The organism is Bacillus sp. UMB0728, assembly GCF_002858875.1.
GTDB lineage: Bacteria > Bacillota > Bacilli > Bacillales > Cytobacillaceae > Bacillus_AB > Bacillus_AB infantis.
In genome coordinates this window covers 521,233-577,466 of record NZ_PKLA01000001.1, presented here as the reverse complement: position 1 = coordinate 577,466, position 56,234 = coordinate 521,233, and the positions used below count along the sequence as shown (strand labels likewise).

The window sequence follows — 56,234 nt, the reverse complement described above, 5'->3', positions numbered from 1 at the left end:
CGGGTGGCAGATACCATCCTATCAGATCCGGACGTGGTTGATATTAAAGATATGCGCATCCTCCAGGAAGGAAGGAAGTATCATATTGAAAGCTATATTGAGCTGAAAGCCGGCCTTTCCCTGGCCATAGCAGATGATATCATCTACAGGGTCCGGGATAAGCTCTTCAAAGATCCGGATGTCGGGGATGTCAGGATGGGAATCCTTGAAACTGACAACATCACCACATGGAAAAGGGATTAGATAATAATGAGGCACACTTCCAAAAGAAGTGTGCCTTTTCTATGCAGCAGAAAGCTGTAAATGCAGGATCTAAAATAGTCAGCTATTATTGCTGTAAAAGGGACTGACGATATTTTGCTGCGAGCTGCTGCTTTGTCATGACGAGATACGCAGGAGCTGCATCCTTTAAGTCCTTCCATTTAGCTTTAGGCTGGGACAAAAAATAAATCGGTGCCTGCATCAGCTGCTTAAGGAGAATATACCCCCTGTGTGTCAAAGGATGACGTTCAAAGCCAAGAATCTGGTAGCCTTTGTTAATCATGGTGATGCCTATGACACCCTTGATTAAGTCGCTGTCAGGATGCTTTTCAAGATGCAGAGCCAGACAGGGCATGGATTCGCCGACAATTCTGATTAAAGCTCTGCCTCTGGATACCGGGCTTTTAATGTGGACAAGCTGCTTGAGAAGCCTCGAATTATGAAGATGGATTTTGATGACAATATCATTTTTTTTGAGGGAGGAGCCGTCTGAGAGGATGATATCGGGACCTCGATATTTCGTCTTTCTGACCCGGAATACGCTGTACTTTTCCTCCAGCTTTAAATGAAACAACCTTGTACAGCAATAATAGACAGGATCAAGGAAATCCCATAAGTAAATCAGCCAGATACGAATGATCATTCCAGTCTCCTTTGATGTTGATTTTTTGTTAGCTTTTTATAAAAGATGCTTTTGTATACTCCCTGTATTCAAACTTAAGGCTGTGTCCGATGTGAATGTTTACCATCATGATTAGCAGCATTCATGAGCACGCTAAGAGAAAACTGACAACCCGAGGTGCACTTTAATGAAAAGAATAATCACAGCCCTCATCAGTGCTGCAGCGTTGTTTGCGGCTGTTATGATGTTATTCCAGCTGCCGGGCAACAACCAGGAAAGGAAAGATGAAGGGGAGCTCTCCGGTCGTACACAATCTTTAGAACAAAGCTCAAGCCGCCTGCTGAGAATCAATGCAATAGAACAGGGCGAAAGAATTAAAACAATCCTGAACAGGGATGACGATGTGAAGATCATCCATCATAACCTGAAGGATAAAAGCCACTATAAAGAGCATGAAGCTACTGTTAAATTTTCCTCTCCTCCTGATGATGATGAGCTTGACAGTCTGGCAGCCGGACTTGATGCAGAATTCTTCCGGCACATGGATTCCATATTTGTTTTTCAGTCTGACAGTATGACAACCGCAGACCTTCTGCAGTTTTTCAGGGAACGGACTGATGTCGCCTATGCAGAGCCTAACTTCATCCTGATGCAAAATCAAACTCAGCTTCCGAATGACCTGCTTTATAGAGAAAAGTACCAATGGAACCTGCCTGCCATCGATATTGAGAAAGCCTGGGATATCTCAAAGGGTGATGAAGATATCATTATTGCCGTTGTCGATACAGGGGTGGATATAGATCATCCTGATCTCAGGAGACGATTGATGAAGGGCTATAATGTTATGCAGAACAGCAGCGATTTTGACGACGACAATGGCCATGGAACTCACGTTGCAGGCATTATAGCTTCTGAAACAAACAATGGGGAAGGTATTGCAGGCATAACCTGGAATAATCGGATCATGCCGGTTAAGGCAATGGGCAGCAAGGGCTACGGTTATACATTCGATATCGCCAAGGGCATTATCTGGGCAGCGGATCACGGAGCAGATGTGATCAATCTGAGCCTTGGCAACTACCAGCCGTCTGCTTTCCTGGAGGAAGCGATCCGGTATGCTTATGACAAAGGAGCGGTCCTCATTTCAGCTGCAGGGAATGACAACTCTGAACAGCCATCATTTCCGGCTGCCTTTCCGGAAGTGCTCAGTGTATCGGCTGTAAGCTATACGGGTGAAAAAGCTGATTTTTCTAATTATGGTTATTATATTGATGTGACCGCACCAGGTGTGTATATTCCAAGCACCTATTTTAAAAATCAGTATGCAGCCCTTTCAGGCACATCCATGGCAAGCCCGCATGTCGCAGGACTTGCAGGGCTCATTCTTTCAGTCAATCCTGATTTGTCCAATAGAGAGGTCATGAATATTATAAAAGGTACAGCGAGGGATATTGGGGAAGAAGGCAGGGATGCTTACTTCGGCAATGGCCTGATTGATATCAATGCTGCACTTGCAGCTGCTGAATAATAACAAAAGGACCGGCCGCGGTAATGAGCGGGCAGGTCCTTTTCCATGTTGGATAACATTAATTGGATATACTTTTTCTCCAGAGGTAAAGCCGTTGCTTGAAATAAAAATGCTTTTAGTCTTTGCAGCTCCTATAGAGCCTCATCAAAAACCCAAAAAATTATTAAACCCCTGCTGATTGGAGTGAAAGGCACGCAGAGTCCTTCGGTAAAGCAGCGCCTCCCCGCAGAAAGCGAAGTGCACGGAAATCAACGGCACCACTCCAGCTGAAAGCTAAGGGATAGGAAAAATGAAAATTAACTAATTAAGCTTTTAATAAGCCTACAATCCATATATAAGCTTAGTTTATGGAGCCTTGGCTGCGCTCAGCTCTTCACTCCATACAAAATGCAGCCGACACCGGCAAATACCCAGAGCATCTTGGTAAATGAAACCTTATCGGCAAGGCCAATGAGCCCTATAGTGGTTGTTGCAATCAGGATGAGCGGGCCAACGAGGGCGAGAGAGCTGTTCAATACGAGTGCTTTTTCAATATCATTGTATTTAATGATCAGAAATGCAGCCAAAATTTCAAGGCTTCCCGAAAAAATCCTCAGTGAAGCCATCATGATTATGGTTTTTTCCAAAAGCTGAAACATAAGTACCTCCCAAAAGCAGTTTGCTATAGTATATGCAGCCGGACTGCCGGGAAGGACAAACAATTCCAGCACCTGCTGAAAGTAAAAAGATTCTGCCCATCATGACAGAATCTTTATGGCATCATGCTGACTGTTTCAGTTTATTCAAACGGCTGCCAGAAAGCGCATTCCGATTCAGTCTTAGTGCAAGAAGGCCGGCCAGTACGGAAAGTATGATATCCTTAGGCAGCGGAACCAGCATCCAGATCCATGCCATCGCATAAGTGAAGCCTTCCGGTGCTGCAAACCATAGTTTATAGGCTAGATACATATAGTTTGTCCCTAATATATAATTGATGGCCAGTCCCGTAAGCGCAGCTGTGATATAAGATGCTTTGCTTGAATTCTTTTCAATTATCTTCCCTGTTGCATAAGCTGCAAGAATATATGTAAGGATGAAGCCGAATGTCGGGCTGATGACAGTCGCAAAGCCGGAGCCGAATTTTGCAAACACAGGGACACCAGCGATGCCAACCAAGGCATATACAGTCATGGCGATGGCTGACAGCCTGCTGCCAAGGATGGCGCCAGAGAGGATCGCGATGAATGTTTGCAGGGTAATAGGGACCCCTCCGATAACCATGAATGGGACGAATGATGTGATATTTGCTCCAATTGCCATCAGGGCAGTAAACATACCGGCCAATGAAAGATGTAGCGGCGTCAATTTCTTTTTCATGAATTATGCCTCCCAGAATTGTTTTATACTAAAATAAGAATAAGATGGAAAACGACTATATGTCAACTGAAATTATATTTAGTTTACTAAAGGAGTTCGAATGATGGTGGACAGGCCAAGAGCAAATACATTGGGCATTATTTATAAGGACGGCCGCATCCTGGCGGAAAAGCTCAGCGGGAAGCATTCAAAGGGTGAGGGAGTCTTTTACCGCCCGCTCGGAGGAACAATAGAACTTGGGGAAACCTCGATAGATGCTTTGAAAAGAGAGTTCATGGAAGAGATAGGAGCAGAGATCAATATAGTGAATTATATTGCCTGCATAGAAAACATTTACTCTATTAATGGAATCACGAGACATGAATTGACACAGCTTTATGAGGCCGAGCTTGTGAATGAGTCACTATACGAAAAAGAGTCCATTCCAGTGAACGAAAATGGGAGAAAGTCGGAAGCAAAATGGATACCAGTTATTTCTTTTATTGATGAGAGGGAAGTACTTTTTCCAGCCGGGCTTGAAAATTATCTAATCCGTTTCTTGTAATCCAAATGTGTACTTTTCTGCCTGCACGGGTATAGAACTAATAAAAGAAAGGGTGATAATCATGCAGACATATGGCGAGTGGTATACTCGCAGGCGTCCAGAATACAAAGGGTGGGAGAACCAGGATACTAATGAGATCTTATTCAAAAATGCTCTTTACTACGGCCTCCCATCTGTTGTCATGGTTGCGCTTTTAATATTAGCCTGAATAGTGAAGCACCTGCCTTTCCGGCAGGTGCTTTTTTATGTTCTCTTTTTCTGGATAATAGTAAAGCTTCAGAAATTATAGTAAAATAGGGGCAATTAACTGGTAGGAAGAAGGTGTCCGTATGTTCGAGCTGCTGCTGACAATGCTCGAGAGGCTTGGCCTGATTGTTACCATTGCCTTCATTTTGACCAGATTCCGTTTTTTCCGCGAAATGATATACCAGGAATCATTGACGGCAAAACAGCGGTGGGTCGCTGTTCTTTTTTTTGGATTCTTCGGTATATTCGGCACCTATACCGGTGTCAGTTTTGACACGGATACCCTGCAGTTCAGCCGCTGGGCGTCAGAGCTATCTTCAGATGAAGCCATTGCAAACTCCAGGGTGATCGGCGTGGTTCTTGCCGGACTATTCGGAGGGTACAGGGTAGGGATTGGCGCCGGATTGGTGGCAGGAGTCCACCGTTTTACATTGGGCGGCTTTACAGCTTTTTCCTGCGGCTTGGCTTCAATCTTTGCTGGGATCATTGCAAGCATCCTGCATAAGAGAAACAGGCATGTGAAGCTGTCGACAGCGTTTTTTATCGGAGCCCTGGCCGAAAGTGTGCAGATGCTTATCATCCTTCTTCTCTCAAGGCCTTATAGCAAAGCTTCAGCTTTGGTCGAAACCATCGGTCTGCCCATGATTCTCGCCAATGGAGTCGGCTGTGCCATTTTCCTGCTGATCATCAAAAGCGTGGTCAATGAAGAGGAAAAAGCTGCAGCCATCCAGGCGCAGAAATCCCTGCGCCTGGCACGCCAGACTTTGAAGCATCTGCGAAAAGGGATGACCAGCGATGCGGCAGAAGAGGTATGCCGCATCCTTTACCACGAAGTCAATGCAAGCGCCGTGTCGATTACAGATGATGAACGCATCCTGTCTCATATTGGTGTGGCTGATGACCATCACAAATCAGGACATCTGATTCAAACAGATATAACCAGAAAGGTTCTTGGCCAAGGAGCCTTGATCATTGCCGGCAGGAATGATATCAGCTGCAGCAGTCCGTCATGCCCGCTTGGTGCTGCCGCCATTGCTCCGCTGAAGGAAAGGGGACAGACCATCGGCACCTTGAAATTCTATTTTAAGTCAGAAAAAGAAATTACCAATGTAGTCATTGAATTAATTTCCGGTCTGAGCATGCTCCTTAGCAATCAGCTCGATGCTGCAAGGGGAGAGAAAGCATACCAGCTTGCGAAGGATGCAGAAATCAAGGCACTGCAGGCACAAATCAGCCCGCACTTTTTGTTTAATACTTTGAATGTAATTGTTTCCCTGATTCGCATTGATCCAAAGAAAGCCCGCAAGCTGCTCTTGTCGCTTTCCCATTTCCTGAGGCAGAATCTTACGGGTACAACTTTGGAACGTACAACATTGAAGGAAGAATTAAAGCATGTACAAGCCTACTTGGAAATAGAGGAAGCAAGATTTTCTGACAGGCTTAAAACTGAATTCCGGATAGAAGAGGAAGCACTTTCTGCTCAAATTCCGCCGCTGACACTCCAGCCGCTAGTAGAGAATGCAGTCAAGCATGGCATCAAGGATAAGGAAGCTGACTGCAGGATCATTATTTCTGCTGCTGTTAAAAAAGAAGGGACAAAAGTTTCCGTTTCTGACAATGGAGCAGGTATCGAAACAGAACGCCTTCACCAGCTGGCAAGGGGCATCGTACCTTCCCTGACTGGGACAGGACTTGGAATTTATAATGTAAACAGGAGGCTGGCGATGCTCTTTGGGGAAAGAGCCGGACTTAATTTTGACAGCAGGCTGAATGAAGGGACGACAGTCTCATTCGTGCTGCCGGACAAAGGAGAAGAATAGCATGGAAAGAAAAATCAGCATACTGATTGCGGACGATGAGCCATACAGCAGGCAGGAGCTTGTTCACCTGCTGAACGAATATGGAGACCTTCAGGTAATAGGGGAAGCAGAATCTGGTGAACAGGCAGTCATCCAGTGTCTGCAGCTGCAGCCGGATGCTGTATTTTTGGATATTGAAATGCCAAAAATGAATGGCATGGAAGCCGCCCGATCGCTGAATGATTTAAAAAAAGTGCCAAAAATAATCTTTGCGACAGCTTACCCGCAGTTTGCGGCAGAAGCTTTCCGCTATGAAGCGGTTGATTATCTGCTGAAGCCCTTTGACGAAGAGCTGGTTAAAGAAACTGTATCAAGACTCAGAAAGATTTTTGCAGAAGAAGGCGACAGCACAGCCGCAGCCGTGAACCCGGGGAAACTGGCAGTGGAGGAAGATGGCAATATCTCTTATATAGACCCATTGTCCATCCTATATATTTCTCGTGATGATAAAGTTTCAAGGATTGTTGCGAAAAACGGAAGCTATTCTGTTAAAACTCCTTTAAAGGAGCTTGAAAGCAGGCTGCAGCAATTTCCTTTTTTCCGCATACATAAAAGCACAATCGTCCATCTGCCCTATGTATCAAGGTTGACTCCATGGTTTAACGGCGCTTACCAGCTTGAAGTGGAGGGGTCTGAAGAAATATTATCTGTCAGCCGGAATTATGCCAAAGGATTAAGGAGCAGGCTGGAAATTTAGTGATGCAGGCAGGAGTATTGTGCCTGCATTTCACCTCTCTATTTCAGCATCTTAAGACAGATTATTGACATGTTGGCCACAATTCCGCCACATTTTCCTCCAGGTGCCTTATACTTTATGTAAGCGATTACAAAAGGAGGCATTTCAATTTGTATTCTTTTATAGCAGGCATCATTTTACTTATAGCAGGGTATTTCACTTATGGAAAATTTGTAGAAAAAGTATTCGGCGTTAAAAAGGAGAGGCAGACTCCAGCTTATACGCACAAAGACGGCGTTGATTATCTGCCGATGAATACGAAAAAAAACTCTCTCATCCAGCTGCTGAATATAGCAGGTGTTGGTCCGATCTTTGGACCTATCATGGGTGCATTATATGGACCAGTTGCTTTCCTGTGGATTGTGCTCGGCTGCATTTTCGCCGGTGCTGTCCATGATTATCTGACAGGTATGATTTCCATCCGCAACAGGGGTGCACACTTGCCGGAACTGGCCGGAAAATTTCTCGGCAGCTTTATGAAGCATGTTGTGAATGCATTTGCCATTCTGCTGCTGCTTCTTGTGGGAACTGTATTTGTTACTTCCCCGGCAGGGCTTCTTCACAATTTGATGAACGGGTGGATGAGCATGGGCCTGATTCTTGGTGCCATCTTTATCTACTATATACTGGCGACACTATTGCCGATTGACAAAATCATAGGACGCTTTTATCCCATCTTTGGAGCATTGCTTTTGATCAGTGCGCTTGGAGTAGGGGCTTCGCTCATCATCAGCGGTGCGCCTATCCCTGAAATCAATCTGACAAACATGCATCCTGATAATGCACCGATCTTCCCGCTTCTGTTCCTGACAATTTCCTGCGGGGCTTTATCCGGATTCCATGCGACCCAGACCCCAATCATTTCGAGGACAACAGAAAATGAGGACCAAGGCAGAAAGATTTTCTATGGCATGATGATTGCAGAAGGCGTTATTGCCATGATTTGGGCTGCAGCTGCAATGAGCCTTTTCAATGGCTCTGCAGGCTTGAATGAACTGCTTGCAGCAGGCGGGCCTGCCGCAGTAGTAAGTGAAGCTTCAAAACTGACTCTTGGTGCTGTCGGCGGAACACTGGCTGTGCTCGGAGTGATAGTCCTGCCGATCACATCAGGCGACACTGCTTTCCGGAGTGCAAGGATGATCATTGCCGACTATATCCGCTTCGGCCAGCAGAAGCTGGGCAACCGCCTGGTTATCGCCCTGCCGCTGTTTGTAATATCATTTGCACTGACAAAGATTGACTTTGAGATTCTTTGGAGATACTTCTCCTGGGCAAACCAGTCTACTGCTGTCATCGCCCTTTGGGTAGCAAGCATGTACCTTTTCATTGCCAGAAAAAATTATTGGATTGCCATGATACCGGGCATCTTCATGACAATGGCCACCGTCACTTATATCCTGAACGCAAAAATCGGATTTGGCCTTTCAATGAATATATCGTATTTAGGGGCTGCGATTGCTACGGTTATTATCACTGTTCTTTTCTATAACGCTGCAGGAAGGGCAAGAAAGAACAATATCGCACTCGAAGAAGATATCACAGGAAGAGTTGCTTAAGATCAATTATGCGTAAGAGCCTGGATGAGCATTTCCGGGCTCTTCTGCTTAGATGCTGTGCTAAAATTAAAAATAATGCTGGAAATAAACGGAATGATGCAGGATTTAGTTTTGCAGCCGTTTTCTGAGAAAGGAAGGTAAGAATATGCGTATATTGATTGCAGGGGCAGGAGCAGTAGGAGGGTATTTCGGAGGCAGGCTCCTTGAAAAAGGAGAAGATGTTACCTTTCTAGTAAGGGAAAAGAAATACGATCAGCTTCAGCAGAACGGCCTGGTCATCAACAGCGTACATGGAGATGCGATGTTGAAACCAAAGCTTCTGAGAACAGGGCTTCCTTCAGAAGAAAACTTTGATTTGATCTTGCTTTCTGTGAAAGCCTATCACCTTGAGGAAGCCATCGGAAATATTAAGCCTTTTGCTGGAGAAGGTACATGCATCCTTCCGCTGCTGAATGGCATTGCACATATGGACACGCTTGAAAGGGCCTTTGGAAAGGAGAGGCTCCTTGGAGGTCTTTGCTTCATAGAATCAACATTGGATGAAAAAGGAGAAATTGTTCAGAAAAGCGATATACAGGAGGTTGTTTTTGGCGAAATTGACGGGAGGGAGACCGGGCGGATTTCCCGAATACGTGAAGCACTTGCCGAAACAAAGGCTTCTTTCCGGTACAGCAGTGAGATCGTGAGTGAAATGTGGAGCAAGTATCTTTTTATCAGCATGATGTCCGGGCTTACAACGCTGACACGTTCGCCAGTCGGTCCTATAAGGGATACAGCAGAGGGGAGAAGCATCATAGAGGGGCTTGCTCTGGAAATCCTTCCTGTCATGAAAAGCTTGGGAGCGAATCTTCCGGATGATGCAAAAGAAAATATCATTAAGAAAATAAATGCAGTCGGATATCATATGAAATCTTCCATGCAGCGAGACATGGAAAAAGGCTTGCAGACCGAGTCAGCCCACTTCTTTAAATATCTCCTGGATGCAGCGGCTGAACACCGTTTACCAGTGCCAGTTCTGAATACCATCTATATGAATCTGCAGGTATATGAAAAGAGGAGGGAAGAACAAAAAGAGAGGGGGTAAACTCAAAACAGTCCGGAGACAAGTAATCAGAGGGTGTTAGTCAGAGCGACTAACACCCTCTGGCTGCAGAAAAGCGATTCAGAGGTCTTAGTCAGAGCGACTAATACCCTCTAGCCGCAGAAAAGCGAATCAGACGGTCTTAGTTAGAGCGACTAACACCATCTAGCCACAGAAAAGTAAATCAGAGGGTCTTAGTCAGAGCGACTAATACCCTCTTGTCCACAGAAAAGCGAATCAGAGGGTCTTAGTCAGAGCGACTAAAACCGTCTGTCCACAGAAAAGCGAATCAGAGGGTCTTAGTCAGAGCAAATAACACCATCTAGCCACAGAAAAGTGAATCAGACGGTCTTAGTCAGAGCGACTAATACCCTCTTGTCCACAGAAAAGCGAATCAGAGGGTCTCAGTCAGTGCGACTAACACCATCTAGCTACAGAAAAGTGAATCAGACGGTCTTAGTCAGGGCGACTAATACCCTCTTGTCCACAGAAAAGCGAATCAGAGGGTCTTAGTCAGTGCGACTAATACCCTCTGGCCACAGAAAAGCAAATCAGAGGGTCTTAGTCAGAGCGACTAATACCCTCTGTCCACAGAAAAGCGAATCAGACGGTCTTAGTCAGAGCAAATAACACCATCTAGCCACAGAAAAGTGAATCAGACGGTCTTAGTCAGAGCGACTAATACCCTCTTGTCCACAGAAAAGCGAATCAGACGGTCTTAGTCAGTGCGACTAACACCATCTAGCTACAGAAAAGTGAATCAGACGGTCTTAGTCAGGGCCCCCAAAGCCCACTTGCTCATTGAAAAACAGAAGCAGAGGGTTTCCCCCCAATCACAACTTCTGTTTGCCTGAAGGGGATTTCTAATTTCATTAGTTGTCTTAAAGTCTAATGCAGATCTTTAACCTTATACTATTGGAGAGCAAACCCCAGCAGTTTTATATCCTGGAGGATTTTCTGCTGGATATCAGGCTCTTTGCATTTTTCAAAGTCAGTGATCAATCTGCCAATTTCCCTAATAAAAAGCAAATATTCGCTGTCTTTCAGCATAAATAGTCACCCCTACTATCGAAATAGGTCTAATTTCATACATTTTAGTATAAAATAGCAGAGATTGGAAGTAAAGTAAATTTACCTGCAGTTCACTCATTTATGCTTTTTTGTTTTAGTATGAACCTCCTCTGCGAGCTGTTCTGCTCTCTGATCGTTTTCAATGCCGCCTGAAAGGCCCGGTGTATCAGGCAGAAAGACGGGGCGGACTACGGAATCTGCTGATACAACTTTCCACTTTCCTTCATCAAGAGCCAGGCTGAAATCTATAATCCCTAAATGGCTTCCCCAGGAACCTGCCTGTACAGCCGGAATTCCATTGATTGTCCCTGCTTCCGAATCGATCAGACCGCTGCTGTCCCTAAGTTTAGGAGACGGAAAGACCTGGTGGGTATGGCCGAACATAATGGCATCAATTCCAGGCACCTTGCTCAGCCCGAGCACTGAATTCCTGCTTTTATCCTTAACCTGTTCATCAGCTTCGAGACCAGCATGTGCCAGTGCTATTATGACATCTGCGCCTTTTTCCCTCATAATCGGAATATAATGCTCAGCTGACTCGACCATAGATTTATTGCTGAGCTTTCCTTTTAAATGTTCTTCATCCCATTTCAGGACAACAGGTGTAATGAAACCAATCACACCAATTTTGACAGGATATTTTCTGCCATCATCTGCCGTAAAGTTCCGATGAAGAATCACATAAGGGGAGAAATAGGGAAGCTCTTCCTGGAATGATTCTGTACCCTGGATAAAGAGATTGCTGTTAACATAAGGAAAGGCTGCCTCTTTCAGCTTTTTATTAAGATAGCCCAGCCCGTAATTGAATTCATGATTGCCGGGTGCCGCGGCATCATACTGCAGCTCGTTCATAATGCTGATAATAGGGTGAGGCAGGCCGGGATGCTCATGAATATAATCTCCCAGAGCACTTCCCTGGATTAGATCGCCATTGTCAAAAAGAAGGGTATTATGTCTCTCCAGGCGCGCTTTTTTGATTAAGCTAACGGTTTTTACAAATCCGAAGCTCTTCACTTTTTTTCCGCTTTTATATTCGTAATTCAATATGTAAGAGTGAAGGTCCGTCGTCTCCATGATCCTGAGCTGCATGTTGGGATGGTGTTCGCTGAATACAGCTGAGCCTGAAGGAACACAGAGGAGCATGGTTAATAAAACAAACACGGTAATAAAAATGGATTCTTTTTTCAACATGGCTCACCGCCTTCCCGTGATTCTGTTATTGTGCCTTAAACACAAAGAATCATGCCAGAAAGTTAAGCGGAGGATAACTGTTCAGATTATAGAAGGAGGGCCGCAAATACCGCTTTCAGCAGCAGAGCCTTTTATTTCCCATTCAGGAACACAGTAAAAAATCTGAAGGGCTAAGTCCAGCTGTCCCTTCAGATTTCGTTTATTTTGAATAAGTTTTTTCTGTACCATCCGTAAAAGTTACTTCAACTTCAATATTTTCATAGTCTTCGTTAAGATCAAGGCCTTGTATTACCTGTACCAGTACCTCATCCTCAGAAGACTCTTCATCAAAAGTAAATTGCTTGAATGCTTCCAGCAGCTTGTCCAGCGCTTCATCTCCGTTTAATTCTTCATCATTTAAACCATCTTTGATCTCAGCTTCCATCGTATTATTTCGATCATATTCGTAATCAACTTCATACGATTTCATATCCGGATACTCAGCATCAAGCTCAAAATCTGTAAAATTGATGCGGGAGAAATCCTCAACCGGCTGTTTATTATCTGTATTCAAATCATCTTCCTGGCTAGGTGCGCTAGGGGGCGGATCCTGGACTTCATTCTCATCATTCCCGCAGGCAGCAAGCGGCAGCATCAGAAGGGCGGCTGCTATTGGTTTCAATAACTTCGATTTTTTCATGACAGACCTCCTATTTCGTTTTTATAATATGTATATTTCCTATTTCGCTATATTAAAAACGCATATGTGAGGTTTTCTGTTCTGATCTACTCTGCTGCAGGCAGCAGCCGGTCCTCTGAAAAGCATATTTCATGGAAAAAACTTTTCAGCAGCAGCCATCTGGCTGGATAGGCAGCAGCGAAGTCAGAAGCAGATTGTTCATTATAACATACGAGGCAGTCCAGCATCGTTCTGCCTTCCTTTAAGTCATAATAAAGGGCATGCAGGTTTTCATAATGCTCATTAATCTGCCAGCGGTTCAGCTTGACAGGAGATATCCCGTTTAATTTCATATAATTTTGCGCTGCCTTCTTTTGGATTTCCTGTACAATTTCAGGCGCATAATCTCCGGCTGCCAGTTTTTCATTGATAAAATAAATGCCTTTCTTCATCTATGAACCCCGTTCCTGTGTTTTCTACCACTATTGACAGAAAAAACTGAGTTCATACAGGAAAGAACAGAAGATTATAGAATTCTTATAATAGAGTGAATATTAATGTGGAGGCTTATAATGTGTGTATTATTTGAAAATGGCAGCCTGAAAGTAAGAGAACTGGAAGAAAGGGATAAATTACACCTTGTACGCTGGCTGCAGGATCCGTCAGTACTGGAATATTACGAAGGCAGAGACAATCCTCATTCACTGCAAATGGTAGATGATCATTTCTATAATCGGGACCGGCATGTGGCAGCCTGTATTTTTGAATGGGAAGAAACAGAACTGGGATATATTCAGTTTTATCCGCTGGAAGAAGAAGAAAGGGAGAAATACGGATACCTTCCGGGTATTTCTGTCTATGGTACAGACCAGTTCATCGGGGAATCAAAATGTTGGGGAAAAGGAATCGGGAAGCTGCTCGTTCAGTCAATGATCAGCTATTTAATAAAAGAAAAGGGAGCAGACTTGGTAGTCATGGATCCCCAGACATGGAATGAAAGGGCCATTGCCTGTTATGAGAGCTGCGGATTGCAAAAAAGAAAGCTTCTCCCGAAAAACGAATACCATGAAGGTGAATGGAGAGATGCCTGGCTGATGGAATATGACAAAAAAAGCGGGATATACTTGTAAAAAAGGAAAATAGCTAAGAACACCATAAAAAGGAAGCAAACTCAACTGAGTTTGCTTCCTTTTTTATAGGGCAGTATCTGAGCCCGAGACAACACTTTCTCTTTTTGCCCGAAGGAACCGGACAAAGTTCATGACAATTGTTTTTACAACCGCATACGTCGGAATTGCAAGGATCATGCCCAGAATTCCTGCAAGGTTTCCTGCCACAAGCAGCAGAATGATAATGGTAGCAGGATGTGTATCAAGTCTTTTGCCGAGTATCAGAGGAGATAGGATATTCCCTTCAACCTGCTGGGCAACGGCAATGACGATAATCGCCAGGATGGCCTTGGCCGGGGAATCGAACAGTGCGATCAATACAGCAGGCGCCCCGCCGAGAAATGGACCGACGTAAGGAATGATATTCGTAACAGCGACAATCAGCGCCAGAACGAGGGCATATGGCAGGTCAATGATCATATAGCCGATGAAGGCCAGAGTCCCAACGAATAAAGCCACGGTCACCTGTCCCTGTATGTATGCTGCCAGGGTTTCACCTGTCTCCTTCAGTGTCTTTAAACCTTCACTCCGATAAGAAAGAGGGAGGAATTTGGATATGGCAGCCGGAAATCTTCCGCCATCCTTGAACATATAAAAGAGCAGGAAGGGAACCGTTACAATCGTGACTGTAATATTGGCGACAAGGCTGAATACATTGGAAATTCCATTTGTCACCCTGTCAGGGATTGTGTTGGCAAACTCCATCAATGACCTTTCCAGATTTTCAATCGGGACATAGTCCTGGTTCATAACCCATTTGAACTGCTGCGAGCTTGAAAGATTTTCTATGTAGATTCTTGTTCTTTGTGCATATGTCGGCAGATCATTGAATAATGCTGTAACCTGCTTTGAAATGATAGGAACAAGGCTGCCGATCACCAGGACGATAAGCCCGATGATAATCAGGTAGATGATTATGATGGCAAGGGTCCTCGGCAGTTTTCTTGCCTGGAGGAAATTGACGACCGGGTTAAGCAGAAAATAAAGGAAGCCTGAGATGATAATCGGGAAAAACAAGGTTGACACAAAGATTCCGATTGGTTCAAATAAAAAGGAGATTTTGGATGATACGTAAATGATGGCCACAATCAGAAGGATCTGAAGGGACCAGAATTGGATATTTTTTTTTGTCACAGAATTCACCTTTCGCTTTCGCTTTCTTCCTGTAAAAAGTATAACAGAAGTTAGGATAATTTTCCTGATAATTGCCAGGCTATGTATTTTAGGCGGACATCACCATTCGAAGTGCAAAATAAAAAGACCCAGATTGGCCCTTATGTTTGGATTTGTATAAAAGATCTTTCTTTGTTTTTGTCCTTCTCTCAGACATATCAATCAATGCATAAGGGCTTCTTTTGCTTTCCGGATTTCTTTTTCCTTCACGCACCATTTTAGCGCGCAGCTTCTTCGCTTTGGATTTAGCCATTTAATCTACACCCCTGTCTTTATGGAATGTATTTATTTTATAATATCCAGGTCACTCAAACAATGGGTTCCTGGTCCGCGGAGCTAATTTTTTTCTGAAAACTTCTGCTTTGCCTGTTTCAGTCCGGCGGCCAATGATTTCTCGAATTTACCTGGTCCATTCATATAGCGGCAAATTCCAAATATGGATCCCTCTTCAATGATCATAAGCAATAATAGTATAGGGATGATTGCAGGTAAAAGATTTATCACAGATTATGCCTCCCAACCAGTCATATATAAATCTTATGAAAGGAAGGGAGGCTTGATGATCATTTTTATCCTCTGATTCCGGGACTTTCTCTCAACACAGGAAGGGTGCAGCAGCGGAAGGCTCCCCCGGACTTAATGATTTCCGTTATATCCACTTCGATCACCTCGAAGCCTCTTTCTTTCAGCTGGCTGTTGACATTTTCATTTACCGTCAGACTGAAGATCTTTTTGTCCCCGATGCATAATACATTCGTGCCCAGGGAAAATTGTTCTTCTTTGGTTACTTCTATCAGGTGATACCTGGATTTGATGTATTCCAGTGCTTTCGGCTCAATTTCTCCTGGGAAAATCAAGGCTTCGTCTTCAGATATGACATTGAAGACACAATCCAGATGAAGGAATTTATCTGTAAAAGGGACCGTAATTACCTCATGATCAGGCAGAAGTGATTTCAAATGGGCAGCGGCTTTCTCATTTGTCCTGTCACTCAAGCCAACATAAACAGTGTCGCGGTCTATGACGATATCTCCGCCTTCAATTTTTTCTCCTATCAGGTTGAAATAGGAAATTCTCTCCTTCTCCAGCCATTCCTTGAACACATCCTCTTCTCCCTGCCTGATCCTGCTTGCCATTTCGGCCACAAACACCGTTTGGCCAAGCGTAAAACCGATATCCCTCGTGAATACCTGTTCAGGATATTTGCCCCTGGCCGGTAGGAGGGAAACTTCCACACCGTATTGCTCTAGTGTTTTGACAAAATTGCGGTGCTGCTCCAATGCCTTGTCAATATCAATGCCTTCTTTCAGAAAATGGCGCTGGGTCTCGTTGATCACATCTTTGATTGTCATATGCTCCGGTTCACATAGAACCACTTTTTTCAGCCGGTCATATTCGCTTCCAACATATGCCGGCATATCTGGCGTTTGCTTTACCATAATATCCTCCTAAGATTAGGTTACTTTCCTTACTATTCACCTAAACCAGGACAGTTATGAAAAAAGCTCATACTATCCCGGGGACTGGCTTCATATACTAGAGGACATGCATCAGCCAGGAGTGTTCAATCATGATTTTAAAAAAAACGGCTATCGTCCTTACTGGATGCCTACTTCTATCTTTGGGAATAAACGGTTTTCTAATCCCTAACAAGGTTCTCGACGGCGGTGTCATCGGGCTGGGTTTGATCTGCAACTACTTATGGGGATTTGAAGCAGGATTGTCCATCCTGCTGATGAGCATTCCGATATTTGCTCTTGCCTGGTTCAAGGATAGAGGTTATTTTTTCAACAGCCTGCACGGTTTGCTGTTGTCTTCCATTTTAATCGATATCATGAACCCGGTCAGCCGGTCACTTCCATATATCGACCCTGCAATCGGCTCTATAGCCGGCGGGGCGCTGGTCGGCCTCGGCATAGGCTTAATGCTCCGCTATGGCACCAGCACCGGGGGAACAGACCTGCTGGCGCAATTTATCGCAGACCTTTCAGGAATAAATGTGGGAATAGTGATTTTATTGATTGATTGCCTTGTCATATCAATCGGAGGCCTGCTGGTTTCAGGCGATACTTTCATGCTGTCCCTTATCACGGTCCTGACAGTAGGGCTGGTCACAAGCTTATGCACCTATCGGGCAGCAAAAGAGTAAGGAGGGCAGTGTTGGAGTCAAAAAAAAAGCCCTTACTCAGGGCTTTCTTCTTCAGCCAGTTTCCTGACCTCTATAAAAACAATATGATGGCCTTCCAGTTCTTTGACTGTAAAGGAATAGTTTTCCTCGATGATTTCTTCCCCCTGAACGACATCATACCGCTGGGAAAGGAACCAGCCGCCAAATGTGTCAACATCCTCTTCAGGCAGGTTTGTGCCAAGGAGATCATTGACATCTTCAATAAGAACCTTTCCGCTGATGATATAATGCCCCTCAGCCAATTTGCGGATGTCGGAGATTTCATCTGCATCAAATTCATCACGGATTTCACCGACAATTTCTTCTATGATATCTTCTACTGTCACAAGCCCCGCTGTCCCTCCATATTCATCCAGCAGCAGGGCCATATGGGTGCGCTCCTTTTGCATTTTAAGGAGAAGATCATGAATCGGTATTGTCTCAATGACCCTGATGGCAGGCTTCATGAAAGCTGTGATGGGTGAACCTGTCAGCGTTTCCCTTTTTACAGTGGCAGTCAGGATGTCCTTGATGTTGACGATTCCTTCAATATTGTCTTTATCTCCATTTATGACCGGATAGCGTGTGTACTTTTCCTCGCGGATGGTACCGAGGATATCCTCCACGCTGTCATCGATTGAAAGGCTGACGATTTCAGTCCGCGGCACCATGATTTCCTTGGCAAGCCTGTTATCAAATTCAAAGATGTTATTTACATAGGTCAGCTCTGATTTATTGATTTCTCCGCTCTCATAGCTTTCGGAAAGAATGATCCGGAGCTCTTCTTCTGAATGGGCCAGTTCATTTTCTGATGCAGGCTTAAGCCCGAACAGGCCGGTAAGGATCCTGGCTGAACCATTGAGCGCCCAAATGAAAGGGAACATCAGCTTATAAAACAAAATCAGCGGCTTTGCAAACAACAGGGTAATTCTTTCTGATAGCTGAATGGCCATGGTCTTTGGAGCCAATTCGCCGACCACTACATGCAGAAAAGTAATGGAAGCAAAGGCAATTCCGAAAGATAAAAGATGGGTTAGCGATGGATTAAGCTCCAAACTTTCAAAAAGGGGATGAAGCAGCTTCTCGACAGTGGGCTCTCCAAGCCAGCCAAGACCCAGCGCTGTGATGGTGATACCCAGCTGGCAGGCAGAAAGATATTCATCCATATGGGTAATCACATGCCTGGCCGCCTGGGCCCCAGGTTTATTTTCTTCAATCAGCTGGTCAATCCTCGAACTTCTGACTTTGACAATTGCAAATTCTGCTGACACAAAAAAAGCGGTTAAAGCAATTAAAAGTGCAACTAATACCAAATTGATAAATATGTCCAACGAATCGCCTTACAGAGTAAGGCTTACACCTCCTGGATGAGTAAAAAAGTCTACTGTAAGTTCCGGCAGGAGGGCTACATCAATAACAGGAGAATGGTCTGCATGAGGGATATGCTTTCAGCAGAAAGGTGCTTTTTAAGAGCTTCCTTCTTCAGTCCTTTATCCTCCAGATTTTGGAGCAGCTCGGAAAGCTCCTTATCCAAACCGGATATCTTTACTTTAAGTGTTTCATAATCGATAAGATCTGATTCTTTTTCCTTTAGCCTGTTCTTTATTTCTTCCAGTGAAAAGCTGTTCCTTTTGCACTGTTCGATATATTTAAGGGTGTCAAGAGCTTCTGCATCATAGTAGCGGTAGTTGGAAGCAGACCGTCTTGCTTTAATAAGGCCGATTTGTGTGTAATAATCTACCGTCCGCTTCGTTACATTCGCCCTTTTTGCAATCTCTCCGATTTTCAGTTTCTCTGCCCCAAACTCATCGCCTCCCCAGCAGAACGTTTTAGTTATAGTGAAAATGATAATCCTATTTATTTAAAATCACAATCATAAAGTTTTGGCGGTAATGGAATTTTCTTATCAGGATAGGGTAAAACCTATAAAAAGGACAGGGAGGAATTATTTTATGGACTCTACACATCCGTTTTGGCAGACTGTGCTTTCATTCTTGCCGCTGATTATTATTGCGGCAATTGTGGTCGCCTTTCTCGTCTACCGAAAAAGCAAGAGCAGGCGTTAGCAGGGCAAGGCCCGGCATTGAGCCGGGCCGCATTTTAGTTGAAATAGCGGGGCAGCTTCATTTACCATGATACATAACCGGGTTCCAGGCAATCCTGTCTCTATATTAATAAAGGAGGGAAACTGACCGATTTGGCACACCGCTGTTCGCATCCTTATCGAATATACAGCAGAAAAGTGGAGTGGAATGTACAAAAAGTGATTGAAACGGAATATCACCTCCACCTTTATGATGACCGGGTCGTTGCAGAAGACCGCGAGTTCCGGCTGGCTGATATCTATGATGTCTCCTACCGGGAACAGTCTTCTTTCGGGTTTTTATACTTGCATACAAACCATGGCCTTTATCCCTATAAAGTTTATATCAGCCCTGAGGACTTCATCAGGCAATACCGCATTGCTGCGGGCAAGGCCTATTAATCAGGCTGGCTGAGCATCCTGGCAGGGTGCTTTTTTTTTTCGCCTGAAACAGTGCGTATGAGCGACTAATTCGGCTTCAGAAGGGTAAAGATAGGCAGACTAGCAGAGGAGCTGATTCCATGAAAGAAAGTTCATCATCCAACCGTTTTCTCCCGGTTGCTTCTGCAACAAGCGGAGATATGAAAAATATCACCCCTGATGTCCATTGCCTGCCGATTCAAATTGTTAATGTCTTTTATGCTGAGCTAAGCGATGGCTCAGGTGACTGGGTGCTGATAGATGCAGGCATGCCAAAATCAGCTGAAAAAATTATTGAAGCAGCAGAAGATCTCTATGGCGTGGGAGCCGCACCGAAAGCAATCGTCCTGACCCATGGGCATTTTGATCATATTGGAGGGATAATCGGACTGCTTAAAACCTGGAAAGTGCCAGTTTATGCACATGAGCTTGAACTTCCATATCTGACAGGGGAGAAAGATTATCCTAAGCCTGATGCCAGTGTCGAGGGCGGGATGATTGCCAAGATGTCACCGCTCTTTCCGCATGAAGGGATTGATATTAGTGAATATATCCATCCGCTTCCTTCTAATGGTTTTGTTCCTCCATTGCCGGGCTGGAAATGGATCCATACACCAGGACATTCTCCTGGCCATGTATCCCTGTTCAGAGAAGATGACAGCCTGCTCATTGCAGGGGATGCTTTTGTGACGGTGAGGCAGGATTCCCTTTATAAAGTTCTTGTCCAGGAAGAAGAAGTGAACGGGCCGCCCCGTTACCTGACTACCGACTGGAAAGCCGCAGAAGCATCTGTCATCAAGCTGGCTGCTTTGAACCCTTCGGCCGCTGGAACAGGGCATGGCCGTCCGATGTCCGGCCCGGAATTGGCAGAGGGTCTGCAGAAGCTTGCCGATCATTTTGGCGATCTGGCTGTACCGGACCATGGCAAATATGTCGACGGGAATGCATAAAATGTCCTGTCCGGCCCAAACTAGAGATTAAAAAGGGGCTGGACTGCATGATTTTCTATGCATGCGTGAAGTATGAAGAACATGATCCTAATTCTTATAAAGGGATTGAAGTCACCACACTGGGATCCAATGATAAAGTGGCCGAATTCGAATCTTATGATCCGCTTGAAGATTACCGTAATTTTTCCAGCTGGGCTGAGAGTGTAGGCGAAAATAATGTAGGATTCTGCGACACATTCAAGGCTTTTGCCCATGATTACCGGCAGGTATCAGAAGAGGATTCAGAAAAGATGATCTCCATGCTGTATGGGGACCATGGCAGCTGCGGCTATGAATATTACTGACAGGCTTTTGAAGCTGTAAAAGCAGAAAAGCCCTGGTTATCCAGGGCTTTTCTTACTGCTGCTCTTCATCAAAATAACTCTCAAAGGCAATCCGGTCTGTCAGTTTTTCATTTTTGTAATATGGATTTTCTATTGTTGAGTTCTCAGGATCCAGATTGGTCTTGATGACGAGGAAAGGCACCGAAGAATGCTCTGCAATGAGCCTGTCATCCAGCTCCCTGAAATCTGGCATTTTTTCACTACCCGGCTTAATGGGGTCCATGCTTCCACCTCCTGATCTTAGGTTGCTGCCGGCAGGAATGCGCTATCCAGGAAAGCGGTGGAAAATAGAAAAACAGATTGCTTCAGACCTGATGCAGGTGCTGCCTACATTGTTTTTCGGGAGAAAAGGGGGCTAACCCGTCTTGCCCGGCATGATCTGCAAAATGAATTGCTTGGCCTGTTCATCAATGAAGAGGCAGTATTCCTCCTGATCCTTTAGGTCGAGCAGATTTCTCAGCTCCATTGGTATATGGATGGAACCATTATCAGAAACAAGCCTTTTATTTTCAGTACTCTTCGGATCTGCTTTTCTGATTAAGATCTTCTTGTCTTCATCTTCAAACTCCAGGTCGGCAAGCCGGCCTGGAAGAAGGTCGAATTTTTTTCTCCAGGGACTTGGAAGAAGGACTTTTCCGGTCTTAGTAAAATTTTTGCATTTATAGACGCTTTGCATCTTAACACTTCCCCGATTTTTATTTACTGGCTCTCTGCTGGATAACGTTTTCGAGCTTACTTACTACATAGCACATGACGGAGCGAAGAAAACCTCTTATTGCATAGGAGGGGGAAAAAGGGACATTTTTAATAACGGAGCTTCGTTATCTGGAAGAATAAGAAGAGGATGAGAGTTTCAGCTTAAGTTTAATTAGGGAAAAATAAGGAGAAAGTACAATAGGGCTGCGCCCTGTCATATGCCTATCGAAAAGGAGGAAGAAAGATGAAGGATGAAAAGAAGCTGATGAGCGAGGAAGAGCTTGATGCCCTCCATCATGTAATGGAAGAACAGATTGCATATATTCTTGTTGATGAAGAAGAAGAAAGATCCAGGGAAGAGCACAATGCTGAAGGGTGAAAAAAGGGGGGAGACCCCCTTTTTATGTGAATGAAGCAACCTCAACGCCTCTGTCCTTTAAGGCGGCATGAAGCGTCGCCGCAAACTCGAGCGCTTGGAGACCATCGCCGTGGAGGCATATGGTGTCTGCTTTAATCATGATCTCTTTTCCGTTCCGGCTGACAGTTTTGTTTTCAAGAACCATTCTCAGTACCTGGCCGACTGCTTCTTCCGCAGTAGTGATCAGGGCATCACTGCTTGATCTCGAAACAAGCGTACCGTCATCTTCATATCTTCTGTCCGCAAACACCTCCTGCGCAGCTCTGATTCCAATCCTTTCCGCTGCCGAGGTGCTTTCACTGTTATGGAGCCCAAAGAGCACGAGTTCCTCATCCGCACTCTGGACAGCCCTTGCTACCGCCTCTGCAAGCCGTTTATCTCCCGCACACATATTATAGAGCGCCCCATGTAGCTTTACATGGCTGAGCCTTCCGCCTTCTGCTTTCACAAAAGCTGAGAGTGCGCCAATTTGATACAGGACAAGGTCGAAGGCTTCTTCTGGACTAATTTCCATTTTTCTGCGGCCAAACCCCTGGAGGTCAGGCAAACCCGGGTGTGCACCAATGGCAGTCCCATGCTGAAGGGCAAGCTTCACTGTTCTGCGCATTGTCCCTGGATCTCCGGCATGGAACCCGCAGGCAATATTCGCGGATGTGATATAAGCCATGATTTCCTCATCAGATCCGATCTTGAAGCTTCCAAAGCTTTCGCCAAGATCACAGTTCAAGTCAATTTTCTTCAACAATGTGCACCTCTTTCTGCCATTTTTCATTGACGGTTTTTGTAAGGGATCCTATTGTTTTTACCTGTTCCAAATATGCCAGTTGTGCCTCAGCCAAGGAGGCAGGCGCAAACCTGATCTTATCTCCCGGTTTTTTCTGTGCCAGGATAGGAAGGTCTGCCGACAGGACTTGAGCGATTTTCGGGTACCCGCCTGTTGTCTGCCTTTCAGCCATCAGAATGATCGGATTGCCGTCAGCAGGCACCTGCACTGTTCCAAATGATACTGGTTCAGTTATCATTTCAATTTCTCTTGCCTTTGCTAGTGAAGGGCCCTTCAGCCTGTATCCCATCCTGTCAGAATCTGGAGAAATCGTAAATTCCTGTTCTGAAAATTGGTTTATAACATCAGAAGAAAACCATTCAGACTGCCTGCCGGGCATCACCCTGATCTGATCCTGATGAAGATAAGAGGCGAGCGAGGGGGAGAAGCTCCAGCTTCTGCAGAATCTGCAGGAGGTTTGTCTGATGGGAAGGACATCGTTCTTTTCTAATATCCTGCCATCCAGGCCGCCGAATCCTGCTTTCAGATATGTGCTCCTGCTTCCCATCTGGCGAGGCACCAAGATGCCGCCATGGAAGGCCAGATATGTACGGCACCCTGCCTTCATCCTGCCAAAAGAAAGAACATCTCCTTTTTTTGCGGCGATCGGCTTTCCGCCTTGAATATTGCTGCCGCTCAGCTTTGCTTCTGTTTCAGCGCCAAAGAAGCTGAAAATGATATCCTTTTCAAAAAGCAGCCGGGGGCCAATCAAGGTAATTTCAAGAGCTGCTTCATCATTGAAATTGCCTGCTGCCAGATTGGCAAGCGTGTAAGAGAAAAGATCCATCGCACCTGAAGGCGATACGCCGAGATTTTGGTATCCTTTCCTCCCTGCATCCTGGACAGTTGTCATCAGTCCCGGCTTCAGAACTTTTATTCCCATAGGCTGCCGCCCCCTGACTGAAATTCTGCTTCTTTGATCGGAATGAAACGCAAACGGTCTCCGGGCTTTAGATAGCTGGGTTCTTCCCTATTTGGATCGAATAACGCTATCGGTGTTCTTCCGATAATCTGCCAGCCTCCAGGGGTCTCCGAAGGATATATCCCTGTCTGCCCGCCGGCAATGCCCACCGAGCCGGAGGGAATCTTCAATCTTGGGGAAGTTTTGCGCGGAGCCGCTATGCGCGGATCCATCCCGCCCAGGAAAGGGAAGCCGGGTGAGAAGCCAAGAAAGTAAATCTCATAGTCTCTTTTACTATGTATCTCTATAACTTCTTTCTCTGATAATCCATTTGAACGGGCTACAAAAGCCAGGTCCGGGGCGTGGGCTCCTTCATAGCAGACGGGGATATCCAAGAGCCGCGGAGATTGGACATCCAATTGTATTTTCTCTGCAAGCATTTCAGCAATCAAGGATGAGGCTGCTTCAAAGGGAGATAAGGTTCCGACGGCATACGGATCATAATGAACAGCCAGTGTATGAAAGGCAGGAACGCATTCAATCATGCCCCTGAAAGGTTTTTTGGATAAAAGGGAAGCCGCTTTCCTGACCTTTTGATTGCTTCCCGGTTCGATGCTGCTGCCAAATTCAAGGATGATGCAGCTGTCGCCTGCAGCATATGTATGATAATGCATATTTGCACCAGCTTTCTCTAAGTAGTCAGAAACAAATGAGTATACTGACTATTGTACAAGATAGCCACCTGATTTAAAAGGCAAGCTGGACCGGCACTTTAAAAAGCCAGACCATCAAAAGGATGATCACAGCTGACAGGCCGTAGGACACTAATGGCCGAATATGATGAAGCCTGATCATGATGTACATCACCGGGTAAAAAAGAAGCTCCATCCAATATTGATAGCCATTCTCAAAAACAATCATCCCTGTTGCAGCAAAGGGGAATTCAGCTGCAAAGGAAAGGACACTCCAAAGGATAATATACCGAAGCCGGCCATGCTTCTCCGGATAGAATGTCAAGTATAATACTGTTATGGTCGGAAGTATGGCGAATGCATGAAACAGCTCGCCAGCAAAATGTGATTCTAATGGAATGCTTCTGTGCTTCCACAAAAGATGATCTTTGCAGATAAAATTATACAATAACACCAATACAGAGGTATAAAGCATGGTAGGGTGAAAGACACGCCAGTTTTTCCATGCTTTCAAATAGCCGGCGCAAACAGCCAGGATAATGGATAAAGTAATATTCATTTTCTGCACCTCAATAGAAGAAGTCATTATATAATTTACTTTTTTTGTAAAAAATACACCCCCGTTAGAGCTCTTTTCGTAAAGATTGTCTATTTTAATGATTGAGGGAACAGCAAACCTTGAAATAAGCGGAGAAATTCCGTTCAAGAAGAGCAAAGTAGCCCATTTTCCTGTTTTTGGAGTCGTTAGTCGGAATTTCTCCCTCTTTTTAAACTGTTTTTAAAGGCTTTTCAAGCTCAGGGGGAATTTCTCCGCTTATATTTCAGCCTGTCACTGAATCTACCATTCAGGTCCGGGAAGGCTCCGTTCTTTAATGGATGGGCGGGGATTGATCTTAAATAACGATTGCGAAAAAGCAACAATCAATGCGAATAGAGCCTTACAAAAAATACAGCATCGCAGCTCCTGTATGTCAATCAAACATTAATTACACAAGATTAAAAATTTTAAATGCCTGCACAGCGAAAAAGCCTGCCGTTACAGGCAGGCCTCCATATCAGTTTTTCAATACATTAAAATAGCGTGCTTCCGGATGGGCAAAAACCATGGCTGAAACCGAAGCTTCCGGCTCCATCATAAATCCTTCTGTCAGGTCTATGCCAATTTCCTCCGGCTTGATCAGATCAAAAAGCTTCCGCTGATCTTCAAGCTCCGGGCAGGCGGGATAGCCGAATGAAAAGCGCTGTCCCTGATATTTTGCTGAAAACCTCTCTTTCATAGTAAAGTCTACAGGATCAGGGAAGCCCCAGCGGTCACGTATTTGCCTGTGGACAAGTTCAGCAAAACCTTCTGCCGTTTCAAGCGCCAAAGCCTGCAGGGCATGATTTTCAAGAAAGCGGCCTTCCTTTTTAAGTATTTCGGCAGTCTCCCTTACAGCATTGCCTGCAGTAACAGAGAAAAAGGCGACATAATCCATTTCCCCGCCACCAGCAGGCTTCAAATAATCGGCAAGGCACAAAAATGGCTCAGTCTGCTGTCTTGGAAAATCAAATACCTCTAATATCCTGCTGTGGTCGTCCTTATCATAGATGATGACCTTGTTCCCGTCAGATTGAGCAGGAAAAAATTGATAGACAGCACTAGGCATGATCCAGCCCTCAGTTTTCGCCTGCACGATAAGGGAATCTACAGTATCATTCAATTTCAATGCCTTCTCATCACCTGACTCAATGAGACGGCTGATATTGCCCTTAAGCCCCAAATGATGCCCTAAAAGCATCTGCCGGTTAATATAAGGCTCAATATGCCCAAGTGTATAGGATCTTAGGACATGCCGCTCCAAATCCTGCGGAACAAAAACCGGTACATCAGACCGGACTGAAGGCCTCACCTTAAGTGCAGCAAGAGCTCCTGTTTTTCTTTCTGTTAAAGCAGAAGGGAGGGGGAGGGACCGCTTTGCCTCTTGCTCGGCAAGGAGCCTGTTGTATTCCGGCTCATCACGGAGCTGATCGGCTATTGATAATCCATTCATCGCATCTTTGGCATACATCACGAGGCCATTGTATTCTCTCGATATTTTCGTATCTGTGAATTTCCTTGATAGTGCGGCACCGCCGACGAGAATAGGGATATCAATGCCTGCCTGTTTCATATCAGAAGCGGTGATGACCATCTGCTGTGCGGATTTAACAAGCAGGCCAGAGAGTCCGACCATATTGGGCTTTTCCTTTTTTACTGCTTCAACTAGCTCAGAAGGTGATACTTTGATGCCAAGGTCGATTACTTCGTACCCATTATTACTGAGAATGATATCAACAAGGTTTTTGCCTATATCATGAACATCTCCTTTTACAGTGGCAAGAATGATTTTCCCTTTGCCTGATGAAGTTCCTTTCTCCATAAATGGTTCAAGATAGGAAACCGAGGCCTTCATCACTTCTGCACTCTGCAGCACTTCGGCGACAATCAGCTGGTTGTCGTTGAACAGTCGGCCGACCTCTTTCATCCCATCCATCAAGGGTCCATTTATGATTTCAAGAGGGGAACTGTACTCCAGTAAGGCTGCTTTAAGGTCTTCCAAGAGGCCTTCTTTTGTACCTTCTTTTATATAATAGGCAAGGCGTTCAGCCAGGCTCATATCAGGAAGAAGGCTTTTTTCTTCCTTTTTCTTGCCCCGGTAAAATTCTGTGAACTGTGCGAGTGTTTCATCCGTAGTTTCAAATAACAGCTTTTCTGCCAAAGCAATTTCTTCACTTGCTATACTGGCAAACCGCTCAAGTTTTTCTGTATTCACAATTGCATAGTCCAATCCCGCCTGGGTACAGTGATAGAGGAAGACGGAATTAAGAATCTCCCTTCCAACCGGAGGCAGGCCAAAAGAAACATTGCTGATGCCAAGAATCGTTTGTGTCTTTGGAAAGCGTTCTTTTATCAGGCGGATACCCTCAACAGTCGCTTCTGCCGAACCGATGTATTGTTCATCACCTGTCCCAACCGGGAAGACGAGCGGGTCAAAAATGATGTCCTCAGGAGGAATCCCATATTTTTCAACCAGAAGGGTATAGGAGCGGGAAGCAATTTCAAGCTTTCTATCTGCACTCACTCCCATGCCTTTCTCATCTATGGTTCCGACTACCACTGCTGCCCCGTACAGGCGTATAAGAGGGGCAATAGCCTCAAATCTTTCTTCGCCATCCTCCAGATTGATAGAGTTGATCACGGATTTTCCCTGCAGGTAAATAAGGGCTTTTTCTATAACTTTCTCATCTGTAGAATCTATTACAATCGGTGCTTTTACTTTTTTAGTTACTTCTTTAATGAAATTTTCCATATCTTCCAGTTCATCCCGATCAGGGTCGGCAAGGCATATATCAATAACATGGGCGCCATTCTTGACCTGTGCCCTCGCGACTTCTGACGCTTCTTCAAACTTTCCCTCGGCAATCAGTCTTTTGAACTTCCTGGATCCTATGACATTTGTCCGCTCGCCGACCATGATGGGGCGGAGGGTTGGGTCATCATAGATGAGCGGCTCAATGCCTGATACTTTATGGGCAGATGCTGCAGAGATTTTCCGCGGTGCAAAATGTTCCATTTTATCTGCAATTGCCTTGATATGCTCCGGTGTAGTTCCGCAGCACCCGCCGACGATGTTCAGCCAGCCCTGTGAGGCAAACCCTGCAAGCTTTTCTGCGAGCGATTCAGGTGTTTCGTGGTAGCGCCCTTCTTCATCAGGCAGCCCGGCGTTTGGATAACAGCTGACAGCAGCATCTGCAAGCGAAGATAATGACCTGATATGCTCCTGCATAAATTCAGGTCCTGTAGCGCAATTAAGGCCGACAGCCAGCGGTTTCATATGCTCTAGGGAAATATAAAAAGCTTCAATTGGCTGGCCCGCGAGTGTCGTCCCCATAGGTTCAATTGTACCTGAAACAATAAGGGGGAGAGTGATGCCGGTTTTTTTGAAGGCATTTTGTATCCCGATATATCCTGCTTTCACGTTGAGCATATCCTGGCTGGTCTCAAGAAGGAGGAGGTCCGCTTTGCCATCAATTAATCCGCAGGCTTGTTCCTCATATGACAATGCCAGCTCTTCAAATGTCGTTCCTCCTGTGACACTAAGTGTTTTTGTAGTAGGTCCCATAGATCCGGCAACAAAACGCGGCCATGAAGGAGTGCTGATCTGATCAGCCGCTTTCCTTGCAATCAAAGAAGCAGTTCTGTTGATTTCATAGGCTTTTTCTTTAAGGCTGTATTCATCAAGGACAATGCTTGTGGCCCCGAAAGTATTGGTTTCAATTATATCGGCACCGGCCTTAAGATAGGCAAGGTGGATTTCTTTAATAACCCCCGGTGCTGTAAGATTCAAGTATTCATTGCAGCCATCATACTGTTCGCCGCCGAAATCTTCAGCAGAAAGATCAGCTCTCTGCAGCATCGTTCCCATGGCGCCATCCATGATCAGGATTTTATTATTCATTCTTTCAGATAGAGAAATCTTTGGCATTCCTGCTCCTCCTGGCTGTCTTCAGCTTCTCGCTGCGCGCATATGCGGCAAGCTCCGCTGTCAGTTCATACTTCATAAACGGGGTGATTAAATAGATGCCATTGAACAGCTCTGCTGCTGCATCAATCAGCTCTTTGCTTATGCTGATCCCTTCGCGGACTGACTGGAGGGGGTCATCTTTCAGGCTGTTCATACGTTCCCTGATTTTGTCGGATATTTTGATGCCCGGCACCTCATTATGAAGGAAATCAGCATTCCTGCTGCTCGTCAGAGGCATGAGGCCGATATAGATCGGCTGTTCCATATGTTTGGTAGCCTCATATATTTCCATAAGCTTCTCTTCCGAAAATACAGGCTGGGTTATAAAATAATCCGCTCCGCACTCCGCCTTTTTTTCGAGCCTCTGAACTGCCTTCTCAAGAGAACGGACATTTGGGTTAAAGGCAGCAGCAACAGAAAATGCAGCTTTTTGTCCAAGATCCTTGCCTGAAATCGAGCGGCCTTCATTCAGCTGCTTGATCATCTGAATCAGCTCGAAGGAGGACATATCATATACGGAAGATGCGCCGGGAAAATCGCCGACCCTTGCAGGATCTCCGGTAATGGCAAGAATGTCATGGAGTCCCAGTGTATGAAGGCCCATTAAATGGGATTGCAGCCCAATGATATTCCTGTCCCTGCACGTCAGGTGAATGAGCGGACGAAGCCCCAGCCTGTTCTTTGCCAAATAGCCGAGTGCTTCATTTGAGATCCGGGGGGATGCAAGCGAATTATCGGCAAGTGTAATTGCGTCAATGCCTGCGTCTTGAAGAGCCTTGGCCCCGGCAAAAAATTTATCCGTTTCCAATTTCCTTGGAGGATCCAATTCAACGATGACTGACTGTCTCTTTTTCACAAGATCCTGGAGCGGGGGAAGATCCCTTTGGGCCTCTTTTGGCATAATCCGAATTTTAGCCTTTGGTTCCCTGACTTCCTTTTTCTCTAAAGGAGGAGATCCTTTTAATTCATCTGAAAATGCACGGATGTGAGCAGGAGTGGTGCCGCAGCATCCTCCAAGCAGCCTTACCCCCTGGTTCCTGAAAGCTTTGGCAGACTGCCTGAAATATTCTGCATCGCCTTCGTAATGGAATTTTCCATCCGTGTATGCAGGCAGGCTGGCATTCGGATATGCGGACAGGTAAGCCTTCTGTGGCAGGGGCACCTCCTCAAGCGTCAGCAGCATATGATGGGGGCCAAGCCGGCAATTGAGCCCGACGATATCCGCGCCGAGCGCATCCAGCCTGGACAGCGCTTCGCTTATGGGAGTGTGATCCTGCATAATACCCGTCTCCTGCAGTGACACCTGGGCAATGAGAGGGAGGGCTGTTTCTTTCCTCGCGATCGAAAGGACAGTTTCCAGTTCTTTGAGATCATAATAGGTCTCAAGAAGGATCGCATCCACCCCTTCCATCAGCAAGCAGTAGAGCTGCTCCCTGAAGCTCCTTTTTATTTCTTCTATAGATATTGAGTGGGGTTTGATCCCGCGGTTTCCGCCAATTGTTCCGGCCACAAAGGCATGATTTCCCGCAGCCTTCCTCGCAACAGTGACAGCGGCACTGTTTATTTCCTTTACATGGTCCTCCAGTCCGTAGCGCTGCAGCTTGAGATAATTGGCTGCATAGGTATTGGTCTGGATCAAAGTTGCACCTGCATCTATATAAGCTTGGTGGATATTTTGAATATGGCCTGGCTGTGATACATTAAGTTCTTCAAAGCAGAAATCTGTACCATAGGAATAGAGGAGAGTGCCCATCGCTCCATCTGCTATGATGATCTCTTTTTCCATTTTATCCAGCAGACTCATAGTTTTACCCTCGCTGTATGGCATGTTCTCTCTGCGGCAGAAAGTGCTCTGCTGAAATCGTGTATTAAATCATCCGGATTTTCGAGGCCTGCAGAAAGGCGGAGAAGGGAGTCGGATATTCCGCGCCTGCTTCTTTCGGGTGCAGGCATGGAGGCATGAGACATCCGGGCTGGCCAGGAGAGTATCGACTCGACAGCGCCCAGGCTTACTGCAAAAACCGGGATTTCCAGAGCATCAGAGAATTTCCGCAGCGCATCTTCGTCTTCAAGCTCAAAAGACAGCACAGCTCCCGGCCCGGCAGCCTGTTCTCTCTGCAGCTTAAACTGCGGATGGCTCTCAAGCCCAGGGTAATGCACTTTTTTCACAAGTGGGTGATTCTCAAGGAAAAGAGCAATTTTCTCTGCTGTTATCATGGACTGCTGCAGTCTGACATGAAGGGTTTTCAAACCCCTCAGCACCAGCCAGCAATCCTGCACACCAAGGACAGCACCAAAGGAATTCTGCAGAAAGGCCACTTTCTCAGCCAGCACTGGATCTTTTACTGCACAAAGGCCGGCAACGACATCACTGTGTCCGGAGATAAATTTCGTCGCACTGTGAAGGACAATATCTGCCCCAAGGTCCAGCGGCTTTTGCAGTTGGGGGGTCATGAAAGTATTGTCAACGAACGTATAAGCATCTTTTTCCCTGGCAATCTCAGCAATGCTTTTAATATCGGCAACCTTCAAGAGGGGATTGGAAGGTGTTTCAACATAGAATAGTTTTGTATGTGGAAGGGCAGCCTCTTTTACTTCTTCTAAATTAGTCATATCTGCGAAGGTGTAATCAATTCCGTAGCGCGAGAGGACCTCTGTGACCATCCTGTAGGTGCCTCCGTATACATCCTCTGAAATGACGACATGGTCTCCCTGGGAAAGAAGAAGAAAGCAAGTGGAGATGGCCGCCATACCGGAAGAAAACGCAAATCCTCTGGTTCCGCCTTCAAGTCCTGCAATTACTTCTTCAAGCGCCTCTCTTGTCGGGTTTAGGCTTCTTGAGTAGTCATATTTGCCAAAAGACTCAAGATCCTTTTGATGAAAGGTGGAGGCATGATGAATCGGGACGCTTACAGCCCCTGTAACCGGGTCTGTTTTATGTTTATTGTGCAATAGCTTTGTTTCGAATCTATAACAGTCTTCGTTCATTTTGCATTCTCCCCTTCCACACAGCCACTGAAGGCCTGTTCCAAATCTTTCATCAAATCTTCCGGATCTTCGATGCCAACAGAAAATCTAAGGAGCTTGCCGCAGATTCCATTGGCTAATCGGGTCTCTTCCGGGATGTCAGCATGTGTCTGTGTGGCAGGATAAGTAATAAAGCTTTCAGTTCCGCCAAGACTTTCGGCGAAAGTAATAAGGTTCAGCTTCTGCAGGAATAGATCTGCCCAATTTTCTTCAAGGATTCTGAAGGAGAGCATTCCGCCTTTTCCGGGATACAGCACTTCCTCTACATATTCATGGCTGTTCAAGTATTCAGCCAGTTTACGAGCATTGCTTTCATGCTTCTTCATCCGGAGGGCAAGGGTCTTCATCCCTCTCATCAGGAGCCAGGAATCAAATGGGCTTAACACTGCTCCTGCAGCATTATGGTGATGGGCAAGGGAGGCACATAACTTCTCTCCTCGTGCCGCAATGAGGCCTGCGAGCACATCGTTATGGCCGCCCAGATATTTTGTAGCACTGTGTATGACGATATCGGCCCCCAGTCTGATTGGCTGCTGAAGGACCGGCGTAAAAAAGGTATTATCGACGATCAGTAGAATTCCATGCTGGCGGGCGATTGCAGCCATAGCCTCAATATCAGCCTGCTGCATGAGCGGGTTGGTCGGCGTTTCCAGGAATATTGCTTTCGTATGAGGCGAGATTTGCCTGCTTACCGCATGGATATCAGAGGTATCTGCGTATTTTGTAACCAGCCCCCATTTGGCAAAACCCTGCTCAAGCAGCCTGTAGGTGCCTCCATAAAGATCCTTTGACACCACCAGCTCATCACCTGAACGGAATAGAGATAAAACAACGGAGATGGCGCTCATGCCCGAACTGCAGGCATAACCCTGATCAGCTCCTTCAAGGCTGGCAATTGCCTGCTCAAGTATTTCCCTAGTTGGATTTCCCGTCCGGACATAATCATAGCCGTTGGACTTGCCGATTCCTTCATGTCGGTAAGCTGTAGAAAAATAAACCGGAGGGTTGACGGTTCCTGTATGCTGATCGCTTCGATTGCCAAGCTGCGCCAATAATGTTTCTGTTTTCACCAATATGTTCACTCCTTTTTTGCACAATGCTTTCATGCTCCATGGAAAATAAAAAAAGTCTTCTATAAGAAGAAGACTTTTTGGATGCAGCACTTGTCATTCTTCTTATCTTTCAAGCCCATAAAGGACCTGCAGGAATTAGCACCTTTTCAATATTATCCATTGAAGGTTGCTGAGGCTTCACAGGGCCATACCCTCTGCCTCTCTTGATAAGAAATACAGTTATTGAATTTTCTATACTTTACAATATTAAACCAGTAAAAGTCAATGAACTTTCATAATATTTTAAAAATATGATCTCAACCCTCGATCAGATTCAGGACAGATACATCCAATTCCTTTTCAGGTTCAGCCCTGGAATATATCCTCGCTGTCCTTGTCCTTTCATCCACATGCTGTATGATTACAGATTCACCTTCATAGCTGACTTTAATAGGATCAGCAGACATAAGAATTTCTTTTGCCCTGCCAATATTCATTTTCATTCCTCCTTGGAAAGTATCGTTATATTTTTTGTACAGCCGGGAGAAATTTATGCGGAAGAAAAGAAAAAATGGGAATTTATTTTTGTGAAAATTCAGCTCTTTTGCTTTAGAATAGAAGCAAGAAAAGGAAAGTGAAGGTGAGTCCATGCAAAAACATATGAAAAATCGCTGCTTATTGTATGAATGCATTCAAGACGGAGAGCTGATCGAAGAGGCAGGCCATATGCCATTCCAGCATGCGGACACCCTGGTCAAGGGCCCTTATGACTTTCCTTTGGACAGAAGACAAGAATGTCTGCACAGCATAAAGAGCAGGAAAACAAAACAGCTGGGCATTAATATAGAAAGAATATAATGGGGGACTGCACATAAAAACGCCGGGTCAGGCATTGTATTAGATTACTAAGTTGAAACATAGGAAAAAAATAAAACCGGGAATCTTTCCCGGTTTTATTTTTTACTATTAGAATAATAATCGCTGTTTATTCACAAGAATCCCTTAATCCTTTACAGTCCTAAAGTTAGATATCTACCTATTATAACATTACTATATTCATAATGGAGCGAAAAAAAATAGAAAAATCATTTTTTTAATATAGATTTTAAGGTGATGAAAAAAAATTACATTTTTCTTCTAATTTTCAGTTTAAATCCTTTGTACGATAGGGATTTGCGTGGTAAAATGTCATTGAAAACGTTTTATCCTCTGAATAAAATTATTATTCATACAATTTTGCGTTACTATTTCATATATTAGGGTAAAAATTTACGGGATAAAATGCCGGAAACTAAATGTTTTCTTAAAAAAACACTCGGAGGTAATTTTCATGAAAACGCCATCCAACGGCGAGGGACCTTTACAGGGGTTTCATGGACCAAACCTTGGCTATGTTATTGAATTATATGAAAGATTCCTGGAGGACCCTCAATCAGTAGACGCTGAAATGAGAGAGTACTTTGAAAAGTGGGGATCTCCTGAACAAACTCAGATTGACACCTTTGAAAATGATAAGCCTGTCCAGGCTGCTGCTCCCGGACAGCTGGAAAAAACGCTGGCAGCTATCCGCCTTGCGGATAATATCAGGGCGTACGGCCATATCTCGGCTGATATCTACCCATTAAAAAACAATAAGCCGGAGAAAGACATCCTTGCGCTGGAGCAATATGGATTGACCCGGAATGATCTGGAGCAGGTGCCGGCATCGATCATTTGTTCAGATGCCCCTTCACATGTACGCAATGGATTTGAAGCAATAGAGCATCTTAAGAATGTATATACCCAAACAATAGCTTATGAGTTTCATCATGTATACGATGTGAACGAAAAGAATTGGCTTCGGAACAAGGTGGAAACAGGCACACTGCTTGGAGAACCTTCAAATGAAAAGAAGGTGGGAGTCCTGAAAAGGCTGATGGAGGTTGAGGAGTTTGAAAAATTCCTTCATCGCACATTTGTCGGGCAAAAACGCTTTTCAATCGAAGGACTTGATACGCTTGTGCCGCTATTGGACGAGCTGGTTGCAGAATCTGTTGTCGACGGAGCGAAGACGATCAATATCGGAATGGCTCACCGGGGCCGCCTGAACGTGCTTGCCCATGTGCTTGGTAAGCCGTATGAAATGATCTTCGCTGAATTCCAGCATGCGCCGAATAAAGAGCTTGTGCCTTCTGAAGGTTCTATCGGCATTAACTACGGCTGGACAGGCGACGTAAAATATCACCTGGGATTGGACAGGCAGATCAAGAAGGAAAACACGACTAAAGCAAGGCTGACGCTTGCTAATAACCCGAGCCACCTTGAATTCGTCGGCGCGGTAGTTGAAGGCTTCACACGGGCAGCCCAGGATGACAGAAGCGCTTCCGGCTATCCGAAGGAAGATCCAAGCTCGGCTATGGCAATCCTTATTCATGGTGACGCAGCTTTCCCGGGACAGGGAACTGTGGCAGAAACATTGAATCTCAGCCAGCTTACTGGTTACCGTACTGGCGGAACCATTCATATCATTGCAAATAATACGATCGGATTTACAACAGAATCCCAGGATTCCAGATCTACCCGGTATGCAAGCGATCTTGCCAAGGGCTATGAAATTCCGATCCTGCATGTAAATGCTGACGATCCTGAAGCTGTGGTAGCTGCCGCCCAGCTCGCCTGTGAATACAGGGCGAAATTCAATAAAGATTTTCTGATTGATCTGATCGGCTACCGACGTTTCGGACACAACGAAATGGATGAGCCGATGACGACAAATCCGCTTATGTACAATGTTATACATAAGCGCCCAACCATTAAATCACTATACAGTGAACAGCTGGTTGCAAACGGCACTCTTTCCAGGGAAAGCCTGGAAGGAATGGATGCTGAGGTTCTTGATAAGCTGAAAGAGGCCTATAATAAAGTTCCAGATAAGAAAAAGGAAGTTGAGGAAACCAATCCGCCTGAAACGGTTGAAAAAGGTATTCCTGAATTAGCCACAGCTGTTGAACTGAAGACATTAAAGCAAATCAATGAAGAGCTTCTGACATGGCCTGAAGATTTCAAGGTCTTCAATAAACTGGACAAAATCCTGAAGCGCAGGACTGAAGCGCTCGAAGGCAACGGAAAAATTGACTGGGGCCTTGCAGAAACATTGGCATTCGCCTCCATCCTGAAGGATGGTACGCCAATCCGCCTGTCCGGGCAGGATTCAGAACGCGGAACCTTTGCCCAGAGAAATGTTGTCCTTCATGACAGCAGTTCAGGAAAAGCTTATTCACCATTGCATATGCTTTCTTCTTCTAAAGCTTCATTTGCAGTCCATAACAGCCCGCTGTCAGAAATGGCTGTTGTCGGCTTTGAATACGGCTACAATGTATTCGCACCTGAAACTTTAGTGCTGTGGGAAGCACAATACGGTGACTTCTCCAATGCTGCACAAGTCATGTTCGACCAATTCATATCCGCTGGAAGAGCGAAATGGGGACAGAAATCCGGTCTTGTCATGCTTCTGCCTCATGGTTATGAAGGCCAGGGGCCAGAGCACTCGAGCGGCAGGGTTGAAAGATTCCTGACTTTAGCAGCTGAAAACAACTGGACAGTTGCCAACCTGACTTCATCTGCACAGTACTTCCATATTCTGAGGAGACAGGCTGCCATCCTGAACAGGGAAGAAGTAAGGCCTCTTGTCCTCATGTCGCCAAAGAGCCTGCTGCGCAACCCGAATGTTGCTTCCAACGGGCTGGAGCTCAGCGAAGGAGCCTTCCAGCCGATCATTGAACAGCCTGGATTGGGACAGGCAAAAGATCAGGTGAAAAGGATTGTATTTGGTACAGGAAAGATCATGATCGACCTTCATGAGAATATTGAGGATGCAGCTAACCTTGACTGGCTTCATATTTTAAGGGTCGAAGAAATTTACCCGTTCCCGATGAAGAAAATCAGAAGCATCCTTGAACAGTATCCAAACGTTGAGGAAATCGTATGGGTTCAGGAAGAGCCGAAGAATATGGGAGCATGGAATTTTGTAGAACCGCGCCTTTCCGAATTGGCTCCAGCCGGTGCAAAAGTTTCCTATACCGGAAGACGCCGCCGTTCAAGCCCGGCAGAGGGTGACCCGAACGTCCACAAAAAAGAACAAGCGCGCATCATTAATGAAGTCTTAACACGTACGGAAGAGGGAGGATTTTAAAGTGGCAGAAATTAAAGTTCCAGAATTGGCGGAATCAATTACAGAAGGTACGGTGGCTCAATGGCTGAAACAGCCGGGCGACTTTGTCAATAAAGGGGATTATGTCGTAGAGCTGGAAACCGACAAGGTCAATGTTGAAATCATCTCTGAATACAGCGGAGTCATCAAGGATCTCGGCGCACAAGAAGGTGACACTGTCCAGGTTGGCGAAACGATTGCGACAGTTGATACGGAAGCGACAGAAGGCAGTGCTCCTGCTGAAGAAGCACCAGCTGAGAAAGCGCCTCAGGCATCTGAGCCGCCGGCTGCTCCGAAAGAGCCTGTAACAAACGAAGCTAAGCCGCAGACAGAAGAAGAACAGGAAAAGAAGCAGCGTCCGATCGCATCTCCTGCAGCACGCAAGATGGCCCGGGAAAAAGGCATTGACCTCAGCCAGGTGCCGACAGCCGATCCTCTTGGCCGCGTAAGGGCACAGGATGTTTCCGGATACAATCCACAGGCAGCAAAGCAAGAATCAAAGCCAGCAGCTGCATCACCAGGACCTGCTGCACAGCCGGCACAGGACAGCAAGCCTGTCGAACGCGTCCGCATGTCCCGCCGTAGACAGACGATTGCCAATCGCCTTGTTGAGGTTCAGCAGAATGCTGCCATGCTGACAACGTTCAATGAAGTTGATATGACCAATGTAATGAACCTGCGCAAGCGCCGCAAAGACAAGTTCTTTGAAGAAAATGACGTTAAGCTGGGCTTTATGTCATTCTTCACAAAAGCAGTTGTTGCTGCCCTGAAGAAGAATCCTTTGTTGAATGCGGAAATACAGGGTGACGAGCTGGTACTCAAGAAATTCTATGATATCGGCATCGCTGTTTCTGCAAAAGAAGGCCTCGTCGTTCCTGTCGTACGGGACGCGGACCGGAAGAACTTTGCTGAAATAGAAGGCGACATCATGGATCTTGCTGACAAAGCAAGAAACAATAAACTTTCACTGAATGACCTCCAGGGAGGAACATTCACAATCACAAATGGCGGAGTATTCGGTTCACTGCTGTCAACACCGATCCTGAATGGCCCTCAGGTAGGCATCCTGGGAATGCACAGCATCCAGCTGCGCCCGGTTGCCATTGATGCCGAGAAGATGGAAAACCGCCCAATGATGTATATAGCATTATCATACGACCACCGCATCGTTGACGGAAAAGAAGCCGTTACCTTCCTGAAGCGCGTAAAAGAGCTGATCGAAGATCCGGAATCATTGCTTTTTGAAGCTTAATAGATAGGAAGCAGAGCCTTAACAGGCTCTGCTTTTTTGTGCGTCTAAAAAAGTTTCCTTAAGGAAACTTTTTGTCGTTTTTGAATAAGCTATATAAAAAGCAGGAGTGAGAAAAGTGGGACGAATTCAGAAGAAAATATACTGCTATTCAGCTTTAATGAAAAAAGCGGGGATCATCAGTGAAGAAGAATATCAAAAGATAATTGAGGGTTGCTGCGGCGGAAAAAGAAGCAGCAGCTGAACATGAGTCCTTGCACAGTTAAAAAAATTCATAAGGGTTAATACTAAAAAACCCGTTTAGATTATTCTAAACGGGTAAAATGCTTCATTAATTTTTAAATGGCCTTAGTCCTCTTCGCTGAATTTCACCTTTAAGTATGTTGATCCATTCTTTTTCCATACCAGTTTTCAATGCATCACGATACGAGACGACAAGTTGTTCATTACTCATAATTTTCATTTTGCATTCCTCCCAGAAAAAGAATTGAATATTCTTACTATTAATTTATTGTAAATGATTGTGCTCATTTTGAAAAGCAATAAGGTAAAAAAATTTACAATCGGTCCTAAAGTACCTATTTTACGCAACCTTCCTCAAATCGATTATTTCTGTCGATTTAGGGTATGAATAGAAATTTACAGCTGGCGGAAGATAGACTCTGGTTATAAAAAAAAAGTAAAATAGACTGTGAGAGACATACAATGACAGGGAAGTAGTGAAAGCATAATGAGTGAAGAAAAAGCAGTAAGCAGAAGCACAAGCCTGATAACAGCAGAGACGCTCAGGAAAGATCTTGAAAGTCTCGGTGTGCGTGAAGGAATGACTTTAATTGTACATTCAAGCCTCAGTTCAATCGGCTGGGTATGCGGTGCAGAACAGGCAGTCATTCAGGCATTACTTAGCGCCGTCGGCGAACAAGGCACAATTGTGATGCCGTCTCAGTCACTGGGAAACAGTGATCCAAAATATTGGCAGAATCCTGCTGTACCTGAAGAATGGTGGGATGGTATCAGGAAAGGCATGCCGGCTTATGATCCCACGACTACTCCTACAAGAGGAATGGGCAGGGTCGCTGAGCTGTTCAGGACTTTTCCGGACGCCAGAAGGAGCGGACATCCTACCGTTTCATTTTCAGCCATCGGCCGCCTGGCAGAGGAAATGACACAGACTCATTCCACCGATTTACCATTCGGGGAAGAATCTCCGCTGGCTAAGCTTTATGATTCCGGCAGCATGGTACTCCTGATCGGAGTGGGTTACGACAACAGCACAAGCATGCATTTGGGAGAGTACAGAGCAGGCGGCCTGAAAACCTATAAGCAAAGTTCTGCCATGATGGAGGGCGGGAAAAGGATCTGGAAGACTTATACAGAGGCAGAGGTTGATTCAGACCGCTTCCCTGAAATCGGACGGGCTTTTGAAAAAGAGCATTCTGTCATGAAAGGGAAGCTGGGGCAGGCAGACTGTCTGATGATGAGTCAGAGGGATATTGTTGACTTTACAGTAAAATGGCTGCAAAAAGAAAAAGGAGGCCAAATAAATGAATTTGAAGCTTGATCATATTGTGCACTTTATTGACAGGCATCCCGCTGAAGCGATTGATAAATTGAACCAAGAGGGACTGAAGGGATATATGGGCGGCCGGCATCCGCTCTGGGGAACCTATAACAGTGTCATTTACTTCAATTCTTCATACATAGAATTCCTGGCAGTGGAGGAGGCGGAGATTGCTGCTTCTTCTGATAATCCATTGATTCAGCAGCTCATAAAAGGGGTAAAAAGAGGAGAAAGAATCGGCCAGCTTTGCTTCAGGACCGAACATATCGGCAAGCTGCAGGAGCAAATGGCCAGTAATGGCATCAAAACAGTCATCCATAAAGGAAGAAGAACAAGGAAAGATGGTAAATTGATTAAATGGAAAATGCTTTTTGCTGAAGGGGGAGGCCGCCTTCCATATCCTTTTTTCATCGAGTGGGAACAGAAGGATGAAGAAAGGTTTAATGATTTAAGAAATACGGGCATCTTATTGCCCAGCCAGGAGTCACATGCGGTTAAGACTATTAAGATGTTGACTGAGAATAAGAGCGAAACAGCAGAATCCTGGGCGAAGCTTTTGGGAGGCACCTCCCCAGTTAAGCAAAAGACTCCGGGTGAATCGTTAATTGTTCAGGCAGGAGGGTGCCGGATAGATTTTAGTGAACCATACAGCGAAGAAACCGAAAACATCTTCTCAGAGTATGGGGAAACGATTTGGCAAGTCACTTACAGCCCGTCCCTGAAAGAGAACCGGATCCATATTTATGGCGGTATCTATCAATAAAAACAAAGGAGGATGCTTGTGCTTAAAAAATACTCGATAACTACCTCGATGCGGGATGAATTAGCAGAAATTACTGATACTGTAAGGGAATTTGCCTCAGATCAGGAACTCACTGAAGGAGCAATCCTTATATATTGCCCTCATACAACGGCAGGACTGACAATTAATGAAAATGCAGATCCAGATGTAAAAATTGATATGATCAACCGTCTCGATGAAACCTTTCCATGGAATCATTTAAAGGACCGGCATGAGGAAGGGAATACGGCCGCCCATCTGAAAGCTTCCTGCATGGGAGCTTCACAGCATGTCATCGTTACCGGTGGCAGTCTGCTGCTTGGTGTATGGCAGGGCATCTATTTCTGTGAATTCGATGGTCCCCGGGAAAGAACATTTTACCTTAAGGCCATTCATAATCGTGCAAAAGAGTAGGCAGGCGCTAAGGCGCCTTTTTTGTTTTGGTTTTTTGTGATAAAATTCAAAAGATTTGAATTTATGAAGAAAGAGGTGGAATGATGCCATTTAAGGGACCGGAAGCCTATGATGAGGAAGGGTTTTTCAGCAGCTATCTTTCCAGGAGATATCGGGCAGAGAGTCCGAATCATACAATGGAAGAGCCTGCCTTTTATTCTTTGGCCGGCAGCCCCTCAGGCAAGGAAATACTCGAAATTGGGTGCGGTGATGGCTCATATGCTGCCAGCCTGCTGGAAGCGGGATGTGCTTCTTATACTGGAATCGAAGGGTCGCAAAATATGGCCAGACTTGCACAAAAGCGGCTGGGGAACTCCAATGGAACAGTGATTCATAGCAGGATAGAAGATTATGAGTGGGAGCAGGAAAAATATGATTTGGTCTTATCCAGGCTGGTCCTTCATTACATAGAAGACCTTGGCCCGGTTTTATCCCACATCCGCTCAGCCCTGAAGCCTGGGGGCAGGCTAGTCATCAGCCTGCAGCACCCCCTTTTGACTTCTTCATTCAAAAGCACGGGCAGTGATGGAAAAAGAAAGGAATGGATCGTTGACGACTATTTTCTGACTGGAAAAAGGGAGGAGCCATGGATGGGGAGCTTAGTAGTAAAATACCACAGAACGGTTGAGAACTATTTTGGACTCCTCCAGCAGGCAGGACTGACTGTTGAAAGCTTGAAAGAAGCAGTTCCTCAGGAAGGATTATTTATGGATAAATCGGAGTATGAACGAAGAAGAAGGATACCATTATTCCTGCTGTTTTCCTGCAGCAAGCCATAATTATTGATAAGCCCTGCCGGGGATGCAGGGTTATTTCCCTCTCTTAATAATTGAATATTCTGTAAAATATGATAACATATTTGTAAGCCTTTTCAACACATTAGAAGGAGTGGGGAATATGCAGGGATTGCTTAATACAACAGTCGGAAAATTATTGGAAGAGAAATCACGGCTGCATCCGGGGCATGAAGCTGTCGTTTATCATACAGAAGGGCTGCGGATGACATACCATGAGTTTGACCAATATTGCCGGAAGGCTGCAAAAGGCTTAATGAAACTGGGCATTGAAAAAGGAGAAAACCTTGCTGTTTGGGCGGCAAATACACCAGAATGGCTTGCCTGCCAATTTGCCACAGGCAAGATGGGTGCTGTCCTTGTCACAGTGAACACGAATTACCAGGCTTCAGAGCTGGAGTATCTGCTTAAGCAGTCAGAGTCTTCCACTTTGATCCTTCAGGAGAATTACCGGGGTTCTTCTTACATAGACATGCTTTATGAAATTGTACCTGAGCTGAGGAAATCTGAGCCCGGCAAGCTGAAGAGCAAGAAGCTTCCCTTTTTGAAGAATATTATAGTCATGAGTAAAAACAGATATCCTGGAGCCTACTGCTGGGAAGATATCCTTCAGTTATCAGAAGAAGTAAAAGACAGAGATCTCGACCGCCGGATGGAATTACTGGACCCAGATGATGTCATTAACATGCAATATACTTCAGGGACAACCGGTTTCCCTAAAGGCGTAATGCTGACACATGCTAACATCATCAATAACGCCTACCATATCGCAGGCTGCATGGAACTGGGAAAAGAGGACCGTCTATGCATTCCTGTCCCTTTTTTCCACTGCTTTGGATGTGTGCTTGGCACCCTCGCCTGTGTCTCTGTCGGAGCTACTATGCTCCCTGTCCGGGAATTCAGCCCGAAAGAGGTGCTGCTGACTGTCCAAAACGAAAAGTGCACCGGCCTTCATGGTGTACCGACGATGTTCATTGCCGAGCTTAACGACCCATCCTTTGGCGGATATGATCTTTCTTCACTGAGGACAGGGATCATGGCCGGCTCCAACTGCCCGATTGAGGTGATGAAAGCTGTCATTGAGAAAATGGGAGCGGCTGAAATTACGATTGCTTACGGACAGACAGAATCATCCCCAGTCATCACACAGACAAGGACAGACGACCCCATAGAGCTTCGTGTAGAGTCAGTTGGGAAGGCGCTGCCGCATGTCGAAGTCAAGATTGTAACTCCCGGGACTTCACATGAAGTTCCCCGGGGGACCCAAGGGGAACTATGTACAAGGGGCTATCATGTCATGAAAGGCTACTACAACAACCCTGATGCAACAAAAGAGGCCATTGACAGTGAAGGGTGGCTTCATACAGGGGACCTTGCTGTTATGGATGAGAACGGCTATTGCAGCATCACCGGCCGCCTGAAGGATATGGTGATCAGGGGAGGAGAAAATATATATCCCCGTGAAATTGAAGAATTCCTATATACCCATCCCAAGGTACTGGACGTGCAGGTCACCGGGGTCCCTGACCCGGTTTTCGGGGAAGAGCTGATGGCATGGATCATCCTGAAGGAAGGGGAAACCGCCGGGAAAGAGGAACTCAGGTCATTCTGCCGGGGAAAAATATCCAGGCACAAAATTCCCCGGTATTTTGAGTTTGTCAAAGAATATCCGATGACAGCCTCCGGGAAAATCCAAAAGTTTAAATTAAGGGAAAAAGCAAGAGAGATTGCAGAAAAAGAACAAGGAGCCCTGTTACGGCATAAATAAGATACTTCCTTTTTCAATCAAAAGTCTGAATACTGTTCCTCCTTCCCGCCAATGCTGCAGAATGCTCTGCAGATTATAATGAGAATATCAAAAAGCGGGAGGCGCAGCATGATGTATGAAGATACTTATGTAATTGAGAAGCTCAGTCAATACAGGGGAAAGGAATTGGCAAGTATAGTGTTTTTAGAAAAGGAAAAAAAGGAAAAATATCCTTTTTACTGCCACTTTTCACTATTTAAGAATAGGCCGGCATGCCATTGCAGCCAGCATAATCTGTAGCCGGGTAAAGCAGGGTCTTCATTAGCCCCTGCTTTCTATATTCTGTATAATAGGCGTAAGGCAGGAATGACGGGAATCAACATTTCATTTTATATCAATATGGAGGTTTGACATTGTCTTACGTAAAGCTGTTTGTGTACGGTACATTGAGAAAGCATGAAGAGAATCACTATCTGCTGGAAACCGGCAGGTGCCTGGCAGAGCAGGCATGGGTTTACGGGGAACTGTATGACACAGGGCTGGGCTATCCTTCCATGAAGGCTTCAGCCAATCAGAAAGTATACGGGGAATTATATGAAGTGCACTTGGATCAATTCAAGGACCTTGATGAATTGGAGGATTATATTCCTGGCCGGAAGGATAATCTCTATGACAGGGTGGAGCAGGACATCCATACGGATGCCGGCTCCCTCAGCGGTTTTGTTTATATATCCAACAGAGATGATCTTTTGGCGAAACCAATCCTTCATGGCGATTGGAAACTTTACAGATTTATGAAAGAACGCCCTGCAGACGTATTATATTTTGCTTACGGCTCCTGTATGGACGATGAACGCTTCAGACTGGCAAAGGTGGATCATTTTTTTCAGCAGATTATTGGATCAGGCACCTTAGAAGGCTACTCAATGAAATATCTTCTGGAGAGGCCGGACGGGGGCAGGGGAGATATCATTGAGGATGGCGGATTGACTGAGGGGATCCTTTACCGATTGCCATATGATGCAGTCGAATACCTGTTCATCCGTGAAGGTTTTCATGGAGGACTGTACAGGCCCGTTTTCGTTGATATCAAATCAGAAGGCATTTTGCATAAAAATGTCCTTTCCTTTCATGTTTATAATAAACGGGATGAGCTTGCACCTCCTGACCATTATGCTGCAGAGATCCTTCGGGGTGCAAAGGGGAGGCTTAGCGGGGAATATTTCAAGAAGCTAGAAGGAAAGATCGCTGCGCTCCGTTCCCAAAGCCCTTTAGCTGGCCAAAAGGAATAAAAATTTCTGCTAAAGCCTATCCATAGGTTTAATACTGGCTCCCAAGGTGGTAAATAACCTTTGCCATCATCTCAGAAAGAGGGTCAGCATATGAATATGATTATGGATAATGGCTTGCTGATTGAAGTAATCTATAAGAAAAAACTTTATCAATACTTAGAATTCATCCGGCTAGATAATATTTGCCAAAAAACATATGTAACATGCAAGAATATAGTGACAGGTGAAATGTACACTTTCGATGAAGAATATATTGATAACATCATTACTAATATCCAGCCAAAACCGGATGAAGAGGAAAATCCAGTTGCTATATAGGCTCCCGATTCTTTATACTAAAAGGTGAAAAAGCTGAAGGAGTGGCAAAAGATGATCCATTTAGACTGGCATGAACGGCCAACATTAAAAACAGTAAAATGCGTCCATACGAATGCAGCCAAGTATATTGTGAACAGGGCGCTTACTGAGGGCAAAGAGTATGAAGTAAAAAATGAGACAGAAGAGTTTTATTTTGTCGTAGACAATTCCGGAAAAGTGAGCGGTTTTTATAAAGATTACTTTCAGGAAGCTTAAGAAGAGAGCTCCAGGCATATGCCTGGGGCTTTTTATTTTTGAAAAAGGATTTTTCTCAACCATTGTCGAATATAGTTTTTCTTAGCAGAACAGGAGGAGAACTTTTATGGCATTATGGATAGAACCGCCCATCCTTGAAGGAAAGACCGTCAGGCTGAGCCCAATGCATGAAGAACAAAGCAGTTTGCTGTGGGAGGCTGCTGATTATAAGGAGATCTGGGAATATACGGCGTCAAAAATCTTTAGCCTTGATGAAATGGAGGCAGATATCCGGAAAGCGGCGGATTTGGAGAAGGAAGGGAAACACCTGGCTTTTTCGGTGGCCCTGAGGGAATCCGGCAGGCTTGTGGGCAGCACCAGGTTTCTGGACATCCTGCCGGAAAATAAAACGCTTGAAATCGGCTCAACATGGTATACGCCAGATGTCTGGAGGACATCTGTGAATACGGAATGCAAGTTTCTCCTTCTTAGGCACGCTTTTGAACAATGGGATATGAACAGGGTCCAGCTAAAAACGGACAGCAGGAATGTCAGATCCCAGAAGGCAATTGAAAGGCTCGGTGCAGTTAAAGAGGGCATTCTTCGGAAAGACAGGATCATAGCAAATGGATACGCCAGGAATACTGTATTTTACAGCATCTTAAAAGAAGAATGGCCGGAAGTAAAAGAAAGGCTCATACAGAAAATGGAGCATATCTATCCTATTTAAGACTTGGAAATGTTTTTTCTGCAAGCATTATAAACTCCTGGTATAGCTGATCAACCGGTTTTCCGGCAATGATTGCATCCTGATAGGATTTTACGTGCTTATAAAACTCTGCATCCTCTGTTAAATAAACCGTTTTTGCAGAGTTTTCTCCCTGCATTGCCTGTTTGATTTCCTGTCTGGAGTTTTCGGCAAGCTGGTAATCATTACCTGGCTTTACCGCAACAAACGTGCGGTTATTCGTTTTAATCACGACAGCATCATTAACCATGTCCATACTGCTGATCCTATTAGAAGCATTTTCATCCAGGATCAGCCTGGGCGCTTCATTTTTCCCTTCATAAGATGTCCTTGTTGGATCTGTCAGCTTTGTGTTTGTTTCACTGTCTTCCTTCGGGCTGCTGATGAGATTTTCAGTCTGCTTGCTTCCCATATCCCTGATAGCAGTATCATCATATGTATCTTTTTCATTAATTCCGCAGCCGGGGAGAACAGAGAGGGCTGCAAATCCCGTTAGAAATAGTCTTTTGCTGATCAAAATCCCACATCCTTTCTATTCTTCATTATTTCAGAGTTCCATGCCATTTATACAAAAAAGAAGCATGAAGGTTTCCCTCATGCTTCTTTCAATATTACTTAGATATTTCCGCTTCTTTAGCTGCAGGAGCCGTCTGATAAAGCCTGCGTCCGATAAGGGTCTGCACGATAAGGAATGTTCCTCCTACAGTCCAGTATAATGGCAGGGCTGCTGGAGCGCTGAAGGAGAAGACCACAATCATGACCGGCGAGAGCAGTCCCATGAACTTCATCTGGTTCTGCTGCTGGACCGGCATATTGGCCTGAGTCACTTTAAACTGCAGATAGTAGACTATGCCTGCTGCAGCTGTTATGAGCAGATCAGGCTGTCCAAGGTTGAACCATAGAAAAGAATGGGTAGCAATTTCATGAGAACTTCTGATGGCATAGTAAAAACCCATCAGAATAGGCATTTGAATCAGGATAGGAAGACAGCCCATATTGAGCGGGTTGACTCCATGCTTGCGGTAAAGGGCAAACATTTCCTGCTGCAGCTTTTGCTGTTCTTTTTGATCTTTCGTCTTTTTCAACTGGGCCTGGATCTTGTCCATTTCCGGCTTCAGCACATCCATTTTGCCTTTCATATCCTGCTGCCTTTTGTACTGCTTAAGCATAAGCGGCATAAGGGCCAGGCGGATGATCAGCGTAATAAGGATGATGGATAAACCGAAATTGCCATTAAATAATTCAGCGACCATATGGATGGCACTTGCAAAAGGCTGGACCAGATAGGTGTTGAAAAAGCCATCACTCTGCTGGCCGGGCTGTGATGCCTGGCATGCGGAAAGAAGGATAGCTGTTAAAGATAGAACAAGAAATGCAGCAGGATTTTTTTTCAATTTCAATTTAATTCCTCCATTAGTTTAAATTTTAGATAGCAAATTTAAGCAAAATGGAGGAGTCTGCATCCTTGGAGTCGCTGCCCGATCCTTCCTTGGCGCGTATATATTTGGCAATCCAGCGGAGAAGCGGGCTGAAGGGCCTGCCGCATGCTTCGTAAAGCTTAAGGCTTCCGGAACCGGCGCCCAGCTCGGCTGGCTTGCAGGTAGATTCCATGAAAGAGTATTCAATATTCCATGCCCATAAGAACTTTACTGTAAGGCCAAGCATGAAGCTCGCATACAAAGTATATTCAGCCGGAATATTTGTAAAATCCATTAAAAGATCAAACATTCATTCACCCCATACATTAGTAGGCCAATACGGTCATTATATGCTATTTCAGCACTAAAGGCAATGTTGCCCGGCGGCGGCCCAACTGATTCAGCAGGCTGCAGATTCTTTTTAAACGAAAGAATGAATAGGATAAGTTATAGCAGATTAACAGAGAGGAGGAAAAGGGTGGCAATAAAAAATAAATATATCTTTCTACTGAAACTTGCCCTGCCAGCATTATTTTTCATTGTCTTAGGATATGAGGCTAAAGGCATGCTCTCCAAATTGGACTGGGATGCTTCTGCCGGATTGGCCCGCAGTCTTTCATTCCTGGATTTGCTCTATATATTTGCTCTTGGAATCGCCGCCCTTTCTCCAATGTACTTTTACGATGTTGTACTGCTTCAGATGTTTTCTGTCCATATACCGAAAACAAAATTATTCTTTTATTCACTTTCAGCTAACGCGTATTCCAATATCGTGGGTCTGGGAGGCATAGCGGGTGCCACCCTCAGGACATATTTCTATAAGAAATATCTGCCGAAGGACAGTCCGCTGGTATTGACGGCTGCCAAGCTCTCGTTCTTCTTTTTAACCGGTCTTTCTCTTTTTGCAATTGCTGTCCTAACCAATTCTGCAGGGCCGCTGGATGGCTGGGAGAGTGTGCCCTTATGGGCGATTGCACTTTATAACCCGCTTTTTTTGGCACTTTACTGGCACCGGAAGCCTTTTTGGGATATTCCCGGAAACCGGAAAGGCTTTGTATCTGAGCTGGTTGCCATTTCAATCTTTGAATGGCTGTTCATCGTCCTATGCATATGGGGGATATCCCATACAATCGGGGTGAACATATCCTTTTTTCAGCTGTTCCCAATCGTCATCATCGCGCTGTGTACTGGAATTATCAGCATGATTCCGGGCGGAGCAGGATCTTTTGATCTGATCTTCCTCTTAATGATGCAGAGGGAGGGGGTTGCAGGTGAAGCTGCCATGCTCATCCTGTTTTTGTACAGGCTCAGCTATTATCTATTCCCAGTCCTTCTAGGAACACCGTTTATTGTAAAGAAAATACTGGGAAAATAAAATGGCTGCCCTCATAATGGACAGCCCTCAATTTTTATTATATTATGCAGACTCTTTTACTGCGGGTCCTGACGTGAAGAGGAGCCTTGCACTCACAAGCCTTCGCCTTACAATGATCCCGGCCCAGGCTGCCAGGGCCGCTTTTATGACTCCTACAGCAAGGAAAGGCGTAAATCCTCCTGCTATTGCAGCACCCCATCCAAGCCCTACTGCAATCTTAAGCCAGGCAGTTCCAAAAATGAGGGTAACGAACATCCCGATTATGTTGGCCACTAAAGCATGCTTGAAGGTAAAACCCGTTTTTTCAATATACAGCCCGGTGATAAAAGCGGCAGGAATAAAGCCGACAAGATACCCTCCCGTTGGACCGGCCAGCTTTGAAATGCCTCCTGAAAATTCAGCAAAAACAGGAACACCGGCAGCGCCGATAATCAGATAAAGAATAACCGATAAAGTTCCGTAACGGGAGCCAAGTATGGTAGCTGCCAGTCCGATTGCCAGCGTCTGGCCGGTAATTGGCACGAGAGGCAGCGGAACAGTAATCTGTGCCAGCACCCCGATGATCGCTGCAAATAATGCAGTCACAATCATTGACCTAAGTTTAAGTTGATCTTTCGTCATCATGATTCTCCTTTTCAGTAAACTATAATCTTATGTATGTTAACAATTAAAATGTAAACCTTTCAGAATTTAATGTCAACCAAAAAAATATATAAGTTTACTTAAAAGTAAAGTCCGGCTTCATGAAGCCGGACTGACGGTTCTACTTCCATATATATTCAATCATACGCCCCTTAAATAGATTGGTATCAATATTGCAGGCTTCGGCATCTAGTCCATATTGCCAGCCCAACACAGCTGACCCTTCCGGTGCTTCCGGACTGTAGGCAGGTGCCTCGCTTTCAGTGGAAATCCCAGCTTGAGGATAAGCTGTCCAAATAATTACATTCTCCTTTAATCCCGCTGAGTCTGCGGCAGCATTATTATAAGCGGCATACAGAGTGCTGTTGCTGGAAAAAACACCATAAATCCCTGCCTCATATGGAGATTCACTCATAGCGCCGTAATAGCCTCTAATAAAGTCAGAGTCAACCGGATAGTCAGGTTCTATATCAGCAAAAATGGCTGTACCTTCCGGAACCCCCAGCTCACTGGCAAGCTGAATCCCCAGATTCCCTATTTCTGTTCCATTTTCCATGCCTGTAGCATCTGTGAATTGGTTATTGATCAGCAGGATTCCGGCATTATTGGATTGCAGAAAGGCCGCTTCCTCTTTTGTCAGTCCTTGTGAAACTCCTTCTTTAGTTCCCAGATATCTTCCCCAGATCTGAGGGTTCCCAAAGTTATCTCTAACACAGGAAAATAGTTCCTCTGTCGTCAGGCTGGCGGAATCGACTCCCCACACCACCGATTCGGGATCGGTCTCATTTCCGCCGCTGTCATCTCCCTTTGAAGGACCCCAGTGGAAAATAATAAAAGGAATGGCCGCTATCAGAAGGACCGGGATCAATACAGCAAAGAACTGCTTCCAATTAATCATCTGTCACACTCCTTTCATCGTTACATGATATTCTCAGGCCCGGGAGTGTGCTTGGGCTGTCAAAGATTCTGAGCCGGTTGCAGGGCTTTATAAGAGTAAATAGCTTGAAGTTGGGGTATCATCGTAAAAGATGAACCATTTTGGAGAAAGCTCCGGGATGATTCCTTCCATGAATTGGCTTATAATAGATTTATTCTTAAAGAGCAAGGGAGGAATTCTGTATGAAAAAAGCATTAATCAATATTGATTACACTTATGATTTTGTAATCGGAGCCCTGCCGTGCGGCAAGCCTGCCCAGGAAATCGAAGAATACATAACAAACCTTACTGAGACTTTCATAAAGGAAGGGCATTATACCGTTTTTGCCATTGATCTCCACAAAGAAAATGATCCTTTTCATCCTGAAACAGAGCTTTATCCGCCCCATAACATAGAAGGTACTAAAGGGCGGGATTTATATGGCAGCCTGAAAAATGTGTTTATGCAGCACCAGAGTAAGGAAAATGTCCACTGGATGGACAAAACGCGCTATAGTGCCTTTGCAGGAACTGATCTTGAACTTAAGCTGAGGGAGCGGGGGATTGAAGAGCTCCATCTGTCAGGGGTCTGTACCGATATCTGTGTTCTTCATACAGCTGTGGATGCTTATAATAAAGGGTATAAAATCATCGTGCATGAGAAGGCGGTCGCAAGCTTTAACCAGGCAGGACACAGCTGGGCACTGGAGCATTTCAAAGGCAGCCTGAATGCTTTGGTAATAGAGTAATCATTGGAGGTAGGACATGAAAGGAAAGTATCTGGACGACAGTTTGACTCTTCATACTGACTTATATCAAATCAATATGGCCGAAACATACTGGGAGGATGGCGTTCATAACCGTAAAGCGGTGTTTGAGCTATTTTTCCGGAAGCTACCGTTTGGAAACGGCTATGGTATTTTTGCCGGCCTTGAACGGGTAATAGGCTATCTCGAAAATTTCCGTTTTACTGAAACAGATATCGATTATTTAAGGGATGAGCTTCACTATAAAGAAGATTTCCTTGAGTATCTGGCAGAATTGCGATTCACCGGATCTGTCCGTTCAATGGCAGAAGGTGAACTTGTTTTCGGAAACGAGCCGATCATGAGGATTGAAGCTCCGCTTGCCCAGGCGCAATTGGTCGAAACGGCGCTTTTGAATATTATTAATTACCAGACCCTTATTGCAACCAAGGCTTCCCGCATCAAGCAGGTGGTCGGCGAGGAAACTGCGATGGAATTCGGAACGAGAAGAGCACAGGAAATGGATGCTGCCATCTGGGGAACAAGAGCGGCCTATATAGGAGGCTTCAATGCAACGTCCAATGTGCGGGCCGGGAAGCTGTTCGGCATTCCTGTTTCCGGTACACATGCACATGCGCTTGTACAGGCTTACCGGGATGAATATACTGCATTTCACAAATATGCACGCCGGCATAAAGACTGTGTATTCCTGGTAGATACTTATGACACCCTGAAATCCGGGGTTCCAAACGCCATTAAGGTAGCGAAGGAACTTGGCGATAAAATCAACTTTATAGGGATAAGGCTGGACAGCGGCGACCTTGCCTATCTTTCAAAAGAAGCCAGAAGGATGCTGGATGAAGCCGGGTTCCCGAATGCAAAGATAGTAGCATCAAATGACCTTGATGAATACACCATCATGAACCTGAAAGCCCAGGGTGCAAAAATAGACACATGGGGCATCGGGACAAAGCTTATCACGGCTTATGAGCAGCCAGCCCTGGGTGCCGTTTATAAGCTTGTGTCCATTGAGGATGAAGAAGGTAACATGAAAGACACCATCAAAATCAGCGGCAATCCTGAAAAGGTCACAACCCCTGGCCTGAAAAAGGTTTACAGGATCATCAATACGGCTAATCAAAAATCAGAGGGCGACTATATTGCTATGGAGAATGAACGGCCCGAAGAAGAAGAAAGGCTGAAAATGTTCCATCCGGTCCATACCTTTATCAGCAAATTCATCACCAGCTTTAAGGCACAGGAGCTGCATCATGATATTTTCCGTGATGGAAAGCTTGTATATGAAACCCCTGAGCTCAACAAAATACAAGCTTTTGCAAAGAGCAATCTGCATGTGCTCTGGGATGAATACAAGCGCTCCCTCAATCCTGAGGAATATCCGGTTGATTTGAGCACATTATGCTGGGAAAACAAAATGCGCAATATTGAGCAAGTTAGAGAAAAGGTGAAACGGAATCAATAGAGGAGGAGAAACAAAATGAATCTGCAAAAAAGAATTATGGAAGAGTTAAATATAAAGCCAGAAATTAATCCTTCTGAAGAAATCAGAAATAGAGTCCAATTTTTGAAAGATTACCTGGTGGCCTCCCAGGCAAAAGGCTATGTGCTCGGAATCAGCGGCGGACAGGATTCAACCCTTGCCGGCAGGCTGGCCCAGATGGCAGTGGAGGAATTGAGGAGTGAAGGGCATGAAGTGCGCTTCATAGCCGTCCGCCTTCCGTATGGAGTGCAGCAGGATGAGGATGACGCACAGCTTGCTCTTTCATTCATCAAAGCCGACACTGAATACTCTTTTAATGTAAAAAATGCTGTAGATGCCGTTAAAGAAGAATTTGACACCATCACAAAAGGCGAGCCTTTGTCTGATTATCATAAGGGTAATGTAAAAGCCAGGATGCGCATGATTGCCCAGTATGCTATTGGCGGCCAGGAAGGACTTCTTGTCATCGGCACAGACCATGCAGCAGAGGCAGTTACCGGCTTCTTTACGAAATATGGCGACGGCGGAGCAGACATACTTCCTCTAACAGGTCTCACGAAACGCCAGGGTAAGGCGCTCCTGAAGGAAATGGGTGCAGAAGAACGCCTCTATCTCAAGACCCCTACCGCCGACCTTCTAGATAATAAGCCGGGACAGGCGGATGAGACTGAGCTGGGGATCAGCTATGATGAGCTGGATGATTACCTGGAAGGAAAAGAGGTTTCACCTGAATCTGCCGAAAAGATCGAAAAGAGATACCTGATCACCGAACATAAAAGACAGCTGCCTGCTTCCATGTTTGACAGCTGGTGGAAAAAATAAAAAACGGACCTATGGCAGAAATGCCGGACAGAGCCAGTAAATACTAAGAAAAGCCGTCCAATCAGTGGACGGCTTTTCTTACTTTGGAAGTCTGGATTTAAGTTCTTCAGCGAATGCCTGCGGTTCATCAGCGTCCAGAACAATCCGGTCAGCCTGCTGGACTATTCCGAAAGGCATCAGTACTTTTCCCGGCTCTTTAAGCCTGATTTCAATCTGAGGCTTTTCCTGCATAAAGTCGATGGCCCTTGCATCATAGAGAGTTTGCAGTTCTTTTTTTGTAAACTTTTCGGGACCTTCGTAGAAAGATATGCTTTCAATATTGCTGAGCTTCACTTCCATGCTTTTGGAAAGCCCTGTTTGCAGCAAAAGGACTTCTTGTGTCAATAGATAAGGGGTCAGCCGCATTGCATGCAGCTCTCCGATGAAATATAAAACTGCATACACATTCACTATAAGAAGAATATAAGAAATAACCGCATTCCATTGATGCAGAAAGAAGTGCAGTCCAACCGATTCAAGAACTGTTGCATGAATCAACATGATGTAAACGGCCGTTGAGCTTTTCTTTTTATGATAGGTAAATACAGTGCCAGTGTCTGTCAGAGGCTTTCTTTTCCAAGAAAATAAGGAATAGTGGAAAAGGGCGATTTCAGACATTAAAAGCCTGAGAGCCGCTGAATCAGAAAAATACTTTCCGGCTGCTTTGTCCAAATTGTATTTCAGAAAAGAATCATGGGTGTTCCGCCTATTAAGTTCTTTATAAAATTGCCATATTTTTTGTTTGTTTCCCAGTATTGCAGCCGAGAAGATAAAGATTTCCCCGAGAATAAGCATAAACTGCAGCATATTGTCTGATTGCAGGTGCCCGTCAGGGATAATCACTTGTGAGAGTACATAAGCGGCAAAAAGGACGGGGCTTAAATATAGAATAGAGTGTTTTCTCCTTAAAAGGAGAAAATAAACCAAAGCCGGCAGGACAATATACAAATCCACCAAAGTGCCCCAATAAACTCCCTTAGGGACAGGAGCTAAATAAGATGTCCGATAAAGCAGGCAATTTGCTGCGATTACCATGCCTGCAAGTACTGCAAAAGTAGCTTTATCATACCTTTTAATGGACAACAACATAGTTCTCACCTCATTTCCATTATATAGGAATTGATGGAGTGCAAGAAGGCCTTTGAGTGCAGCTTTGTGAAACATTTATGAATATTTGACTCCATTTCCAGGTTTCATCAGAGAGGGCAAATCCCTCAAAAATGGCCAGGAATTACCGCTGGCTCTGAGACTATCTATCTGGTTAAATAGCAGTATGAAAACATTACTGAAATATTCTATCATTTTATTGCTTTCCGTCACCTTTGTCTTTGGAACGCGCTTAACAGCGGACGCTTCAACCGTACATACAGTACAAAAAGGGGATACGATGTGGAAAATAGCCCAGCAATATCAGGCGGGCATTACAGAAATCATCAATCTGAATTCCCATATCACAAACCCTCATTTCATTTATCCGGGCCAGAGGATCACCATTCCTTCAGCAGCAGCCGAACAATCTGCCGAAGAACAGGTAGTCCAGCTGGTAAACAAAGAAAGGGCGAAATACGGCCTGAAGCCACTTCAGTCCAACTGGGAGCTCTCAAGGACTGCAAGGTACAAATCCCAGGATATGATCAACAAAAACTATTTTGATCACAACTCTCCAACCTATGGTACACCATTTGATATGATGAAGAGCTTTGGAATTTCCTACAGGACAGCTGGGGAAAATATCGCTGCCGGACAATCCACACCACAGGCTGCAGTCACCGCCTGGATGAACAGTGAAGGCCACCGCAAAAACATCCTCAGCAGCAGCTTCACCGAAATCGGCGTCGGATATGCCAAAGGAGGCAGCTACGGGCATTACTGGACACAGATGTTTATTGGGCGATAGGAAGGCATTGGCTATACTGAACAGCAAATGTATCTTGGAAAAAGAGGGTTCCAGCCTGATGCGCTGGAACCCTCTTTTTATTTAATCGGGGAACAGAACAGAGGTTAATTCATTGAGTTTAAATTTTGCTCGGGCAAACTGGACTGTATAGGTCGAGTGTCTCAGTCGGCTGATCAAAAGCCCTCTGAATTGTGGAGTGTTTGCCAGGGGGTCTTAGTCGGCTGTACTAGTGCCCTCTGATTTGAAAATTGCTAGCCTGAGGGTCTTAGTCGGCTGTACTAGTACCCTCTGATTTGAAAAATGCT

Annotated in this window: 61 protein-coding genes and 1 riboswitch (1 of these 62 running past the window's edge); of the genes, 30 read left to right on the top strand and 31 right to left on the bottom strand. The window is 45.1% G+C overall.

Features of this window, described 5'->3' with window-relative positions:
* Positions 1-243 carry the final stretch of a cation diffusion facilitator family transporter gene (locus CYJ37_RS02820; RefSeq protein WP_009793732.1) on the top strand. Its footprint begins 714 nt before the window's first position, so 243 of the gene's 957 nt are visible here — the last part of the coding sequence; its start codon lies beyond the left edge, outside the window; it ends in the stop codon at positions 241-243.
* An 85-nt stretch (positions 244-328) separates the two neighbouring features.
* Here the strand turns inward: CYJ37_RS02820 and CYJ37_RS02815 are convergent, their stop codons facing one another.
* The gene (locus tag CYJ37_RS02815) at positions 329-904 is read right to left on the bottom strand and encodes a YkoP family protein (protein ID WP_101547788.1); all 576 of its coding nucleotides are present in this window, start codon (positions 902-904) and stop codon (positions 329-331) included.
* A gap of 166 nt (positions 905-1,070) precedes the next feature.
* On the opposite strand from CYJ37_RS02815, the gene CYJ37_RS02810 reads away from it, so the two are divergent.
* Complete coding sequence (locus tag CYJ37_RS02810; RefSeq protein ID WP_101547787.1) at positions 1,071-2,411, top strand: S8 family peptidase; 1,341 nt, start codon at positions 1,071-1,073, stop codon at positions 2,409-2,411.
* 365 nt (positions 2,412-2,776) lie between these two features.
* Here the strand turns inward: CYJ37_RS02810 and CYJ37_RS02805 are convergent, their stop codons facing one another.
* Together CYJ37_RS02805 and CYJ37_RS02800 are read right to left on the bottom strand one after the other, a co-directional pair.
* Positions 2,777-3,049 carry a YqhV family protein gene (locus tag CYJ37_RS02805; RefSeq protein WP_022543878.1) on the bottom strand — a complete coding sequence of 91 codons (273 nt, stop codon included), beginning with the start codon at positions 3,047-3,049 and terminating at the stop codon, positions 2,777-2,779.
* Between the two features lie 121 nt (positions 3,050-3,170).
* Complete coding sequence (locus CYJ37_RS02800) at positions 3,171-3,767, bottom strand: biotin transporter BioY (RefSeq protein ID WP_094768977.1); 597 nt, start codon at positions 3,765-3,767, stop codon at positions 3,171-3,173.
* A gap of 100 nt (positions 3,768-3,867) precedes the next feature.
* Between CYJ37_RS02800 and CYJ37_RS02795 the strand changes: the two genes are divergently transcribed.
* The 5 genes from CYJ37_RS02795 (at position 3,868) to CYJ37_RS02775 (ending at position 9,792) form a co-directional block, all read left to right on the top strand.
* Positions 3,868-4,311, top strand: a complete 444-nt coding sequence (locus CYJ37_RS02795) for an NUDIX hydrolase (RefSeq protein WP_101547786.1) — start codon at positions 3,868-3,870, stop codon at positions 4,309-4,311.
* A gap of 329 nt (positions 4,312-4,640) precedes the next feature.
* Positions 4,641-6,377 carry a sensor histidine kinase gene (locus CYJ37_RS02790; RefSeq protein WP_101547785.1) on the top strand — a complete coding sequence of 579 codons (1,737 nt, stop codon included), beginning with the start codon at positions 4,641-4,643 and terminating at the stop codon, positions 6,375-6,377.
* A gap of 1 nt (position 6,378) precedes the next feature.
* Entirely contained in the window at positions 6,379-7,113 is a 735-nt protein-coding gene (locus CYJ37_RS02785; protein WP_094768980.1) for a LytR/AlgR family response regulator transcription factor, read from the top strand.
* Between the two features lie 149 nt (positions 7,114-7,262).
* Positions 7,263-8,708 (top strand): carbon starvation CstA family protein, encoded by a 1,446-nt coding sequence (locus CYJ37_RS02780; protein WP_009793742.1) that lies wholly within the window; start codon positions 7,263-7,265, stop codon positions 8,706-8,708.
* A 145-nt stretch (positions 8,709-8,853) separates the two neighbouring features.
* Positions 8,854-9,792, top strand: a complete 939-nt coding sequence (locus CYJ37_RS02775; protein WP_101547784.1) for a ketopantoate reductase family protein — start codon at positions 8,854-8,856, stop codon at positions 9,790-9,792.
* A gap of 909 nt (positions 9,793-10,701) precedes the next feature.
* On the opposite strand, the gene CYJ37_RS27005 is transcribed toward CYJ37_RS02775, so the two are convergent.
* The 4 genes from CYJ37_RS27005 to CYJ37_RS02760 all read right to left on the bottom strand — a co-directional run bounded on the left by CYJ37_RS27005 (position 10,702) and on the right by CYJ37_RS02760 (position 13,161).
* A complete protein-coding gene (locus CYJ37_RS27005; protein ID WP_009793745.1) occupies positions 10,702-10,839 on the bottom strand; it encodes a hypothetical protein in 138 nt (45 codons plus the stop codon).
* Positions 10,840-10,935: 96 nt separating this feature from the next.
* Positions 10,936-12,051: a metallophosphoesterase gene (locus CYJ37_RS02770; RefSeq protein ID WP_101547783.1), complete on the bottom strand. Its 1,116-nt coding sequence runs from the start codon at positions 12,049-12,051 to the stop codon at positions 10,936-10,938.
* Between the two features lie 199 nt (positions 12,052-12,250).
* Positions 12,251-12,730: a YusW family protein gene (locus CYJ37_RS02765; protein ID WP_009793748.1), complete on the bottom strand. Its 480-nt coding sequence runs from the start codon at positions 12,728-12,730 to the stop codon at positions 12,251-12,253.
* 86 nt (positions 12,731-12,816) lie between these two features.
* Positions 12,817-13,161, bottom strand: coding sequence for a hypothetical protein (locus CYJ37_RS02760; RefSeq protein WP_009793749.1), 345 nt, complete (start codon positions 13,159-13,161; stop codon positions 12,817-12,819).
* A gap of 120 nt (positions 13,162-13,281) precedes the next feature.
* On the opposite strand from CYJ37_RS02760, the gene CYJ37_RS02755 reads away from it, so the two are divergent.
* Entirely contained in the window at positions 13,282-13,839 is a 558-nt protein-coding gene (locus CYJ37_RS02755; protein ID WP_101547782.1) for a GNAT family N-acetyltransferase, read from the top strand.
* Between the two features lie 63 nt (positions 13,840-13,902).
* Here the strand turns inward: CYJ37_RS02755 and CYJ37_RS02750 are convergent, their stop codons facing one another.
* The 4 genes from CYJ37_RS02750 to CYJ37_RS02740 form a co-directional block, all read right to left on the bottom strand.
* Positions 13,903-15,012, bottom strand: a complete 1,110-nt coding sequence (locus CYJ37_RS02750) for an AI-2E family transporter (protein WP_094768986.1) — start codon at positions 15,010-15,012, stop codon at positions 13,903-13,905.
* An 88-nt stretch (positions 15,013-15,100) separates the two neighbouring features.
* Positions 15,101-15,304 (bottom strand): hypothetical protein, encoded by a 204-nt coding sequence (locus tag CYJ37_RS02745; RefSeq protein WP_009793752.1) that lies wholly within the window; start codon positions 15,302-15,304, stop codon positions 15,101-15,103.
* An 83-nt stretch (positions 15,305-15,387) separates the two neighbouring features.
* On the bottom strand, positions 15,388-15,555 hold the full coding sequence (locus CYJ37_RS27000; RefSeq protein WP_022543874.1) for a hypothetical protein: 168 nt from the start codon (positions 15,553-15,555) through the stop codon (positions 15,388-15,390).
* 65 nt (positions 15,556-15,620) lie between these two features.
* Entirely contained in the window at positions 15,621-16,490 is an 870-nt protein-coding gene (locus CYJ37_RS02740; protein WP_009793755.1) for a dimethylarginine dimethylaminohydrolase family protein, read from the bottom strand.
* Positions 16,491-16,621: 131 nt separating this feature from the next.
* On the opposite strand from CYJ37_RS02740, the gene CYJ37_RS02735 reads away from it, so the two are divergent.
* The gene (locus CYJ37_RS02735; RefSeq protein WP_022543873.1) at positions 16,622-17,200 is read left to right on the top strand and encodes a YitT family protein; all 579 of its coding nucleotides are present in this window, start codon (positions 16,622-16,624) and stop codon (positions 17,198-17,200) included.
* Positions 17,201-17,232: 32 nt separating this feature from the next.
* Here CYJ37_RS02735 and CYJ37_RS02730 read toward each other — a convergent pair whose 3' ends face one another.
* Both CYJ37_RS02730 and CYJ37_RS27975 read right to left on the bottom strand, forming a co-directional pair.
* Complete coding sequence (locus CYJ37_RS02730; RefSeq protein ID WP_009793757.1) at positions 17,233-18,549, bottom strand: hemolysin family protein; 1,317 nt, start codon at positions 18,547-18,549, stop codon at positions 17,233-17,235.
* Between the two features lie 74 nt (positions 18,550-18,623).
* Positions 18,624-18,992, bottom strand: a complete 369-nt coding sequence (locus CYJ37_RS27975) for a MerR family transcriptional regulator (RefSeq protein ID WP_224950349.1) — start codon at positions 18,990-18,992, stop codon at positions 18,624-18,626.
* A gap of 423 nt (positions 18,993-19,415) precedes the next feature.
* Here CYJ37_RS27975 and CYJ37_RS02720 point away from each other — a divergent pair, with 423 nt between their 5' ends.
* The 3 genes from CYJ37_RS02720 (at position 19,416) to CYJ37_RS02710 (ending at position 21,015) form a co-directional block, all read left to right on the top strand.
* Positions 19,416-19,703 (top strand): hypothetical protein, encoded by a 288-nt coding sequence (locus CYJ37_RS02720; RefSeq protein ID WP_022543871.1) that lies wholly within the window; start codon positions 19,416-19,418, stop codon positions 19,701-19,703.
* 119 nt (positions 19,704-19,822) lie between these two features.
* Positions 19,823-20,671, top strand: coding sequence for an MBL fold metallo-hydrolase (locus CYJ37_RS02715; protein ID WP_009793761.1), 849 nt, complete (start codon positions 19,823-19,825; stop codon positions 20,669-20,671).
* A gap of 47 nt (positions 20,672-20,718) precedes the next feature.
* Positions 20,719-21,015 (top strand): hypothetical protein, encoded by a 297-nt coding sequence (locus CYJ37_RS02710; RefSeq protein ID WP_009793762.1) that lies wholly within the window; start codon positions 20,719-20,721, stop codon positions 21,013-21,015.
* Positions 21,016-21,067: 52 nt separating this feature from the next.
* Here the strand turns inward: CYJ37_RS02710 and CYJ37_RS02705 are convergent, their stop codons facing one another.
* Both CYJ37_RS02705 and CYJ37_RS02700 read right to left on the bottom strand, forming a co-directional pair.
* Positions 21,068-21,277: a hypothetical protein gene (locus CYJ37_RS02705; protein WP_009793763.1), complete on the bottom strand. Its 210-nt coding sequence runs from the start codon at positions 21,275-21,277 to the stop codon at positions 21,068-21,070.
* A 132-nt stretch (positions 21,278-21,409) separates the two neighbouring features.
* Positions 21,410-21,730 carry an AbrB/MazE/SpoVT family DNA-binding domain-containing protein gene (locus CYJ37_RS02700; RefSeq protein ID WP_009793765.1) on the bottom strand — a complete coding sequence of 107 codons (321 nt, stop codon included), beginning with the start codon at positions 21,728-21,730 and terminating at the stop codon, positions 21,410-21,412.
* Between the two features lie 264 nt (positions 21,731-21,994).
* On the opposite strand from CYJ37_RS02700, the gene CYJ37_RS27590 reads away from it, so the two are divergent.
* Entirely contained in the window at positions 21,995-22,129 is a 135-nt protein-coding gene (locus CYJ37_RS27590; protein WP_009793766.1) for a hypothetical protein, read from the top strand.
* 22 nt (positions 22,130-22,151) lie between these two features.
* Here the strand turns inward: CYJ37_RS27590 and CYJ37_RS02695 are convergent, their stop codons facing one another.
* The 9 genes from CYJ37_RS02695 to CYJ37_RS02655 all read right to left on the bottom strand — a co-directional run bounded on the left by CYJ37_RS02695 (position 22,152) and on the right by CYJ37_RS02655 (position 33,704).
* Positions 22,152-22,910: a LamB/YcsF family protein gene (locus CYJ37_RS02695; RefSeq protein WP_101547781.1), complete on the bottom strand. Its 759-nt coding sequence runs from the start codon at positions 22,908-22,910 to the stop codon at positions 22,152-22,154.
* Positions 22,897-23,874, bottom strand: coding sequence for a biotin-dependent carboxyltransferase family protein (locus CYJ37_RS02690; protein WP_101547780.1), 978 nt, complete (start codon positions 23,872-23,874; stop codon positions 22,897-22,899). Before CYJ37_RS02690 ends, CYJ37_RS02695 begins: the two co-directional genes overlap by 14 nt.
* The gene (gene pxpB, locus CYJ37_RS02685) at positions 23,865-24,566 is read right to left on the bottom strand and encodes a 5-oxoprolinase subunit PxpB (RefSeq protein ID WP_101547779.1); all 702 of its coding nucleotides are present in this window, start codon (positions 24,564-24,566) and stop codon (positions 23,865-23,867) included. Before pxpB ends, CYJ37_RS02690 begins: the two co-directional genes overlap by 10 nt.
* 73 nt (positions 24,567-24,639) lie before the next feature.
* The gene (locus CYJ37_RS02680) at positions 24,640-25,143 is read right to left on the bottom strand and encodes a CBO0543 family protein (RefSeq protein ID WP_129612176.1); all 504 of its coding nucleotides are present in this window, start codon (positions 25,141-25,143) and stop codon (positions 24,640-24,642) included.
* 496 nt (positions 25,144-25,639) lie between these two features.
* Entirely contained in the window at positions 25,640-29,089 is a 3,450-nt protein-coding gene (gene metH / locus CYJ37_RS02675) for a methionine synthase (protein WP_101547777.1), read from the bottom strand.
* Positions 29,067-30,932 (bottom strand): bifunctional homocysteine S-methyltransferase/methylenetetrahydrofolate reductase, encoded by a 1,866-nt coding sequence (locus tag CYJ37_RS02670; protein ID WP_009793772.1) that lies wholly within the window; start codon positions 30,930-30,932, stop codon positions 29,067-29,069. The genes metH and CYJ37_RS02670 overlap by 23 nt, the downstream gene beginning before the upstream one ends.
* A complete protein-coding gene (gene metC / locus CYJ37_RS02665) occupies positions 30,929-32,116 on the bottom strand; it encodes a cystathionine beta-lyase (protein ID WP_009793773.1) in 1,188 nt (395 codons plus the stop codon). The genes CYJ37_RS02670 and metC overlap by 4 nt, the downstream gene beginning before the upstream one ends.
* Complete coding sequence (locus CYJ37_RS02660) at positions 32,113-33,261, bottom strand: methionine biosynthesis PLP-dependent protein (protein ID WP_050767301.1); 1,149 nt, start codon at positions 33,259-33,261, stop codon at positions 32,113-32,115. Before CYJ37_RS02660 ends, metC begins: the two co-directional genes overlap by 4 nt.
* A gap of 66 nt (positions 33,262-33,327) precedes the next feature.
* Positions 33,328-33,441, bottom strand: a riboswitch (SAM riboswitch).
* An 83-nt stretch (positions 33,442-33,524) separates the two neighbouring features.
* A complete protein-coding gene (locus CYJ37_RS02655; RefSeq protein ID WP_035402568.1) occupies positions 33,525-33,704 on the bottom strand; it encodes an H-type small acid-soluble spore protein in 180 nt (59 codons plus the stop codon).
* Between the two features lie 833 nt (positions 33,705-34,537).
* Here CYJ37_RS02655 and sucA point away from each other — a divergent pair.
* The 3 genes from sucA (at position 34,538) to CYJ37_RS27585 (ending at position 38,889) form a co-directional block, all read left to right on the top strand.
* Positions 34,538-37,378, top strand: coding sequence for a 2-oxoglutarate dehydrogenase E1 component (sucA, locus tag CYJ37_RS02645; protein ID WP_101547776.1), 2,841 nt, complete (start codon positions 34,538-34,540; stop codon positions 37,376-37,378).
* Between the two features lies 1 nt (position 37,379).
* Complete coding sequence (gene odhB, locus CYJ37_RS02640) at positions 37,380-38,648, top strand: 2-oxoglutarate dehydrogenase complex dihydrolipoyllysine-residue succinyltransferase (protein ID WP_094768995.1); 1,269 nt, start codon at positions 37,380-37,382, stop codon at positions 38,646-38,648.
* Between the two features lie 115 nt (positions 38,649-38,763).
* Positions 38,764-38,889: a hypothetical protein gene (locus CYJ37_RS27585; RefSeq protein ID WP_022543869.1), complete on the top strand. Its 126-nt coding sequence runs from the start codon at positions 38,764-38,766 to the stop codon at positions 38,887-38,889.
* Positions 38,890-38,976: 87 nt separating this feature from the next.
* Here the strand turns inward: CYJ37_RS27585 and sda are convergent, their stop codons facing one another.
* Positions 38,977-39,108, bottom strand: a complete 132-nt coding sequence (gene sda, locus CYJ37_RS02635) for a sporulation histidine kinase inhibitor Sda (protein ID WP_022543868.1) — start codon at positions 39,106-39,108, stop codon at positions 38,977-38,979.
* A gap of 267 nt (positions 39,109-39,375) precedes the next feature.
* Between sda and CYJ37_RS02630 the strand changes: the two genes are divergently transcribed.
* The 9 genes from CYJ37_RS02630 (at position 39,376) to CYJ37_RS02590 (ending at position 46,555) form a co-directional block, all read left to right on the top strand.
* Positions 39,376-40,206, top strand: coding sequence for an aminoglycoside N(3)-acetyltransferase (locus tag CYJ37_RS02630; protein WP_009793781.1), 831 nt, complete (start codon positions 39,376-39,378; stop codon positions 40,204-40,206).
* The gene (locus tag CYJ37_RS02625) at positions 40,190-40,969 is read left to right on the top strand and encodes a VOC family protein (protein ID WP_101547775.1); all 780 of its coding nucleotides are present in this window, start codon (positions 40,190-40,192) and stop codon (positions 40,967-40,969) included. Before CYJ37_RS02630 ends, CYJ37_RS02625 begins: the two co-directional genes overlap by 17 nt.
* 18 nt (positions 40,970-40,987) lie before the next feature.
* On the top strand, positions 40,988-41,401 hold the full coding sequence (locus tag CYJ37_RS02620; protein ID WP_165352533.1) for a secondary thiamine-phosphate synthase enzyme YjbQ: 414 nt from the start codon (positions 40,988-40,990) through the stop codon (positions 41,399-41,401).
* An 83-nt stretch (positions 41,402-41,484) separates the two neighbouring features.
* The gene (locus CYJ37_RS02615; protein ID WP_180827257.1) at positions 41,485-42,219 is read left to right on the top strand and encodes a class I SAM-dependent methyltransferase; all 735 of its coding nucleotides are present in this window, start codon (positions 41,485-41,487) and stop codon (positions 42,217-42,219) included.
* 127 nt (positions 42,220-42,346) lie between these two features.
* Complete coding sequence (locus CYJ37_RS02610; RefSeq protein WP_035402570.1) at positions 42,347-44,002, top strand: AMP-binding protein; 1,656 nt, start codon at positions 42,347-42,349, stop codon at positions 44,000-44,002.
* Positions 44,003-44,394: 392 nt separating this feature from the next.
* Complete coding sequence (locus CYJ37_RS02605) at positions 44,395-45,273, top strand: gamma-glutamylcyclotransferase (RefSeq protein WP_101547773.1); 879 nt, start codon at positions 44,395-44,397, stop codon at positions 45,271-45,273.
* Positions 45,274-45,363: 90 nt separating this feature from the next.
* The gene (locus tag CYJ37_RS02600) at positions 45,364-45,591 is read left to right on the top strand and encodes a hypothetical protein (RefSeq protein ID WP_009793788.1); all 228 of its coding nucleotides are present in this window, start codon (positions 45,364-45,366) and stop codon (positions 45,589-45,591) included.
* Between the two features lie 51 nt (positions 45,592-45,642).
* On the top strand, positions 45,643-45,846 hold the full coding sequence (locus CYJ37_RS02595) for a DUF6501 family protein (protein WP_009793789.1): 204 nt from the start codon (positions 45,643-45,645) through the stop codon (positions 45,844-45,846).
* Positions 45,847-45,952: 106 nt separating this feature from the next.
* On the top strand, positions 45,953-46,555 hold the full coding sequence (locus CYJ37_RS02590; protein ID WP_101547772.1) for a GNAT family N-acetyltransferase: 603 nt from the start codon (positions 45,953-45,955) through the stop codon (positions 46,553-46,555).
* Here CYJ37_RS02590 and CYJ37_RS02585 read toward each other — a convergent pair.
* The 3 genes from CYJ37_RS02585 to CYJ37_RS02575 form a co-directional block, all read right to left on the bottom strand.
* A complete protein-coding gene (locus CYJ37_RS02585; RefSeq protein WP_180827229.1) occupies positions 46,548-47,090 on the bottom strand; it encodes a YhcN/YlaJ family sporulation lipoprotein in 543 nt (180 codons plus the stop codon). The two genes, CYJ37_RS02590 and CYJ37_RS02585, sit on opposite strands and share 8 nt — an antisense overlap.
* A gap of 94 nt (positions 47,091-47,184) precedes the next feature.
* Positions 47,185-47,973, bottom strand: coding sequence for a membrane protein insertase YidC (gene yidC / locus CYJ37_RS02580; protein ID WP_009793792.1), 789 nt, complete (start codon positions 47,971-47,973; stop codon positions 47,185-47,187).
* A gap of 25 nt (positions 47,974-47,998) precedes the next feature.
* Positions 47,999-48,301: a hypothetical protein gene (locus tag CYJ37_RS02575; protein WP_101547770.1), complete on the bottom strand. Its 303-nt coding sequence runs from the start codon at positions 48,299-48,301 to the stop codon at positions 47,999-48,001.
* Positions 48,302-48,469: 168 nt separating this feature from the next.
* On the opposite strand from CYJ37_RS02575, the gene CYJ37_RS02570 reads away from it, so the two are divergent.
* Positions 48,470-49,366 (top strand): lysylphosphatidylglycerol synthase domain-containing protein, encoded by an 897-nt coding sequence (locus CYJ37_RS02570; protein WP_022543862.1) that lies wholly within the window; start codon positions 48,470-48,472, stop codon positions 49,364-49,366.
* A gap of 42 nt (positions 49,367-49,408) precedes the next feature.
* On the opposite strand, the gene CYJ37_RS02565 is transcribed toward CYJ37_RS02570, so the two are convergent.
* Positions 49,409-49,987 (bottom strand): biotin transporter BioY, encoded by a 579-nt coding sequence (locus tag CYJ37_RS02565; RefSeq protein WP_101547769.1) that lies wholly within the window; start codon positions 49,985-49,987, stop codon positions 49,409-49,411.
* A gap of 142 nt (positions 49,988-50,129) precedes the next feature.
* Positions 50,130-50,906 (bottom strand): glycoside hydrolase domain-containing protein, encoded by a 777-nt coding sequence (locus tag CYJ37_RS02560; RefSeq protein ID WP_009793796.1) that lies wholly within the window; start codon positions 50,904-50,906, stop codon positions 50,130-50,132.
* 221 nt (positions 50,907-51,127) lie between these two features.
* Here CYJ37_RS02560 and CYJ37_RS02555 point away from each other — a divergent pair, with 221 nt between their 5' ends.
* Genes CYJ37_RS02555 through nadE form a run of 3 tightly spaced genes read left to right on the top strand, consistent with a single transcriptional unit; the run spans position 51,128 to position 53,993 of the window.
* Entirely contained in the window at positions 51,128-51,673 is a 546-nt protein-coding gene (locus CYJ37_RS02555; RefSeq protein ID WP_101547768.1) for a cysteine hydrolase family protein, read from the top strand.
* A gap of 16 nt (positions 51,674-51,689) precedes the next feature.
* The gene (locus CYJ37_RS02550) at positions 51,690-53,153 is read left to right on the top strand and encodes a nicotinate phosphoribosyltransferase (RefSeq protein WP_009793799.1); all 1,464 of its coding nucleotides are present in this window, start codon (positions 51,690-51,692) and stop codon (positions 53,151-53,153) included.
* Between the two features lie 15 nt (positions 53,154-53,168).
* Positions 53,169-53,993, top strand: a complete 825-nt coding sequence (gene nadE, locus CYJ37_RS02545) for an ammonia-dependent NAD(+) synthetase (protein ID WP_009793800.1) — start codon at positions 53,169-53,171, stop codon at positions 53,991-53,993.
* A gap of 78 nt (positions 53,994-54,071) precedes the next feature.
* On the opposite strand, the gene CYJ37_RS02540 is transcribed toward nadE, so the two are convergent.
* Positions 54,072-55,121: a hypothetical protein gene (locus CYJ37_RS02540; RefSeq protein WP_142385214.1), complete on the bottom strand. Its 1,050-nt coding sequence runs from the start codon at positions 55,119-55,121 to the stop codon at positions 54,072-54,074.
* Between the two features lie 184 nt (positions 55,122-55,305).
* Between CYJ37_RS02540 and safA the strand changes: the two genes are divergently transcribed.
* Entirely contained in the window at positions 55,306-55,929 is a 624-nt protein-coding gene (gene safA / locus CYJ37_RS02535; protein WP_101547766.1) for a SafA/ExsA family spore coat assembly protein, read from the top strand.
* Positions 55,930-56,234 lie beyond the last annotated feature (305 nt).

What these genes read in the sequence shown, in the direction of transcription:
- CYJ37_RS02815 (WP_101547788.1), bottom strand. Translation starts at nt 904, where the DNA reads ATGATCATTCGTATCTGGCTGATTTACTTATGGGATTTCCTTGATCCT.
- CYJ37_RS02810 (WP_101547787.1), top strand. Translation starts at nt 1,071, where the DNA reads ATGAAAAGAATAATCACAGCCCTCATCAGTGCTGCAGCGTTGTTTGCG.
- CYJ37_RS02805 (WP_022543878.1), bottom strand. Translation starts at nt 3,049, where the DNA reads ATGTTTCAGCTTTTGGAAAAAACCATAATCATGATGGCTTCACTGAGG.
- CYJ37_RS02800 (WP_094768977.1), bottom strand. Translation starts at nt 3,767, where the DNA reads ATGAAAAAGAAATTGACGCCGCTACATCTTTCATTGGCCGGTATGTTT.
- CYJ37_RS02795 (WP_101547786.1), top strand. Translation starts at nt 3,868, where the DNA reads ATGATGGTGGACAGGCCAAGAGCAAATACATTGGGCATTATTTATAAG.
- CYJ37_RS02790 (WP_101547785.1), top strand. Translation starts at nt 4,641, where the DNA reads ATGTTCGAGCTGCTGCTGACAATGCTCGAGAGGCTTGGCCTGATTGTT.
- CYJ37_RS02785 (WP_094768980.1), top strand. Translation starts at nt 6,379, where the DNA reads ATGGAAAGAAAAATCAGCATACTGATTGCGGACGATGAGCCATACAGC.
- CYJ37_RS02775 (WP_101547784.1), top strand. Translation starts at nt 8,854, where the DNA reads ATGCGTATATTGATTGCAGGGGCAGGAGCAGTAGGAGGGTATTTCGGA.
- CYJ37_RS27005 (WP_009793745.1), bottom strand. Translation starts at nt 10,839, where the DNA reads ATGCTGAAAGACAGCGAATATTTGCTTTTTATTAGGGAAATTGGCAGA.
- CYJ37_RS02770 (WP_101547783.1), bottom strand. Translation starts at nt 12,051, where the DNA reads ATGTTGAAAAAAGAATCCATTTTTATTACCGTGTTTGTTTTATTAACC.
- CYJ37_RS02765 (WP_009793748.1), bottom strand. Translation starts at nt 12,730, where the DNA reads ATGAAAAAATCGAAGTTATTGAAACCAATAGCAGCCGCCCTTCTGATG.
- CYJ37_RS02760 (WP_009793749.1), bottom strand. Translation starts at nt 13,161, where the DNA reads ATGAAGAAAGGCATTTATTTTATCAATGAAAAACTGGCAGCCGGAGAT.
- CYJ37_RS02755 (WP_101547782.1), top strand. Translation starts at nt 13,282, where the DNA reads ATGTGTGTATTATTTGAAAATGGCAGCCTGAAAGTAAGAGAACTGGAA.
- CYJ37_RS02745 (WP_009793752.1), bottom strand. Translation starts at nt 15,304, where the DNA reads ATGGCTAAATCCAAAGCGAAGAAGCTGCGCGCTAAAATGGTGCGTGAA.
- CYJ37_RS02740 (WP_009793755.1), bottom strand. Translation starts at nt 16,490, where the DNA reads ATGGTAAAGCAAACGCCAGATATGCCGGCATATGTTGGAAGCGAATAT.
- CYJ37_RS02735 (WP_022543873.1), top strand. Translation starts at nt 16,622, where the DNA reads ATGATTTTAAAAAAAACGGCTATCGTCCTTACTGGATGCCTACTTCTA.
- CYJ37_RS02715 (WP_009793761.1), top strand. Translation starts at nt 19,823, where the DNA reads ATGAAAGAAAGTTCATCATCCAACCGTTTTCTCCCGGTTGCTTCTGCA.
- CYJ37_RS02710 (WP_009793762.1), top strand. Translation starts at nt 20,719, where the DNA reads ATGATTTTCTATGCATGCGTGAAGTATGAAGAACATGATCCTAATTCT.
- CYJ37_RS02705 (WP_009793763.1), bottom strand. Translation starts at nt 21,277, where the DNA reads ATGGACCCCATTAAGCCGGGTAGTGAAAAAATGCCAGATTTCAGGGAG.
- CYJ37_RS02700 (WP_009793765.1), bottom strand. Translation starts at nt 21,730, where the DNA reads ATGCAAAGCGTCTATAAATGCAAAAATTTTACTAAGACCGGAAAAGTC.
- CYJ37_RS27590 (WP_009793766.1), top strand. Translation starts at nt 21,995, where the DNA reads ATGAAGGATGAAAAGAAGCTGATGAGCGAGGAAGAGCTTGATGCCCTC.
- CYJ37_RS02690 (WP_101547780.1), bottom strand. Translation starts at nt 23,874, where the DNA reads ATGGGAATAAAAGTTCTGAAGCCGGGACTGATGACAACTGTCCAGGAT.
- pxpB (WP_101547779.1), bottom strand. Translation starts at nt 24,566, where the DNA reads ATGCATTATCATACATATGCTGCAGGCGACAGCTGCATCATCCTTGAA.
- CYJ37_RS02680 (WP_129612176.1), bottom strand. Translation starts at nt 25,143, where the DNA reads ATGAATATTACTTTATCCATTATCCTGGCTGTTTGCGCCGGCTATTTG.
- metH (WP_101547777.1), bottom strand. Translation starts at nt 29,089, where the DNA reads ATGCCAAAGATTTCTCTATCTGAAAGAATGAATAATAAAATCCTGATC.
- CYJ37_RS02670 (WP_009793772.1), bottom strand. Translation starts at nt 30,932, where the DNA reads ATGAGTCTGCTGGATAAAATGGAAAAAGAGATCATCATAGCAGATGGA.
- metC (WP_009793773.1), bottom strand. Translation starts at nt 32,116, where the DNA reads ATGAACGAAGACTGTTATAGATTCGAAACAAAGCTATTGCACAATAAA.
- CYJ37_RS02660 (WP_050767301.1), bottom strand. Translation starts at nt 33,261, where the DNA reads ATGAAAGCATTGTGCAAAAAAGGAGTGAACATATTGGTGAAAACAGAA.
- CYJ37_RS02655 (WP_035402568.1), bottom strand. Translation starts at nt 33,704, where the DNA reads ATGAATATTGGCAGGGCAAAAGAAATTCTTATGTCTGCTGATCCTATT.
- sucA (WP_101547776.1), top strand. Translation starts at nt 34,538, where the DNA reads ATGAAAACGCCATCCAACGGCGAGGGACCTTTACAGGGGTTTCATGGA.
- sda (WP_022543868.1), bottom strand. Translation starts at nt 39,108, where the DNA reads ATGAAAATTATGAGTAATGAACAACTTGTCGTCTCGTATCGTGATGCA.
- CYJ37_RS02630 (WP_009793781.1), top strand. Translation starts at nt 39,376, where the DNA reads ATGAGTGAAGAAAAAGCAGTAAGCAGAAGCACAAGCCTGATAACAGCA.
- CYJ37_RS02625 (WP_101547775.1), top strand. Translation starts at nt 40,190, where the DNA reads ATGAATTTGAAGCTTGATCATATTGTGCACTTTATTGACAGGCATCCC.
- CYJ37_RS02615 (WP_180827257.1), top strand. Translation starts at nt 41,485, where the DNA reads ATGCCATTTAAGGGACCGGAAGCCTATGATGAGGAAGGGTTTTTCAGC.
- CYJ37_RS02600 (WP_009793788.1), top strand. Translation starts at nt 45,364, where the DNA reads ATGAATATGATTATGGATAATGGCTTGCTGATTGAAGTAATCTATAAG.
- CYJ37_RS02595 (WP_009793789.1), top strand. Translation starts at nt 45,643, where the DNA reads ATGATCCATTTAGACTGGCATGAACGGCCAACATTAAAAACAGTAAAA.
- CYJ37_RS02590 (WP_101547772.1), top strand. Translation starts at nt 45,953, where the DNA reads ATGGCATTATGGATAGAACCGCCCATCCTTGAAGGAAAGACCGTCAGG.
- CYJ37_RS02575 (WP_101547770.1), bottom strand. Translation starts at nt 48,301, where the DNA reads ATGTTTGATCTTTTAATGGATTTTACAAATATTCCGGCTGAATATACT.
- CYJ37_RS02565 (WP_101547769.1), bottom strand. Translation starts at nt 49,987, where the DNA reads ATGACGAAAGATCAACTTAAACTTAGGTCAATGATTGTGACTGCATTA.
- CYJ37_RS02560 (WP_009793796.1), bottom strand. Translation starts at nt 50,906, where the DNA reads ATGATTAATTGGAAGCAGTTCTTTGCTGTATTGATCCCGGTCCTTCTG.
- CYJ37_RS02555 (WP_101547768.1), top strand. Translation starts at nt 51,128, where the DNA reads ATGAAAAAAGCATTAATCAATATTGATTACACTTATGATTTTGTAATC.
- CYJ37_RS02550 (WP_009793799.1), top strand. Translation starts at nt 51,690, where the DNA reads ATGAAAGGAAAGTATCTGGACGACAGTTTGACTCTTCATACTGACTTA.
- nadE (WP_009793800.1), top strand. Translation starts at nt 53,169, where the DNA reads ATGAATCTGCAAAAAAGAATTATGGAAGAGTTAAATATAAAGCCAGAA.
- CYJ37_RS02540 (WP_142385214.1), bottom strand. Translation starts at nt 55,121, where the DNA reads ATGTTGTTGTCCATTAAAAGGTATGATAAAGCTACTTTTGCAGTACTT.
- safA (WP_101547766.1), top strand. Translation starts at nt 55,306, where the DNA reads ATGAAAACATTACTGAAATATTCTATCATTTTATTGCTTTCCGTCACC.